General features: G+C 56.3%; 51 protein-coding genes (2 of these 51 running past the window's edge). 28 read left to right on the forward strand and 23 right to left on the reverse strand.

Translation table 11 applies throughout. From position 1 onward, the window contains the following. Window positions 1-768, forward strand: partial view of a HAMP domain-containing sensor histidine kinase gene (locus KW829_RS07595; RefSeq protein WP_218307942.1) — the 3' portion only. Its footprint begins 702 nt before the window's first position; 768 of the gene's 1,470 nt are visible here — the last part of the coding sequence; its start codon lies off the left edge, out of view; it ends in the stop codon at window positions 766-768. 86 nt (window positions 769-854) lie between these two features. Here KW829_RS07595 and artJ read toward each other — a convergent pair whose 3' ends face one another. The 6 genes from artJ to KW829_RS07625 all read right to left on the reverse strand — a co-directional run bounded on the left by artJ (window position 855) and on the right by KW829_RS07625 (window position 5,381). Further along, window positions 855-1,586 carry an arginine ABC transporter substrate-binding protein ArtJ gene (gene artJ / locus KW829_RS07600; RefSeq protein ID WP_028019301.1) on the reverse strand — a complete coding sequence of 244 codons (732 nt, stop codon included), beginning with the start codon at window positions 1,584-1,586 and terminating at the stop codon, window positions 855-857. Window positions 1,587-1,765: 179 nt separating this feature from the next. After that, the gene (gene artM / locus KW829_RS07605) at window positions 1,766-2,434 is read right to left on the reverse strand and encodes an arginine ABC transporter permease ArtM (RefSeq protein WP_010429086.1); all 669 of its coding nucleotides are present in this window, start codon (window positions 2,432-2,434) and stop codon (window positions 1,766-1,768) included. After that, on the reverse strand, window positions 2,434-3,150 hold the full coding sequence (artQ, locus tag KW829_RS07610) for an arginine ABC transporter permease ArtQ (RefSeq protein ID WP_089599005.1): 717 nt from the start codon (window positions 3,148-3,150) through the stop codon (window positions 2,434-2,436). Before artQ ends, artM begins: the two co-directional genes overlap by 1 nt. Window positions 3,151-3,156: 6 nt before the next feature. Then, the gene (artI, locus tag KW829_RS07615) at window positions 3,157-3,888 is read right to left on the reverse strand and encodes an arginine ABC transporter substrate-binding protein ArtI (RefSeq protein ID WP_010429090.1); all 732 of its coding nucleotides are present in this window, start codon (window positions 3,886-3,888) and stop codon (window positions 3,157-3,159) included. A 19-nt stretch (window positions 3,889-3,907) separates the two neighbouring features. Next, window positions 3,908-4,636, reverse strand: a complete 729-nt coding sequence (artP, locus tag KW829_RS07620) for an arginine ABC transporter ATP-binding protein ArtP (protein ID WP_218307943.1) — start codon at window positions 4,634-4,636, stop codon at window positions 3,908-3,910. Window positions 4,637-4,862: 226 nt separating this feature from the next. Beyond that, window positions 4,863-5,381, reverse strand: coding sequence for a lipoprotein (locus tag KW829_RS07625; RefSeq protein WP_010429096.1), 519 nt, complete (start codon window positions 5,379-5,381; stop codon window positions 4,863-4,865). 97 nt (window positions 5,382-5,478) lie between these two features. Here KW829_RS07625 and KW829_RS07630 point away from each other — a divergent pair, with 97 nt between their 5' ends. From KW829_RS07630 to KW829_RS07640, 3 genes are all read left to right on the forward strand, one after another. Continuing rightward, window positions 5,479-5,802, forward strand: coding sequence for a heavy metal-binding domain-containing protein (locus tag KW829_RS07630; RefSeq protein ID WP_006174327.1), 324 nt, complete (start codon window positions 5,479-5,481; stop codon window positions 5,800-5,802). Further along, window positions 5,799-6,629 (forward strand): N-acetylmuramoyl-L-alanine amidase, encoded by an 831-nt coding sequence (locus KW829_RS07635; RefSeq protein WP_218307944.1) that lies wholly within the window; start codon window positions 5,799-5,801, stop codon window positions 6,627-6,629. Before KW829_RS07630 ends, KW829_RS07635 begins: the two co-directional genes overlap by 4 nt. A 262-nt stretch (window positions 6,630-6,891) precedes the next feature. Then, window positions 6,892-7,515: a helix-turn-helix domain-containing protein gene (locus KW829_RS07640; RefSeq protein WP_218307945.1), complete on the forward strand. Its 624-nt coding sequence runs from the start codon at window positions 6,892-6,894 to the stop codon at window positions 7,513-7,515. Here the strand turns inward: KW829_RS07640 and KW829_RS07645 are convergent. Together KW829_RS07645 and KW829_RS07650 are read right to left on the reverse strand one after the other, a co-directional pair. After that, the gene (locus tag KW829_RS07645) at window positions 7,512-8,120 is read right to left on the reverse strand and encodes a hypothetical protein (RefSeq protein ID WP_218307946.1); all 609 of its coding nucleotides are present in this window, start codon (window positions 8,118-8,120) and stop codon (window positions 7,512-7,514) included. The two genes, KW829_RS07640 and KW829_RS07645, sit on opposite strands and share 4 nt — an antisense overlap. Then, a complete protein-coding gene (locus KW829_RS07650) occupies window positions 8,120-9,673 on the reverse strand; it encodes a peptidoglycan-binding domain-containing protein (RefSeq protein WP_218307947.1) in 1,554 nt (517 codons plus the stop codon). The genes KW829_RS07645 and KW829_RS07650 overlap by 1 nt, the downstream gene beginning before the upstream one ends. A 299-nt stretch (window positions 9,674-9,972) precedes the next feature. On the opposite strand from KW829_RS07650, the gene gspC reads away from it, so the two are divergent. The 15 genes from gspC (at window position 9,973) to KW829_RS07725 (ending at window position 26,228) form a co-directional block, all read left to right on the forward strand. Next, complete coding sequence (gene gspC / locus KW829_RS07655; RefSeq protein WP_218308220.1) at window positions 9,973-10,704, forward strand: type II secretion system protein GspC; 732 nt, start codon at window positions 9,973-9,975, stop codon at window positions 10,702-10,704. A 12-nt stretch (window positions 10,705-10,716) separates the two neighbouring features. Then, a complete protein-coding gene (gene gspD / locus KW829_RS07660) occupies window positions 10,717-12,648 on the forward strand; it encodes a type II secretion system secretin GspD (RefSeq protein WP_218307948.1) in 1,932 nt (643 codons plus the stop codon). A gap of 13 nt (window positions 12,649-12,661) precedes the next feature. Then, window positions 12,662-14,140 (forward strand): type II secretion system ATPase GspE, encoded by a 1,479-nt coding sequence (gene gspE / locus KW829_RS07665; RefSeq protein WP_218307949.1) that lies wholly within the window; start codon window positions 12,662-12,664, stop codon window positions 14,138-14,140. Continuing rightward, window positions 14,140-15,348: a type II secretion system inner membrane protein GspF gene (gene gspF, locus KW829_RS07670; RefSeq protein WP_218307950.1), complete on the forward strand. Its 1,209-nt coding sequence runs from the start codon at window positions 14,140-14,142 to the stop codon at window positions 15,346-15,348. Before gspE ends, gspF begins: the two co-directional genes overlap by 1 nt. Window positions 15,349-15,350: 2 nt before the next feature. Further along, a complete protein-coding gene (gene gspG, locus KW829_RS07675) occupies window positions 15,351-15,800 on the forward strand; it encodes a type II secretion system major pseudopilin GspG (RefSeq protein WP_059310662.1) in 450 nt (149 codons plus the stop codon). Next, on the forward strand, window positions 15,800-16,285 hold the full coding sequence (gspH, locus tag KW829_RS07680; RefSeq protein WP_089599014.1) for a type II secretion system minor pseudopilin GspH: 486 nt from the start codon (window positions 15,800-15,802) through the stop codon (window positions 16,283-16,285). The genes gspG and gspH overlap by 1 nt, the downstream gene beginning before the upstream one ends. Then, the gene (gspI, locus tag KW829_RS07685; RefSeq protein ID WP_218307951.1) at window positions 16,278-16,652 is read left to right on the forward strand and encodes a type II secretion system minor pseudopilin GspI; all 375 of its coding nucleotides are present in this window, start codon (window positions 16,278-16,280) and stop codon (window positions 16,650-16,652) included. The genes gspH and gspI overlap by 8 nt, the downstream gene beginning before the upstream one ends. Further along, window positions 16,649-17,314: a type II secretion system minor pseudopilin GspJ gene (gene gspJ, locus KW829_RS07690; protein WP_218307952.1), complete on the forward strand. Its 666-nt coding sequence runs from the start codon at window positions 16,649-16,651 to the stop codon at window positions 17,312-17,314. The genes gspI and gspJ overlap by 4 nt, the downstream gene beginning before the upstream one ends. Then, complete coding sequence (gspK, locus tag KW829_RS07695) at window positions 17,311-18,327, forward strand: type II secretion system minor pseudopilin GspK (RefSeq protein WP_218307953.1); 1,017 nt, start codon at window positions 17,311-17,313, stop codon at window positions 18,325-18,327. Before gspJ ends, gspK begins: the two co-directional genes overlap by 4 nt. Before the next feature lie 15 nt (window positions 18,328-18,342). Then, window positions 18,343-19,473, forward strand: coding sequence for a type II secretion system protein GspL (gspL, locus tag KW829_RS07700; protein ID WP_218307954.1), 1,131 nt, complete (start codon window positions 18,343-18,345; stop codon window positions 19,471-19,473). After that, window positions 19,470-19,955, forward strand: coding sequence for a type II secretion system protein GspM (gene gspM, locus KW829_RS07705; protein WP_218307955.1), 486 nt, complete (start codon window positions 19,470-19,472; stop codon window positions 19,953-19,955). The genes gspL and gspM overlap by 4 nt, the downstream gene beginning before the upstream one ends. Continuing rightward, entirely contained in the window at window positions 19,952-20,749 is a 798-nt protein-coding gene (locus tag KW829_RS07710; protein ID WP_218307956.1) for an A24 family peptidase, read from the forward strand. The genes gspM and KW829_RS07710 overlap by 4 nt, the downstream gene beginning before the upstream one ends. 262 nt (window positions 20,750-21,011) lie before the next feature. After that, the gene (locus KW829_RS07715) at window positions 21,012-23,723 is read left to right on the forward strand and encodes a glycosyl hydrolase family 18 protein (RefSeq protein ID WP_218307957.1); all 2,712 of its coding nucleotides are present in this window, start codon (window positions 21,012-21,014) and stop codon (window positions 23,721-23,723) included. A gap of 137 nt (window positions 23,724-23,860) precedes the next feature. Next, entirely contained in the window at window positions 23,861-24,313 is a 453-nt protein-coding gene (iagB, locus tag KW829_RS07720) for a type III secretion system invasion protein IagB (protein ID WP_029485019.1), read from the forward strand. Window positions 24,314-24,449: 136 nt separating this feature from the next. Then, on the forward strand, window positions 24,450-26,228 hold the full coding sequence (locus KW829_RS07725) for a glycoside hydrolase family 19 protein (RefSeq protein WP_218307958.1): 1,779 nt from the start codon (window positions 24,450-24,452) through the stop codon (window positions 26,226-26,228). Between the two features lie 118 nt (window positions 26,229-26,346). On the opposite strand, the gene KW829_RS07730 is transcribed toward KW829_RS07725, so the two are convergent. The 4 genes from KW829_RS07730 to poxB all read right to left on the reverse strand — a co-directional run bounded on the left by KW829_RS07730 (window position 26,347) and on the right by poxB (window position 31,774). Beyond that, window positions 26,347-27,360 (reverse strand): NAD(P)-dependent oxidoreductase, encoded by a 1,014-nt coding sequence (locus KW829_RS07730; RefSeq protein WP_010429138.1) that lies wholly within the window; start codon window positions 27,358-27,360, stop codon window positions 26,347-26,349. Window positions 27,361-27,452: 92 nt separating this feature from the next. Then, window positions 27,453-28,889 carry an SDR family oxidoreductase gene (locus tag KW829_RS07735; protein ID WP_218307959.1) on the reverse strand — a complete coding sequence of 479 codons (1,437 nt, stop codon included), beginning with the start codon at window positions 28,887-28,889 and terminating at the stop codon, window positions 27,453-27,455. 10 nt (window positions 28,890-28,899) lie between these two features. Further along, a complete protein-coding gene (gene ltaE / locus KW829_RS07740) occupies window positions 28,900-29,901 on the reverse strand; it encodes a low-specificity L-threonine aldolase (RefSeq protein ID WP_218307960.1) in 1,002 nt (333 codons plus the stop codon). A gap of 154 nt (window positions 29,902-30,055) precedes the next feature. After that, window positions 30,056-31,774: a ubiquinone-dependent pyruvate dehydrogenase gene (gene poxB, locus KW829_RS07745; protein WP_218307961.1), complete on the reverse strand. Its 1,719-nt coding sequence runs from the start codon at window positions 31,772-31,774 to the stop codon at window positions 30,056-30,058. Window positions 31,775-31,926: 152 nt separating this feature from the next. Here poxB and KW829_RS07750 point away from each other — a divergent pair, with 152 nt between their 5' ends. Further along, window positions 31,927-32,361, forward strand: coding sequence for a DoxX family protein (locus tag KW829_RS07750; protein WP_010429145.1), 435 nt, complete (start codon window positions 31,927-31,929; stop codon window positions 32,359-32,361). Between the two features lie 117 nt (window positions 32,362-32,478). On the opposite strand, the gene hcr is transcribed toward KW829_RS07750, so the two are convergent. From hcr to aqpZ, 4 genes are all read right to left on the reverse strand, one after another. Then, window positions 32,479-33,447, reverse strand: coding sequence for an NADH oxidoreductase (hcr, locus tag KW829_RS07755; protein ID WP_218307962.1), 969 nt, complete (start codon window positions 33,445-33,447; stop codon window positions 32,479-32,481). Between the two features lie 10 nt (window positions 33,448-33,457). After that, a complete protein-coding gene (gene hcp / locus KW829_RS07760) occupies window positions 33,458-35,110 on the reverse strand; it encodes a hydroxylamine reductase (RefSeq protein WP_218307963.1) in 1,653 nt (550 codons plus the stop codon). A 144-nt stretch (window positions 35,111-35,254) separates the two neighbouring features. Further along, window positions 35,255-36,154, reverse strand: a complete 900-nt coding sequence (locus KW829_RS07765; RefSeq protein WP_010429149.1) for a lysine exporter LysO family protein — start codon at window positions 36,152-36,154, stop codon at window positions 35,255-35,257. A gap of 182 nt (window positions 36,155-36,336) precedes the next feature. Further along, a complete protein-coding gene (aqpZ, locus tag KW829_RS07770; protein WP_010429151.1) occupies window positions 36,337-37,032 on the reverse strand; it encodes an aquaporin Z in 696 nt (231 codons plus the stop codon). Between the two features lie 374 nt (window positions 37,033-37,406). Here aqpZ and KW829_RS07775 point away from each other — a divergent pair, with 374 nt between their 5' ends. Next, window positions 37,407-39,065, forward strand: coding sequence for an ATP-dependent endonuclease (locus tag KW829_RS07775; RefSeq protein WP_042717575.1), 1,659 nt, complete (start codon window positions 37,407-37,409; stop codon window positions 39,063-39,065). Here KW829_RS07775 and KW829_RS07780 read toward each other — a convergent pair. Continuing rightward, on the reverse strand, window positions 39,062-40,018 hold the full coding sequence (locus KW829_RS07780; RefSeq protein WP_218307964.1) for a VirK/YbjX family protein: 957 nt from the start codon (window positions 40,016-40,018) through the stop codon (window positions 39,062-39,064). The genes KW829_RS07775 and KW829_RS07780 overlap by 4 nt on opposite strands. 159 nt (window positions 40,019-40,177) lie before the next feature. On the opposite strand from KW829_RS07780, the gene macA reads away from it, so the two are divergent. Next, on the forward strand, window positions 40,178-41,293 hold the full coding sequence (gene macA, locus KW829_RS07785) for a macrolide transporter subunit MacA (RefSeq protein WP_010429157.1): 1,116 nt from the start codon (window positions 40,178-40,180) through the stop codon (window positions 41,291-41,293). Beyond that, the gene (gene macB, locus KW829_RS07790; RefSeq protein WP_010429159.1) at window positions 41,290-43,230 is read left to right on the forward strand and encodes a macrolide ABC transporter ATP-binding protein/permease MacB; all 1,941 of its coding nucleotides are present in this window, start codon (window positions 41,290-41,292) and stop codon (window positions 43,228-43,230) included. The genes macA and macB overlap by 4 nt, the downstream gene beginning before the upstream one ends. A 70-nt stretch (window positions 43,231-43,300) precedes the next feature. Here macB and cspD read toward each other — a convergent pair whose 3' ends face one another. Further along, a complete protein-coding gene (gene cspD / locus KW829_RS07795; RefSeq protein ID WP_006174390.1) occupies window positions 43,301-43,522 on the reverse strand; it encodes a cold shock-like protein CspD in 222 nt (73 codons plus the stop codon). A 267-nt stretch (window positions 43,523-43,789) separates the two neighbouring features. On the opposite strand from cspD, the gene clpS reads away from it, so the two are divergent. From clpS to KW829_RS07810, 3 genes are all read left to right on the forward strand, one after another. Then, window positions 43,790-44,110 (forward strand): ATP-dependent Clp protease adapter ClpS, encoded by a 321-nt coding sequence (gene clpS / locus KW829_RS07800; protein ID WP_006174393.1) that lies wholly within the window; start codon window positions 43,790-43,792, stop codon window positions 44,108-44,110. Window positions 44,111-44,137: 27 nt separating this feature from the next. Next, complete coding sequence (gene clpA, locus KW829_RS07805) at window positions 44,138-46,417, forward strand: ATP-dependent Clp protease ATP-binding subunit ClpA (protein ID WP_089597777.1); 2,280 nt, start codon at window positions 44,138-44,140, stop codon at window positions 46,415-46,417. Window positions 46,418-46,721: 304 nt separating this feature from the next. Then, complete coding sequence (locus KW829_RS07810) at window positions 46,722-47,171, forward strand: hypothetical protein (protein WP_218307965.1); 450 nt, start codon at window positions 46,722-46,724, stop codon at window positions 47,169-47,171. A 71-nt stretch (window positions 47,172-47,242) separates the two neighbouring features. Here KW829_RS07810 and infA read toward each other — a convergent pair whose 3' ends face one another. The 5 genes from infA to trxB all read right to left on the reverse strand — a co-directional run bounded on the left by infA (window position 47,243) and on the right by trxB (window position 53,067). Beyond that, a complete protein-coding gene (gene infA / locus KW829_RS07815) occupies window positions 47,243-47,461 on the reverse strand; it encodes a translation initiation factor IF-1 (RefSeq protein WP_002211347.1) in 219 nt (72 codons plus the stop codon). A gap of 284 nt (window positions 47,462-47,745) precedes the next feature. Further along, on the reverse strand, window positions 47,746-48,450 hold the full coding sequence (gene aat, locus KW829_RS07820) for a leucyl/phenylalanyl-tRNA--protein transferase (protein ID WP_126543578.1): 705 nt from the start codon (window positions 48,448-48,450) through the stop codon (window positions 47,746-47,748). 46 nt (window positions 48,451-48,496) lie between these two features. After that, window positions 48,497-50,218 (reverse strand): cysteine/glutathione ABC transporter ATP-binding protein/permease CydC, encoded by a 1,722-nt coding sequence (gene cydC / locus KW829_RS07825; RefSeq protein ID WP_218307966.1) that lies wholly within the window; start codon window positions 50,216-50,218, stop codon window positions 48,497-48,499. Further along, entirely contained in the window at window positions 50,218-51,984 is a 1,767-nt protein-coding gene (gene cydD, locus KW829_RS07830) for a cysteine/glutathione ABC transporter permease/ATP-binding protein CydD (RefSeq protein ID WP_218307967.1), read from the reverse strand. The genes cydC and cydD overlap by 1 nt, the downstream gene beginning before the upstream one ends. Window positions 51,985-52,098: 114 nt before the next feature. Continuing rightward, the gene (trxB, locus tag KW829_RS07835) at window positions 52,099-53,067 is read right to left on the reverse strand and encodes a thioredoxin-disulfide reductase (RefSeq protein WP_010429185.1); all 969 of its coding nucleotides are present in this window, start codon (window positions 53,065-53,067) and stop codon (window positions 52,099-52,101) included. 545 nt (window positions 53,068-53,612) lie between these two features. On the opposite strand from trxB, the gene lrp reads away from it, so the two are divergent. Together lrp and KW829_RS07845 are read left to right on the forward strand one after the other, a co-directional pair. Next, complete coding sequence (lrp, locus tag KW829_RS07840; RefSeq protein WP_002439523.1) at window positions 53,613-54,107, forward strand: leucine-responsive transcriptional regulator Lrp; 495 nt, start codon at window positions 53,613-53,615, stop codon at window positions 54,105-54,107. Window positions 54,108-54,243: 136 nt separating this feature from the next. Beyond that, a protein-coding gene (locus KW829_RS07845) for a DNA translocase FtsK 4TM domain-containing protein (RefSeq protein WP_218307968.1) crosses the window boundary here: on the forward strand, window positions 54,244-57,671 show its 5' portion. Its footprint extends 211 nt past the window's final position; 3,428 of the gene's 3,639 nt are visible here — the first part of the coding sequence; its start codon is at window positions 54,244-54,246; the stop codon falls past the right edge of the window.

Here is a 57,671-nt window from a genome sequence, read left to right on the forward strand (position 1 = left end):
ACGGCAAAGGATGAAGTGGCGCTCCTGCGCAACAGCTTTATCGAACTGGCACGCAAAATCACCCAACAGTGGGACCAGCTGGCCGACAGCGATCGCCAGCGCCGGGAGTTTATCGCCAACATTTCGCACGACCTTCGCACGCCGCTCACCTCGCTGCTGGGCTACCTGGAAACCCTGTCGCTAAAATCCGCGACCCTGACGCCGCAGGAGCACCAGCAGTATCTCGCTACCGCGCTGCGTCAGGGTCAAAAAGTCCGTCATCTGTCGCAGCAGCTGTTTGAGCTGGCGCGCCTTGAGCATGGCGGCATAAAGCCGCAGCGCGAGCGGTTCGCGATGGCGGAGCTGATTTCCGACGTGGCGCAGAAGTTTGAGCTCACCGCCCGCACGCGCGAGGTGAATCTGCATATTGACGTGCCGGGACCGCTGCCACAGGTGTTTGCCGATGTGTCGATGATCGAGCGCGTGGTGACCAACCTGCTCGATAACGCAATGCGCCATACGCCGACCGGCGGGGAAATTCGCCTGGCGGTCTGGCAGGAGAATCAACAGCTTCAGGTTGAAGTGGCAGACAGCGGAACGGGCGTCGATGCCGCGCTGCGAGACGATCTGTTCCAGCGGCCGTCGGCATTGACGACCCAGGCGTCGCGTGAGAATCGCGGCGGGTTAGGGCTGCTTATTGTGAAGCGAATGCTGGAGCTGCACGGGGGCGGGATCAGGTTGATGGAGTCGGTGAGCGGGGCGCGGTTCAGGTTCTTCGTGCCGTTGTGAGAGAGTGCCGGGTGGCGCTGCGCTTACCCGGCCTACAACTCCCCCCGTAGGCCGGGTAAGGCGCAGCCGTCACCCGGCAAAAACCATTACTGCGGGAACCACTGGTCGCTGATTTTCTGATACGTACCGTCCGCTTTAATCGCTTTCAGCGCACCGTTCAGTTTTTCCAGCAGGGCCTTGTTATCAGGACGTACCGCGATACCCAGGCCTGTACCAAAGTACTGCGGATCGGTCACTTTCTCGGTTGCCGTGCCCAGCTGCGGATTGGTTTTCAGCCATTCGTTCACCACGGCGGTGTCACCGAATACGCCGTCGATACGGCCATTTTTCAGGTCGATAATCGCGTTCTGGTAGCTGTCATAGGCCACGGTTTTCACTTCAGGATGTTTGTCCTGCAGGTATTTCTGGTGCGTGGTGCCGTTTTCCATTCCGATGCGTTTGCCTTTCAGTTCGTCGAAGGACTTGTAAGCCCCTTTCTTCGCAATCACCACTGCCGAGTTGGCGTAGTATGGGTCGGTGAACGCAACCTGCTTGCTGCGCTCAGGCGTGATGTCCATCCCGGAGATCACCGCATCGTATTTTTTGAATTTCAGCGACGGGATCAGGCTGTCGAAGGCATGGTTGGTAAAGGTGCAGTCGGCCTGCATCTGTTTGCACAGCGCTTTCGCCAGGTCGATGTCGAAACCGACGATCTGGTTGCTGGCATCCAGCGATTCAAACGGCGGATAGGTGGCGGAAACGCCAAAATTGATTTTATCCGCAGCGGATGCGCCAGCGGCGAAGGTTGCCAGTAATGCGGCCAGAACTAACTTTTTCATTGTAATGCTCCCGTCTGTCTATCTTGTCATTATGCGCCGTGTCTGCGGCATGGATGTACAATGCCAGTTAATGAATTTATATGCAATAAATATGATTAAGTATTGTATATCACACAAAAAAAAGCGGATAACCCATCAGGTTACCCGCCTTTGATATACAGATTTATGCATTTGGCAGGTTAATTTCTGCGCTCAAACGCCAGCGCTTTACGCTCGATCAGGCGCATCATCAGCGTCAACAGACCGTTGACCACCAGATACACCAGCCCCGCCGCCCCAAACACCATGACGTCGTAGGTGCGTCCGTACAGCAGCTGTCCGTGGCCCATCACTTCCATCAGCGTGATGGTGTAGGCCAGAGACGTACTCTTGAACACCAGCACCACTTCGTTGGAGTAGGAAGAGAGCGCGCGCTTGAAGGCGTACGGCAGCAGGATCGCCAGCGTGTCTTTCTTGCTCATGCCCAGCGCCCCGCACGACTGCCATTGTCCTTCCGGGATAGCGCGGATCGCCCCATAGAACAGCTGGGTGGTATAGGCCGCACTGTTCAATGAGAGCGCAATCAGGGCACACAGCCACGGCTCAGAGAGCAGATGCCAGATAACCGGATACTCCTGCAGCGACGGGAACTGGCCCGGGCCATAGTAAATCAGGAAGATCTGCACCAGCAGCGGCGTGCCGGTAAACAGGGTGATGTAGGCACGCACGATCCACACCAGCACCGGCGTTTTCAGCGTCAGGATGATGGTGAAGATCAGCGCCAGGATCAGCGCCACGACGATGGACGCCACGGTCAGCGTCAGGCTGGTGTGCAGCCCCTTCATCAGCTCGGGTAAGTAGTCAAGCATCAGCCCGGTCTCCGTTCAAAACGCGTTGCACGCAGGTCGATGCGTTTGAGGATGTACTGACTCAGCAACGTGATCACCAGGTAGATCGCCGCCGCCACGATGTACCAGGTAAACGGCTCCTGGGTACGGGTGGCGATACTTTTGGTCTGCAGCATTAAATCGTTCACGCTGATGAGGCTCACCAGCGCGGTATCTTTCAGCAACACCAGCCACTGGTTACCCAGTCCTGGCAGGGCATGACGCCACATCTGCGGCATCACCAGGCGGAAAAAGATCGCCGCTTTCGACATGCCGAGCGCCTGGCCGGATTCCCACTGTCCTTGCGGAACCGCCTTCAGCGCCCCGCGCAGCGTTTGTGACGCGTAGGCAGAGTAAAGCAGGGAGAGGGCAATCACGCCGCACAGGAACGGGCTGACGTCGAAGTTTTCAATCTGCATCTGCACTGGGATCTGCGCAAAGCCGAGATTGATCGTGAAGCCGTCCGACAGCGTCAGCAGCAGCTGTGAGGAACCGAAATAGATAAACAGGACCACCAGAATTTCCGGCAGCCCACGCAGCACGGTCACCAGTGCGGAACCTGTCCAGGCGACGGGGAACCATTTTGCTGATTCCCACACCGCAAAGAACATCGCCAGCACAAGGCCGATAATCAGTGCGCAAACGGCAAGGCCGACGGTCATCCCGGCGGCGCTTGCTAATGGAAGAATTTCATTCATCAGGAATTACTTCTGGAACCATTTTTGGTAGATGGTTTCGTAGGTGCCGTCTTTCTTCACTTTTTCCAGCGCAGCGTTGAATTTCTGCTGCAGCTCAGTGTTGCCCTGACGCACGGCGATGCCCAGACCGGTACCGAAATAGGCTTTATCGGTCACTTTGTCGCCCACTGGCGCCAGCTTGTCGTTGGCTTTCAGCCATTCAGTCACCACCGCGGTATCACCAAACACGCCGTCGATACGGCCGTTCTGCAGATCCAGCTTCGCGTTCTGGTAGCTGTCATACGGAACGGTGGTGATTTCCGGATGTTTATCCATGATGAATTTCTGATGCGTGGTGCCGTTCTGCACACCCACTTTCTTGCCTTTCAGCTGGTCGATGGACGTGAACTTGCCTTTCTGCCCGATGAACAGGGCGGAGTTATCGTAGTAAGGGGTAGAGAACAGCACCTGCTTTTCACGCTCAGGGGTGATGTCCATACCGGCCATTACGGCGTCGATGCGGCGGAACTTCAGGCTCGGGATCAGGCTGTCGAACGCCTGGTTGCTGAAGGTACAGGTCGCGTCGATCTCTTTACACAGGGCGTTAGCCAGGTCCACATCGAAGCCCACAATTTTGTTGTTCGCATCGATAGACTCAAACGGAGGATAAGACGCTTCGGTGGCGAAACGAATGGTCTGGGCTGCGGTAGCGGAAAGGGTAACGCCAGCAAGCAGCACGGCAAGTAATACTTTTTTCATTATATTTCCCCTGACACAATCAATGAGATAAATAGTTTTTGAAGGCTTCGGTTTGCGGGTTAGCGAAGCAACCCGCATCACCTTGCTCAACGATATACCCGTTTTCCATATACACCACGCGGCTGGCGGTTTTACGCGCCACTTCCACCTCGTGGGTCACGATGACCTGGGTAATATTGGTTTCCGCCAGCTCGCGAATAATGCTCACGATCTGGGCGGTGATTTCAGGGTCCAGCGCCGCGGTAGGTTCATCAAACAGCAGAACCGCAGGCTCCATCATCAGCGCGCGGGCAATCGCCACACGCTGCTGCTGACCGCCGGAGAGGTGCAGAGGATAGCGATCGCTGTACGGCTTAAGACGCAGACGTTCCAGCAGCTTTTCGGCACGTGCCATCGCCTGGTCCTTGCTTAAACCGAGCACGCGGCACGGGGCTTCAATCAGGTTTTGCTGAACGGTCAGGTGCGGCCAGAGATTGTATTGCTGAAAGACCATGCCCACGTTTTGACGCAGTTCACGAATCGCTTTATCAGACGGCGTTTTCGCAAAATCAAAATGGTTGCCGGCAATCGCCAGCGTACCCGAGCGGGGCATTTCAAGCAGATTGAGGACACGCAGAAGGGAACTTTTGCCGGCGCCGCTTGGGCCGAGCAAAACCAGCGTTTCGCCCTCCGGGCAGTTCAGCGTGATGTCGAACAGCGCCTGGTGTGCGCCGTAGAAGCAGTTAATGCCGTTTAGTTTAATACTCATCGGGGCAGTCTTTACTCATCCAGGCAATCTATAGCAATTGAGGCCGCAGATAGTACCGTTGACAGAATAGTTATGCAATATTTCTGCGTTAAAAGTTAAATATAACCCGTATTTCCTCTTAAACATAGCACAAAATAGCGAAGGGCAAGGGGGGCGAGTATAAATGTCGGCATTCCGCGAGAAATGCCGGACATTTTACGGGGTTAACAATTATTTAACTGATGAGTTAGCGGTTCTCAATCGACTGTCGCAGCGTGCCTGCCGGGGCATGAACGCTGCCGCCGATGTAGCGTACATCGTCGACGGCCCAGCACTGGCCTTCGCGGATCATCAGCACTTCATCCTGCCAGGACTGGGTGCCCTGGGTCAGCTTCACGCGCAGCGGGATATTGCGCGCATCGGTGTTTGGAATGGTGGAAGCACTCGCGACCTCGGCGCTGTCGGGCAGCGTTGCGCGGCTGGAGAACGGGTCCGACTGAAGCAGCGCGTTATGCTGCGGATCGCGGGTCGCATCGTTCAGCAGTTTGGCCAGACCGTCGCTCAAATACGGACGAAGGGCAGTAAGATCGTTACCGCGATGCTGAATACGATAATCATAGAACTGTTGCGCCACGGTATCCGGGCCACCGTCAATGCAGGGGCCGCTGCGGGTACCGATATCCTTAAAGGCTGGCGTGACCGGGGTGGTGCACGCGCTGAGCACCAGCGCGCAAGGCACTAAAAGCGTTAAAGCAGAGTAGCGCATGTTGATTTCCTTATTTATTAACTATCCTTTCAATCATAGCGTAACGAACCGATAATGCTGGTGGTAAGGCATTGAACGCTAAAGAAGGAGAGAAAGTATGCAGTTTTCAACCACCCCAACCCTGGAAGGGCAGCCGATTACCGAGTATTGCGGCGTCGTGACGGGCGAAGCGATTCTGGGCGCCAACATCTTCCGCGACTTTTTTGCCGGTATTCGCGACATCGTCGGCGGACGCTCGGGTGCTTACGAGAAAGAGCTGCGCAAGGCCCGCGAAATTGCCTTTAAAGAGCTGGGCGAACAGGCAAAAGCGCTGGGCGCCGATGCCGTTGTCGGCATTGATATTGACTACGAAACGGTCGGTAAAGACGCCAGTATGCTGATGGTGAGCGTAAGCGGCACGGCGGTGAAAACCCGTCGATGAAGCGTTCGCTTTCAACACTCCTGCTGGCGCTGCTGCTGGCAGGGTGCGCCACGGAAAAAGGCGTTATTGATAAAGGTGCCTACGAGCTGGATACCCGCCACCAGGCGCAGGCGGCCTATCCGCGTATCAAGGTGCTGGTTATCCACTATACCGCGGATGATTTTGACAGCTCGCTGGCGACCTTAACGGACAAAAATGTCAGCTCCCACTATCTCATTCCGGCAATCCCTCCTGCTCCTGATGGCAAACCGCGTATCTGGCAGCTGGTGCCTGAAAGCGAACTGGCGTGGCATGCCGGGATCAGCTTCTGGCGCGGCACCAACCGTATCAACGATACGTCGGTGGGGATTGAGCTGGAGAACCGTGGCTGGCAAAAAACGGCCGGGGTGAAGCATTTTACGCCGTTCGCCCCTGGGCAAATTGCGGCGCTGGTGCCGCTCGCCAAAGACATTATCGCCCGCTACAACATCAAACCTGAGAACGTGGTAGCCCATTCGGACATTGCCCCGCAGCGCAAAGACGATCCCGGCCCGCTCTTCCCGTGGCGGCAACTGGCACTGCAGGGCATTGGCGCCTGGCCCGAAGCCGGACGCGTCGCGTTCTATATGAACGGGCGACCGCCGTATCAGGCGGTGGACACCGCAGCGCTGTTGGATTTACTCGCGCGTTATGGTTACGAGGTGCCAGACAACAGCACGCCTGCCCAACAGAAGCGCATCATCATGGTGTTCCAGATGCACTTCAGGCCGCAGCTGTGGAACGGCGTCGCTGATGTGGAAACGATGGCCATCGCAGAAGCACTTTTAGAGAAATACGGGCAGGGGTAATTCTTCAGGAATACCATGAATAAATAGATTAGCTTTGAATGCTCTTCAGATTAATCTTAAGTACATTCTCAATTCATTTTAAGTTAATTGATTTAAAATCGCCCTCAATTAAGATGGACTCATCGATTCAAGACATGAATCAATTTTAAAAACCAGCGCTGGTTCGGTTTTTTTAATTTTAAAAGAATACAAAATTAACTTTACGGCAACATCAATATTTGCCGAAAGCTTTCTCCTTTAAACATCTTAATTAGGTATATCAATGTTAACTATTTTTGGTAAAAGCACGCGTCCCCATAATGAAATGGCAGCCATTATTGAAGCAACCTCAGGCTATGAGGAGAAAACATTAAGAAAATGGCAAAAAATATCAACGGAAAAATCAGATGATATTCATATCATTGTCAGTGGCGAAGTTGAGTTTCGCCGTTCCTCTGATGATTTATGTATTTTCACTCTACAGGGGCAGTGTATTTTTGGTCTCTCCGCCATTTTTTATAACTCTACACATATGCACGGTGTGGTTCGCAGTAATGCGGTTGTCCGTTCAATAAATAAAGAAGAATTCCACCGTTTAATGACCCAGCACGATCTGTGGCCAGATTTAACCAAAGTGCTGGCATGGTATATCTGTATGCTCAGCAAACGTGATGACGTTTTAGTTGCCCGCAGTGCCTATTCCGTAGTGCGTGAATTCCTGATTGAAATTAACGAGCTGATTGTACAGCATCAGCGAGATATTAATATTTATGATTACATTCAGGAATACACTAACCTGGCGCGTAGTACCATTATTAAAATCCTCTCAGACCTGAAAAAAGGTCAATATATTGTGGTGGAAAAAGGGCGACTTCTCAGCCTGTCTGCCTTACCTGAAAAATATTAATCCCCTCCGGCGTCTCCTTTTATGACAGAAGGAGACGCTTTCTGCGTTTCATCAACCGGTGGCGCGGGCATTTTTCCCTTCGACATATCTTCCTGCTGCTGTTTTAACGCCTGCATAAACAACTCTTTTAACGAGCTGTCGTCATCCGATTTCATTGCCTTTTCGTGCGCCTCGGTGCCGGGTAAGGTATCGCGCGAGGTGTCATGTGTTATCGGCGTATCCGGTAACGCGCCATCGGGGGCCTGCTGCCAGTCATTGTCGTCACTATTAAGGGGCATATTATCCATCGGCGGCACATTATCCTGCATGTTAACCGGCTGGGGTTTTGGATGCGGATGTGGGAACGGCTTCGTCACGTACACGTAATGCATATCAGACAGCGAGGTTTCCGGTTTCGCCACGCTCACCTTTTTTATCACGGGTGCCGGGTGGCGCAAATTCCAGTAAACGTGCGCATAAAGGCCGGCCGCGATCAGTGCACACAGCCCAAGACACCACAGCGCGATCACGCTGAGGATTTTACTGAACGACGGTAAACGCCATGAGAACCAGACCGGCTCCCCGGTGGTATAGCTGCGCTGGGCAGCAAGGCAGATGGTAGACATTATGCGTGTTTCTCTTGCGTAGCCGGGTTGGCCTGGGTTGTCTGGATCAATACGCTCGGCGTGGTATGGGTTTCGCGCATCAGCTGCATCAGCGTGTCTTCACCAGGAATACCGTCAACGCGAAGGTGCATTTTCTGCTGGAATTCGCGGGTGCGTTTCATCAGTTCCGCCGTCCAGTTTTTATCGTGCGTTTCGCTTTCGCCCAGCGCCACGCTCAGCTGCTGATCCAGCCATTCTAGATCTTTGCTACCGCTGGCGGCGGTGATTTCGTCTTTGCCTTCCGGCGTCAGGCGATGCAGGACGGTGTAATTCCCCGTCGCGTGCTGGTTATACCAGGTGCGGCTCACCTGCCAGGTGCGGTTATTCATCAGCAGGTCGAGGGACTCTTTCCCTGCTCGCGCCACCACGGCGTAGTTAATATGATCCCCCGTTTTCATTTCGCTGACCCACGGATAACCTTCATTCGCCAGCGAGTCCAGGGTGGCATTTCCCTGTTTACACATCAAATTCACTTTACCGGCATTCTGACACAGCGCGTCGTCGGCTGACGCGTCATACCCCCACATGGCGTAAAGCTGATGCATGGCATCAGGCTGGTTTACCACTTCATGTTCGATGACCGGCAATACCGGCGCGCCTGGCGTTTTAACCGGCTGTTTCCAGCTGGCCGGTACCGGCAGTGCTACCGGCAGTTTTGCCGTGATGGAAGAGGTCATCATCCAGCCGCAGGCGGCGAACAGCACGGAGGCAAACAGCCCGATGGAGGCCATCGCTTTACCGCGTTTCGGTGCCGGAAGCACTTCGCCACACGCCAGGCGCAAATGACGCGGCCCGACGTTTGGCGCGCGTTCGGTCCACGCGGCCAGCATGGAGAGGTGCGCCAGCTCGTTCAGCTTGCTGATGTTGCCTTTGGTCAGGGCGTGGATCTTTTTCACGCGAGCGGGCGTCAGCGGGGAGACGTCAGCGCCGTGCTCCTGGCACTGGGCGTCAACATAGCTCAGAAATTCGCGGCAGGTCAGGTTGCGCAGGGTGTGGCTGGTAAGAACAAATTCCTGCAGCGCGGAGTCTGTCAGCATCGTCTCCCGATCTTCACTGCCCATCAGGATGACCGACAAACGCACGTCCAGCTCCTTGGCACGCGTCAGCAGCATGGCCAGCACATCGTAGCTGTTATTCTTCATCGCCTCCGCGTGCGTGATGACCAGCACCTTTTGCGTTGCGCGGCTATCCCGCCACTGGCGCAGCACGGCATCCACGGCCTGCAGTTTATTTTTGCTCTCTTTCGCCGACGGGTTGAGCTTATACAGCAGGCTGCTGGCGCTCAGCTTTGGAAACGCGTTAATTGAGACGACGGCGCTGCTGCTCTTCAGCGCATCGCTGAACTGCCCCAGCAGTTCACTGTCGTGGTAAAAGAGCCCGGTGATCCCTGCCTGCTGGCTTTTCTCTTTCAGAAGATTGAACACATCCTGATGATAAGGCACCAGAAAATCGCCCGATTTACGGGTGACTGTTCTGAACGGAGGGGTACTGAATTTAAAATGACTCTGATACATAGCGACTGACCGTCTCTTCTCTTTAATAGCAATGGGCGAAAAGTACGGGATGCACCAGTCCTGGTCAATTTAACACCAGAGTAAAAATAACCTGCCGTCGGTCTCTAACATTCCCCTTTTTTCCGGTCAATAAATTTCTTCATGAAAGTTAATAGCAAAGCAGATGGTCGGCATTCAGGGTGCTGATTATTATTAACTCACTAAGTGATGCAGCACGTCGCTGCGAATGACTGCTTTGCTAAAAGGCCGGATAAATAATGAGGAACGCACTCCTTTCCCGTGTAATGACACCCTGCATTATGCTTGTCATGCTGATATTTTGCAGTCAGCAGGGTTACGTCGTTTATAAAGATTATAAGAAAGTTACGAATAAGTTAGCGAATGCGGATAAGCCGGCGCTAAAAAACCGTGACGCTGAAAAAAACTTTGGCCTTTTCACCGCAGCAGTGCGTCAAAGCGACGCGCCCGCTGCGGTAAAAGCGCCGTTATCCGCAGAAATCGAAGGCATTATTCGCAGCGATGAATCCTGGCTGTCGTTTGCCGTGATTAAGACGCCCGCCGGGCAGCAGAGCTACCGGGAAGGAGAGCCGCTTGTCGGCTTCGATGACGCCTATGTGGATGAAATTAATAAAGATAATGTCGTTGTGCAGTACGAGGGGGCGAAACAGACGCTGGCCCTCAAGAAACCGGCGTATTTTAAGGGCGGCGTTGACAGCGGCCCGGTCACCAAATCGAAAAAAGATGCAGGCGCCGACAGTCTGCATCTCGATGATTATCTGGTGTTAAAACCGTTAATCGATAAGGGCCAACTGGAAGGCTTTAATATTAATCCACGGAATGCGTCTCCTTTTTACAGCGATACAGGGCTGGTAAAAGGGGATGTGGTAGTGAAAGTCAACGACGTCGATATGACGAAAGAAGCGCAGGCGAAAAATATCATCGCCAACTGGTCGAAAATGAAAGAGGCGGACGTCGTCGTCAGGCGGCACGCTCACCTTGAAAATATTCGGGTTAATGTTTTAAACAATTAACAAGTGTACATCATGAAGAAATTTCCGTGGGCGTGCGTGGCGCTGACCGCATTGTCGTTATATTCCAGTTCGCTGCTTGCAGCCAACTTTAGCGCCAGCTTTAAAAATACCGATATTCGCGAATTTATCGATACGGTAAGTCGCAATCTGAATAAAACCATTCTCGTCGACCCGTCCGTTCAGGGCACCGTGTCGGTGAGAACCTATAACGTGCTGTCAGAAGATGAATATTATCAGTTCTTCCTGAGCGTGCTGGATCTTTATGGTCTGTCGGTAATCCCGATGGATAACGGCATGGTCAAAGTGGTGCGTTCAAGCGTGGCGCGTACCGCCGGTGTTCCGGTGGCCGACAGCAAAAACCCGGGCAAAGGGGATGAGATCATCACCCGCGTGGTGCGCATGGAAAACGTGCCGGTGCGCGAGCTGGCCCCGCTGCTGCGTCAGCTGAATGACGCCTCCGGTATCGGGAACGTGGTCCATTTTGAACCCTCGAACGTGCTGCTGTTAACCGGTAAAGCCTCGGTGGTGAACCGCCTGGTGGACCTGGTTGAGCGCGTGGATCGTTCCGGCATGCAGCGTCGTGAAATTGTGCCGCTGCGCTATGCGTCCGCCAAAGAGCTCTCCGATATGTTGAACAACCTCAACAACGAAGAGCAGAAAGGGCAGAACGCGCCGCAGCTGGCGACCAAAGTGGTGGCCGATGACGAAACCAACAGCCTGGTGATCAGCGGCACCGAAGATGCGCGTGCACGTACCCGCTCGCTGATTGGCCAGCTCGATCGCGAGCAGAATAACGAGGGCAACACCCGGGTCTTCTACCTGAAATATGCCAACGCCTCGAAAGTGGTGCCGGTGCTCACCGGCATTGGCGAGCAGCTGAAAGACAAAGCCGGTGCGGCGAAGAGCAAAACCACCTCAACGTCATCAACCGACCTGAATATCACGGCCGATGAGTCCACCAACTCACTGGTCATCACCGCTCAGCCAAACGTCATGAACTCGCTGGAAAAGGTGATCGACAAGCTGGACATTCGCCGTCCGCAGGTGCTGGTGGAAGCCATCATTGCTGAAGTGCAGGACGGTAACGGCATGGATCTCGGCGTGCAGTGGACCGGCAAGCACGGCGGCGTGCAGTTTGGTTCGACCGGCCTGCCGATCAGCCAGATCAAAAACGGCACGATCAAAGGCGCTTCCTTTACGGGCCTGGCGACCGGCTTCTTTAACGGCGACTTCGGTGCGCTGATGACCGCGCTGTCGACCACCGGCAAGAACGACATTCTTTCCACGCCAAGCGTGGTGACGCTGGATAACAAAGAAGCCTCGTTCAACGTGGGTCAGGATGTGCCGGTGCTGTCCGGCTCACAGACCACCAGCGGCGACAACGTGTTTAACTCGGTTGAGCGTAAAACCGTCGGTACCAAGCTGAAGATTGTTCCGCAGATCAATGACGGGGACATGATCCACCTGAAGATTGAGCAGGAAGTCTCCAGCGTTGACGCCAGCGCCACCGAAGACGCCAGCCTTGGCCCAACCTTTAACACCCGTACCATCAATAACGAAGTGATGGTCCACAGTGGCCAGACGGTCGTGCTGGGCGGGCTGATGGAGAACGTTAATAAGCAGAACGTCTCGAAAGTGCCGCTGCTGGGCGACCTGCCGCTGGTGGGCCAGCTGTTCCGCTACACCTCGCAGGACACCTCAAAACGTAACCTGATGGTGTTTATCCACACCACCGTGCTGCGCGATGACGACAACTACAGCGCGGCGACGAAAGAGAAATACGATCAGATCCGCGCGCGTCAGCAGCAGCGTATGGAAGAGCAAAAACTCGGCATTCTCGAAAACAGCGATAGCCCGGTTCTGCCGGCCTATCCGAAGCAGAGTCACGCGACGCCCGCAGGCGTAACCGCGACGTCAGCGTCCCGCAACCCGTTCAAAGAATAAGCGGAGGTGACGCGTGGATGAACTGACGAAACAGCTTTGCACCAGCAGCTTCGCGAAAGACAACGGCATCCTGTACTGGAACGACGCGGTCTACATTCGTGAAGACGTGCCCGCGTTCGCGCTGCTGGAGATGCGCCGGGTGCTGGGGCGCGCCTTTGTGCCCGAGACGCTGAGCGCCGACGCGTTCGATGAAATGCTGGCCAAAATCTGGCAGCAGAACAGCGGCGTTTCGCAGCAGCTGGTGGACGACATGGATGCAGATATCGATCTGATGGCGTTAACCGAGGAGATCCCGGACAACGAAGATCTGCTGGATAACGATGAAAACTCGCCGGTGATCCGCCTGATCAACGCCATTCTCGGCGAGGCGGTGAAGGACGGCGCATCGGATATCCATATCGAAACCTTTGAGCGCACGCTGAGCATCCGTTTTCGCGTTGACGGCGTGCTGCGCCCGGTGCTGCAGCCTGCGCGCAAGCTCGCGCCGCTGCTGGTGTCGCGTATTAAAGTCATGTCGAAGCTCGACATCGCCGAAAAGCGTCTGCCGCAGGATGGTCGTATCTCCCTGCGCATCGGCCGCAAGGCGATCGACGTGCGCGTGTCGACCATTCCGTCACAGTACGGCGAGCGCGTGGTCATGCGTCTGCTCGATAAGAGCAACCTGAAGCCGGACATCAACAAGCTCGGACTCATCGATGAAGAGCTGGAAAAACTGAAAGGGCTGATTGGTCGCCCCCACGGCATTATCCTGGTCACCGGGCCGACAGGCTCCGGCAAAAGTACCACCCTGTACGCCATTCTGTCGGCGCTGAACGGGCATGAACGCAACATTCTCACCGTCGAAGATCCGATTGAGTACGAGCTGGAAGGGGTGGGGCAGACGCAGGTCAACCCGCGCGTGGACATGACCTTTGCCCGCGGCCTGCGCGCCATTTTGCGTCAGGATCCGGACGTGGTGATGATCGGGGAAATTCGTGACGGCGAAACCGCGCAAATTGCGGTGCAGGCGTCGCTCACCGGTCACCTGGTCATGTCTACGCTGCACACCAACAGTGCGGCGGGGGCCATCACCCGCCTGCGGGATATGGGCCTCGAGTCCTTTTTGATCGGTTCGTCGCTACTCGGCGTCATTGCCCAGCGTCTGGTGCGTCGGCTGTGTCCGCACTGCCGTACCACCAGTCCGCTGGATGACAATGAAAAAGCGCTGTTTAGCTTTATGGATAAGCCGCCGAAGGCCATCTATCGCGCCGTCGGCTGCGAGCACTGCCGCCAGAGCGGGTATCAGGGACGCGCGGGCATTCATGAGTTTCTGGTGGTCGACAGCGCCATGCGCCGCGCCATTCATGAAGACAAAGATGAAATGTCCATTGAGACCGAGCTTTTCAAACAGGCCTACAGCCTGCGCGAGAACGGCCTGATGAAGGTCATCAGCGGCGTCACCTCGCTGGAAGAGGTGATGCGTGTGACCGCCGAGCGTGGAGGCGATGAATAATGGCGCTCTACGCGTGGACCGCCACCGATGCCGCCGGGAAAACCCAGCGTGGCACGTTGCAGGCGGAAGGGCCAAAGCAGGTACGTCAGTCGCTGCGCGAGCAGAAGCTGATGCCGCTCACCATCACCGAAACTCATGAAAACGCGGCCAGCGCAAAAGCCAAAACCGGGGCCAAACTCTCTGTGCCGGTGCTGTCGATGTTTACCCGTCAGCTGTCGACGCTGGTTAACGCGTCGCTGCCGCTGGAAAGCGCCCTGAAGGCCATTTCAAAGCAGACGGAAGACAAAAAGCTGGCGGCGATGGTGGTCGAAATCCGCGAAAAAGTGGTGGAAGGCCATACCCTCTTTGACGCCTTCAGCCAGTTCCCGCGCACATTCGACAAGCTCTACTGCACGCTGGTGATGGCCGGGGAAAAAACCGGCCACCTCGGCGACGTGCTGGAGAAGCTGGCGGAGTACAACGAGCAGCGTCAGAAGATGAAAAGCAAGCTGACGCAGGCGATGGTCTACCCGATTACCCTGACGGTGGTCGCTGTGGCGGTCATCAGCATCCTGCTGGTGGCGGTGGTGCCACAGGTGATCGAGCAGTTTGTGCATATGAAGCAGCAGCTGCCGATCACCACCCGCACGCTGATCGCGGTGAGCGATTTCCTGCAGGCGTACGGGATCTATATTGCCGGAGGCCTGTTCGGCGCGGCTGTCGGCTTTAAGGCGTGGGTGAAGAAAAAGGCGAACCGTTTTCTCTGGAACAGCTGGCTGGTGAATGGCTCGCCGATCAAAAAGCTAGTCTGCGCCATCAACAGCGCGCGCTATATCCGCACGCTCAGCATTCTGCAGGCCAGCAGCGTTCCGCTGCTGGAGGGGATGTATATCGCGATGGACGGGATCGAAAACCTCTATGCCCGGCAGGTGCTGGAGCAGGCGGCAGATACCGTGCGTCAGGGGGCGTCCCTGTACAACGCGCTGGACCAGGCGAAGCTCTTTCCGCCAACCATGCTGTACATGATTGCCTCCGGCGAAGAGAGCGGGGAATTAGGTTCATTAATGGATCGCGCCGCGGAAAACCAGGAATCGGCATTACAGCATCGCATTACGTTAACACTGTCGGTCTTTGAACCGGCACTGGTGGTGACAATGGCGACAGTGGTTTTATTTATCGTGCTGTCAATATTACAACCGCTTCTTCAGCTCAATAATATGGTGGGTTAAATATGTCATTAAAAAGAAATAGCCTGAAACGTCAGGCCGGGTTTACGTTGCTCGAATTAATGGTGGTCATCGTTATTCTTGGCGTCCTCGCCAGTATGGTGGTGCCCAATTTAATGGGAAATAAAGAAAAGGCTGATGCCCAGAAAGCCACCAGCGATATCGTGGCGCTGGAAGGGTCGCTGGATATGTACAAGCTGGATAATCACCGTTATCCCACAACAGAGCAGGGGTTGCAGGCGCTGGTGACCAAACCTGAAATCGCGCCGATCCCGAAAAACTACCGTGACGATGGTTATATTCGCCGCCTGCCGGAAGATCCGTGGGGCAATGATTATATTCTGGTCAGCCCGGGTGAACATGGCGCGGTAGATGTTTTCTCTGCGGGTCCGGATGCCGAAGCCAATACGGCTGATGATATTACCAACTGGTCTTTAGATAAAAAAGAGAAGTAATGAATAAGCAACGTGGGTTTACTTTGCTGGAAATTATTCTGGCGCTGGTGATATTTGCCAGCTGCGCCATGATGGTGGTGTCGACTATTCCCTCGCGCAGCGGTGCGGATATTTTCGGTCAGCAGTTAAAAGCCCTCGTTGAATATGGTTCAGACCGTGCGGTGATGGACGGCAATATCGTCGGGCTGGTGGTCACCACGTCTGAATATCAGCTGGTGACCTGGGCCAAAAAAGACGGCGAACGTCACTGGGAGCCGTTGACCGCCGGGCGCATCGTCACCCACGGCCAGTTCCCGGAAGAGATGCACGTCTCGCTGTCGCCTCAGCGCATTGCCGCCACGACTGACACCGCGCCGCAGATTGTCTTTTTGCCGGACGGCGAAATCAGTCGTTTCACGCTTTCACTGCAGAGTTTCGACAAAAAGCAGCGCTTTAGCGTGGTGTCGCAGGGGGCATCACCGGTATCGGTAGAGAACGATGACTAAACGTAAAGAACAGGGGATGACCCTGCTGGAAGTGATGGTCGCGCTGGTCATCTTCTCCACCGCCGCGCTGGCGCTGATGAACTCCGTCTCGCTGAACGTGCGCTTCACCCATGGCCTGGGCGATTCGCTGCAGGCGAGCTGGGTGGCGGAAAACCAGCTGGCGGAGGCAAAACTGAATAACGCGCCGTTCCCCGATGCCCTGCAGACGGGCACGGAGACGATGGGCGGACGAAACTGGACCTGGCGCAAGCAGCGGGTAAAAACCGCGGAAAATCGCTTTGCCGATGAGGTACAGGTGTACGCCGAGGGCGAGGAAGATAAGCCGGTGATGACCCTGCAGGTGATGGAACCCGGAGAGGTAAAATGAGTAAGCACGCTCAGCGTCAGCAGGGCTTTACGCTGCTGGAGATCATGATTGCGCTGACCATCTTTGCGGTCATCAGCCTGCTTGCCTGGCAAATCCTTGACGGGGCGATGCGTACGTCGAACGCCACCGACGTGGCGGCCACCCGCTTAAACCAGCTTCAGCGCGCCTATAACCTGCTGGAGCGGGATTTCTTCCAGCTTCAGGCGCGCGCCCCGCGCAACGAGCCTGACGTATTTGTCCAGAGCAAAGAAGGCCTGGCGCTGACCACGCTGAACGGCGTGAGCGGTCAGGTTCAGCTGGAGCGCGTGCGCTGGCGGTTAAAAGATAAAAAGCTGTGGCGGGATATCTGGCCGGTCATCGACGGCCCGGCTGATGCGGAGCCGGAAGAGGTGCCCATTCTCAGCGATGTTAAAGAGATGTCGTGGCGCTTCTGGAAAGCGAGCTGGCTGGACAAATGGACCGACACGGCGCACCAGCCGGACGGCGTAGAGCTGCTGCTGACCATGGAGAACGGCGATACCTGGCGCTGGGTGTTTACCACGCCGGGGGACCTGCCGATTGCTCCAGCGGCACCCGCAGAACAAACGCCAGCGGCGCCGACCGATGCGGCGACCCCTGCGCAACCGCAGCCGATACCTGCCCCGTCAGGAGAAAACAAATGAGCGGAAAATCGGTTCGGAAACAGCGCGGTGTCGCGCTGCTGGTGGTGCTAATTTTGCTGGTCATGATGTCGGCCCTGGCTGCCAAAATCAGCCAGCAGTTCTGCCGCAATCTGCAGAAAACACGGTATCAGGTGAGCCAGCAGCAGCTGCGCTGGTCCATTCAGAGCCAGCAAAAAACCATTGAAGGTCTACTCCAGACCTACGCCAGCGGCGAAAGCAAAGGCCTGTCGCCGAAGGGGGAATGGACAGAACCGGTGGAGACCGAGGGCGAACACTACACCGTGGTGAGCCAGGTGGAGGATGCCCAGACCTGCTTTAACGTCAATAACCTGCTGGCGGCGGATCAAACGCCTGCGGTACAGACTGCAGGCGCCCTGCCGGAAAAACCGGTGAAAGAACGCATCGTCGAGCAGCTTCTGACCGACAGCGGCATTTCTGCGGGGGACGCTGAAGAGATTTACCAGCAGCTGCTGGACTATCTCGACGGCGATACCACCACGGCAAAAGAGGGGCTGGAGACGGACGCCTGGGCGGGCGTGGAGCCCGCACGCCAGCCCGCGAATCAGATGATGCGCACCCCGGGCGAGCTCAAGCTGCTGCCCGCGTTTCCGGCGGCGGCATACGACAAGGTCAGCAACGTGCTGTGCGCCTTGCCCGACAGCGCCAGCAAGGTGGATGTGAATACGTTGACCGGGGAACAGGCGCCGCTACTGGCCGCGCTGTTTATCGGTTCGCTGAGTGAGGACGAGGCCGCCCGTCTGATCGCCTCCCGCCCCGAAGAGGGCTGGGAGTCGATGGAGGCGTTCCTGAAAGAGCTTGAGACACATTATCCGCAGACCAAAGACGCCCTCAAGCAGGTTCAGGCGTTGCTTGCGGTGAACAGTAATTATTTCCGGGTCAACAGTACCGGCAATACCGATGATTTAACGCTGCGCGTCGTCAGCCAGCTTCATGTTGATAATGAAGCCGGGAAGGTGATTACCTGGCAACGTCGCTACCGAATGGTTGAATAACACAAGACGAACTCTATGAAACAGGTGCTTTTTATTCGTCCCGACACGCACGAGGACGGGAACATAATGTGGTGCGAGTCCGGTAGCGACCAGGTTGGACAACGCCAGGGACTGGCGTCACTGGCGGAACTCGCCGGTCACACGTTAGCGGCCAGGGTCTGTCTGTTACTGCCCGCCAGCGAGACGATCTTCCGCCATTTCACGTTGCCAAAAAAAGGGAATGTCAAATTCTCGTGGCTGGCAGAAGAAACGCTGATTGGTGACGTGGACAACCTCCACTGGACGGTGCTGAACAAGAAAGGGCGGGACGTCGACGCCGTGGCGATCGATACCGACCGCCTCCGCTACTGGCTCAACCGCTGTACCGAGGCCGGGCTGACGGTGGTGCAGGTCTTACCGGATGCGATCCTTCTGCCGGTGGCCGAGGGCGGGAGCACGCTGGTTTCCACCGACAGCGGCTACTGGATGCGCTACTCGCCGTTTGGCGCCTGTGAAACCGACGCCGCGCTGCTGCCGCTGCTGCTGAGCCAGCAGCGCACGGGTGACATCGTCTGCTACGGCGATGCGCCAGCGGGCGTGCAGGTGGATGAGCAGCTGGCCTGGCAGCATCCGTTGGTGCTGATTCAGCCGCAGTGGAAGAGCTGCAAAGCCAATCTTCTGCACGGCGAATTTTCAGCCAAAGGCACGAGCGGTGGTTTGCGCTATGCGAAATCGGCCATCGCCGCCGTGACGGTGCTGAGCCTGGGGCTGCTGATTGGCCCCCGCGTCGGCATGGCCTGGATGCTGAGCAGCCAGGAAAATCTGGCCCAGCAGCAGATGGTTGAGCTGGCCCAGCACTACTTCCCGACGCTGCGCCAGACCACCAACCTGAAGTACCACTTCGGGCAGAACATCAAAAAAGAGAAGAAAGGATTCTTTCTTCAGCTGGAGGCGCTGGAGCAGATAAAGCAATCGCTCCCTTCCGTCGAGCTGAGCGAAGTGGCATACGACGACGCGCAGAATCAGCTCACGCTGAACATCAGCGCGATGGATCCTACCGCGCTGCAGGCGTTCGTCAATAAGGCGACTGACACCTTCGACTTTACGCTGCAGCCGGTCTCCAGTGAGGCGCCTTATACCGCTATCATCACAGGGAAATATAAATGAAAGAGAAAATTGGACAATTAAAATCTCGCTACCTGAGCTACAGCCCGCGCGAGCGTAATCTGTTTAAACTGTGCGGCGCGGCGCTCTGCTGCGCCATTATCTGGTACGGGGTCATGACGCCTCTGGATAATATTATTAAGAATGAGCAAAGCACGCTGCAGAAACAAAAACAGACCCTGAACTGGATGCGCACAGAAATTAATAAAAATCATCTTCAGGCCAAAGTAGTAAAAACCAGTAATCCACGAAGCGTGGTGGAAGAGAGTGCCAAAGAGATCCACGTTGCGCTGAGTAATATTCAGCAGGACGGTCAATCCATGTCGTTTAATATCGACCGGGTAAACGTCTATGAACTGAAGAGCTGGCTCAGAGAGGTGAATTTAACCTCCGGCGTGCGTCTTGAAAAAATGGATCTTACCCCGGTGGATCACCTCAGCGACGTGAAGGCGCAGATTAAACTCTCCTGGGCGAAAGCGGCATGAACCCGCTGACGCTGCTTCAGGGCAGCCAGATGCCCGCCCTGTGCCTGATGAGCGGTGCGCTGGGGGGCATTATCGGCAGTTTTTTAGGGGTGGTGGCAGAGCGCATTCCGCCGCTGGTAAAAGAAGAGGAGGGGGCGGGTAATTTGCTGTTTCCGGCTTCTCACTGTCCTGTCTGTTCTCATCGCCTCTCCTGGTGGGAGAACATTCCTGTTCTCAGCTGGTGCGCCCTGCGTGGCCGCTGCCGCTGCTGTAACGCAGCGATACCGGCGCGGCTGTTATTCCTTGAACTGTCGAGCGCGTTCTTTTTTGCTCTGACGGCGGCGTTTGCACCGTCGCTGGCGGGCTTGCTGGCGCTGTGGGTGCTGTGGTGCGGCCTGCTGCCGCTTGCCACTATCGATGCGAAACATATGCTCCTGCCGGACTGTCTGACCCAGCCGCTGCTCTGGGCGGGTCTGCTGTATCACGCGCTCAGTCATACCTTACCGCTGTCGGATGCCCTGTATGGTGCGGCGGCTGGGTACCTGTCGCTGTGGCTGATCTTCTGGGCGTTTCGCCTGACCACCGGCCGTGAGGGATTAGGCTACGGTGATTTCAAGCTGCTGGCTGCGCTGGGGGCGTGGTGCGGCTGGCAGGCATTACCATCTTTATTACTGGCCGCCGCATTAAGCGGCATCGCCTTGTATTTTCTTTTTTATAAAGCTGTTAAAGAAAATAGCGTTATTCCGTTTGGTCCGATGTTGTCACTGGCTGGATTGACTATTTTTATTCTCCAGACACTGCAATTCACATTCTGATTTGTACGGTCAAGTTTTTTTTGAAATGTTTTCGATAAGGGAATGGAAGGATTTATTTTAATTCCCGGCGTATTGTAAGAAACATAAGCTGTAAGGATTATCGCTCATGTCTTTTTAAGGAGGATATTTTAGCGTACTACATGTTTTGCACAGTTAAGTATTATCCGCAGTTTTATTGAACTGACTTATTCACGACTCGCCCATGTTATATGGAATACATGGTTATTTTAATTTTCACAAATAATGTTATCAGGAATTAATAATGAAATTTATGAAGCCTAAATATCTGGCCCTTTTTGTTGCGGCTGTCTCCGGCTCCGCATTCGCCGCAGCGCCAGGTACGCCTTCAATCAGCAGTGGTAATGATAAGTTTGCCCTCGTTGAAATCGACCAGGCCGCACAGGATTACGGTACGCTCGTCAAAGTGCACAACGATGGCGTGGACGTGAAAGTGGAGTGGAACGTCTGGAGCGGCGATGCGCCGACCACCGGTAAAGTGCTGTTCGACGGTCAGACCGTATGGTCTGGTGCAGCTGGCGCATCCGGATCCGCGACCTTCAAAGTGAAAAAAGGTGGCCGCTATCAGGAGCAGGTTGAACTCTGTAACGCCAGCGGATGCTCCAAAAGCGCAAGCAAGCTGGTTATCGTAGCGGATACCGACGGTAGCCACCTGCTGCCGCTGAATGTTCCTCTGCAGGAGAATAACAAAACCTTCGCGAAGCACACCGATAAAGTGGTGGGCGCGTACTTCCCTGAGTGGGGCGTGTACGGTCGTGAATTCCCGGTTGATAAAATCCCGGCCTCTAACCTGAACCATATTCTGTATGGCTTCATTCCAATCTGTGGCGGCGACGGTATTAACGACGGTCTGAAAACCGTTGAAAACGGCAACAGCTTTGCCGCGCTGCAGCGCGCCTGTGCGGGCCGCCAGGACTTCACCGTGGCCATCCACGACCCGTGGGCTGCACTGCAGAAGCCACAGTCTGGCGTGACTAACTGGGACGACCCGTACAAAGGTAACTTCGGCCAACTGATGGCGCTGAAAAAAGCCCATCCAGACCTGAAAGTGCTGCCATCCATCGGCGGCTGGACCATGTCCGATCCGTTCTACAAAATGAACGATACCGCGATCCGCGCGCGCTTTGTTGCCTCTGTTAAAGACTTCCTGAAAACCTGGAAATTCTTCGACGGCGTGGATATCGACTGGGAATTCCCGGGCGGCGGCGGCGTGAACGAAACGCTGGGTAACCCTCAGCAGGATAAAGCCACTTACACCGCAGTGATGCACGATCTGCGTACCATGCTGAACGAGCTGTCAGCAGAAACCGGTCGCACCTATGAGCTGACCACCGCGATTGGTTCCGGTAAAGATAAGATTGAAGACGTTGATTACAACACCGTTCAACAGTACCTCGACCATATCTTCCTGATGAGCTACGACTTCTACGGCGCGTGGAGTAACACCGAGCTGGGTCACCAGGCGGCACTGCATGCCCCGGCATGGCGTCCGGATACTAACTACACCACCTCTAACGGCGTTGACGCGCTGCTGGAGCAGGGCGTGCAGCCAGGCAAAATCGTGGTGGGTGCAGGCATGTACGGCCGCGGCTGGACGGGTGTACATGGCTATACCGGCGACAACCCGTTCACCGGTACCGCAACGGGCGCGGTGAAAGGCACCTGGGAACCGGGCGTGGTTGACTATCGTCAGATTGTGAACGAGTACAAAGGCAAGCCAGGCTGGGAATACGGTTATGACGCGGATGCGGAAGCGCCGTACGTCTTTAACAAATCCACCGGTGACCTGATCTCCTATGAAGATGCCCGTTCAACGACCGCGAAAGGTAAATACGTTCTGGCGAAAAACCTGGGTGGTCTGTTCTCCTGGTCTATCGACTCCGATAACGGCGACATCCTGAACGCGATGAACGAAAGCCTGATGGGCAGCTCAACGCCAGAGCCGGTAGTGACCAACCATGCGCCAGTGGCGGCTGCCGCGGATCAGTCCGTGACCGGTCCGGCAAGCGTTACCCTGGATGGTTCTGCGTCTACCGATCCTGATGGCGATGCAATCACCTACAAATGGACCCAGATCTCTGGTCCATCCGTCACGCTGACCAACAGCACCAAAGCGAAAGCGTCTTTCTCCGTTGGCGCGGTCACCAGCAATCAGACGCTGGCATTCCGTCTGACCGTAACCGATGCGAAAGGGCTGAGCAGCACGGCTGACGTGCAGGTTCTGAACAAAGCACCTAAGGCAAACCAGGCACCAGTGGCTAACCAGATGCAGGCGGTGACCCTGGAAGCAGGCCAGTCTTATAACCTGAACGTGCAGGCTGCGGATCCAGACGGGGATGCACTGACCTATACCTGGAGCATTCCATCCGATATGCACGCCACGGGTACCAATACCTCAAGCGTACAGATCACTGCACCAGACGTTGCTACTGATTCAACTTATACTCTGAGCGTCATGGTGAGCGACGGTAAAGCCAGCGTACAGTCTAACGTTGAAGTGACCGTAACGCCGAAAGCGACCCCGGTTTTGCCTGATGAAGACACCACTCCGGCTGACGAAGGGACTACCCCATCTGACGAAGGAACTACGCCATCAGATGAAGGCACCACCCCATCTGCAACCGGCAGCTGCGACAACCCGGTTGATGCCAATGCCAGCAAATATGCTGCGTGGGAATCCAGCAAAGTCTACAACAATGGCGATATGGTAAGCGCTGATAATCTGGTATGGAAAGCGAAGTACTGGACTCAGGGCAACAAACCAGGCTTTGGTGCAGATGCATGGGAACTGGTCAGCCAGGTGAAAATGAACTGGCGTGCTGACACCGTCTACAACGGCGGCGACAAGACGACCTACCAGGGCTTCGAGTACCGCGCGAAATGGTGGACTCAGGGCGACAAACCAGGTAACAGCGATGTATGGGTGAAAGAAGGCGCGTCTGCGGACTGCAAATAATCTTCTGAACCTTAAATTGTGGGTGTGATATCCGCCTACAATCACAGACCACACCCCGCTTCGGGTGTGGTCTGTAACCAAAAATATTTAACAGGACGTATTTGAGGAGAAATAAAACGTACCACCGCAGGTGAATAATGAAGCGTTTACTGTTGCTGTTATTGATATTAAGCCAAAGCGCATTGGCGAATTGCTGGGATAAAGCGGCGCATTATTATCATGTTGACCCTTATTTACTTTATGCCATTGCGAATGTGGAGTCAGGAATGAATCCCTACGCCGTCGGGACAAATCATGACGGGACGCATGACGTAGGATTAATGCAAATAAACAGCTCGCACTTTTCGGAGCTTGAACGACGCGGTATCAGCGAACGTAGACTGATGACTGAACCTTGTACCTCCATTATGGTGGGCGCATCGATTCTGTCAGGCATGATTAAAGTCTACGGATATAACTGGGAAGCCGTTGGCGCCTATAACGCCGGGATTAAAAAAGAAAATTATCCAAAGCGTATGGTGTATGCCCATAAAGTCTGGGCGAAGTATCAGCAATTAAAATCTGTTGCACGCGAAAGAAACGACTGGTGAGTTTTTTCTTTTTTGAAGCGTACCGTTAAGTATGCTTCAGAAAATGAAAAACAGCTGTCTGGAGTTTATTTATTAATGGATTAATAAATAAGCTGGGATTTTATTTTAAACCATCGAATTAACAGGAATAACCGAAATGAATAAAAGGACATTACTGAGCGTGTTGATTGCGGGTGCGTGCATTGCACCTGTAATGGCTCAGGCCACCATGTTGAAGGCAGAGAGCAGCGAGCCTTACACCATGAAAGCCAGCGATCTGGCGAAAAAGGAAAAAGAGCTGACTGATTTCCCCCTGATGCAGTCCGTGAAGGATACCATCCGCACGCTGGACAACGCTTCAGTTGAGCAGATTGAGCCAGGCCGCGCGTCCAACCCGGTTAACGTTAAACGCGTTGAAGGGATCCTGAAAGAGAGCGACTGGGAATACCTGTTCCCGCTGCGTGCGAAGGACTACAGCTACAGCAACTTCCTGAAAGCGGTGGGTAAATTCCCGGCGCTGTGCGACACCTACAAAGACGGCCGCGACAGCGATGCCATCTGCCGTAAAGAGCTGGCAACCATGTTTGCCCACTTTGCGCAGGAAACCGGCGGTCACGAAAGCTGGCGCCCGGAAGCCGAATGGCGTCAGGCGCTGGTCTACGTGCGCGAAATGGGCTGGAGCGAAGGCCAGAAGGGCGGCTATAACGGCGAATGTAATACCGACGTCTGGCAGGGTCAGACCTGGCCGTGCGGTAAAGACAAAGACGGCGATTTCCTGAGCTATTTCGGCCGCGGCGCGAAGCAGCTGTCCTACAACTATAACTACGGCCCGTTCTCCGAAGCGATGTACGGCGACGTTAAAGTTCTGCTGGAAAAACCAGAGCTGGTGGCGGACACCTGGCTGAACCTGGCGAGTGCGATCTTCTTCTTCGCCTATCCACAGCCGCCAAAACCAAGCATGCTGCAGGTTATCGACGGCACCTGGCAGCCGAACGATCACGACAAGGCCAACGGCCTGGTCCCTGGCTTCGGCGTAACCACCCAGATCATCAACGGCGGCGTCGAGTGCGGTGGCCCGACTGAAATTGCGCAGTCTCAGAACCGCATCAAGTACTACAAAGAGTTTGCTAACTACCTGAAAGTGCCTGTACCGGCTGACGAAGTGCTTGGCTGTGCGAACATGAAGCAGTTCGACGAAGGCGGCGCGGGCGCACTGAAGATCTACTGGGAGCAGGACTGGGGATGGAGCGCGGATACGCCTGATGGCAAAACCTACTCTTGCCAGCTGGTGGGCTACCAGACGCCATTCAGCGCGTTTAAAGACGGCGACTACACCAAGTGTGTTCAGAAGTTCTATAACGTGAACATCGTGAATGACGACGGTTCAGCGACCAAGCCGGATGAGACTCCAGTTACGCCGACGCCAGATGAAACCCCGGCAGCGGTAAACCATGCGCCAGTGGCGCAGATTGCGGGTCCAATCGGTGCCGTTGAAGCGGGTGCGCAGGTTTCCCTGAGCGCTGAAGGTTCTACCGACGAAGACGGTAACAAACTGACCTACACCTGGCGTTCCCAGGATGGTCAGACTGTCACCGGCGATGACAAAGCGGTGGTGACCTTTACTGCGCCAGAAGCGGCGACAGCGCAGCAGTACGAAGTGAGCCTGACCGTCAGCGATGGTGAGCTGAGCAACAGCACCACCTACCTGCTGAACGTAAAAGCCAAAGCAGCCACCCCGTCTCAGGATGAGGGTACTTCCGGCGATTACGCAGCATGGAGCGCGAACAGCAAGTACAAGGCAGGCGATATCGTGAACAACCACGGTAAACTGTTCCAGTGCAAACCGTTCCCGTACAGCGGCTGGTGTAACAACGCCCCGGCATACTATGAACCAGGCGCAGGTCTGGCATGGTCTGAAGCCTGGACAGCATTATAAACAGCAAACGGCAACCGAAAGGTTGCCGTTTTCGTGTTTGCACCCTCTCCCCGTGGGAGAGGGCCGGGGAGAGGGCATCAGACCGCAGAGTTCTGTTTTTTGCCGGGTGGCGCTGCGCTTACCTGTGCAATTTCCCATGATCTCGCAGCCACGCCGCCGTGCGCACAATCCCGTCATCCAGCGTCACAATCGGCTTATACCCCAGCTCATTCTCCGCGCGTGAAATATCCAGCGTGAAATCAAAATTAAGCTTTGATACCCCATAGTGCGTCAGTGCAGGCTCTTTGGCGGATTTACTGCCAAAACGCTCCATGCTGCGGGCGATCATATCCAGCATCGGATAAGGCACCGAACGGATACGGCAGTCGATCTGCAGTTCGTCGATCAGGCGCTGCACAATGCTGCGAAGCGTGCAGGGCTCGCCGTTAGTGATGTTGTAGGCGCGACCGGAGATCAGCTTATCGCAGTCCGGCTGGCTCGCCAGCCACATGGCGTGAACGGCATTTTCGTAATAGGTCATATCCACCAGCGCATCGCCGCCGCGCGGCAGCAGCACGCTGCCGTAGTGGTGCATCATCTGCGCCAGACGGGGGATAAATACTTTGTCGTGCGGCCCGAACAGGCTCTGCGGACGCAGTACCGTAAAGCGGGTATGCGGATTCGACTGCGCCAGCAGGTCAATCACCTCTTCGCTGGCCGCCTTGCTGCGGGCAAACTCACAGGCAAAACGGGCCGGACGGAAATCTTCCTGTACATCACGATGGTGGTGATAGTCGAAATAGAGTGACGGAGACGAGATATGAATAAAGTTACGCACGCCCCAGGCGACGGCCCATTCGCCCAGACGGCGGGTTGCCCGCACGTTGGCGAGATCAAAGGCTTCCTGGGTACCCCACGGGGAGGTGAAACTGGAGCAGTGCCACAGCGTATCGATACCGGCGAGCATCACTTTTGCCTGAGAGGAGACCAGCTCCGTCAGGTCGGCATGGACGAACTCTGCGCCCATTTTTTGCAGCAGTTTTCCCATCGCTTCGTTGCGACCGGTAGCCCTGACGCTGATGCCCTTGTTGCGCAGAAATTCGACCGCATTTCGGCCTAAGCCGCTGGTCGCCCCGGTAACCAGTACCTTCATATCAATCCACTGTGTTGAAAAGAATTTCGTGCGCATTCTTTCGTGAATTACGGCGTGTTGCAATGGGAAAGGTGAAAGAATAAGAGTTTTATTTACTTATTCTCCGCCTTTTGTTCTGCCAGCTGTGCGATACGTTTTGCCATGCCCCGAAAGATAAACAGGTGCGCAGGGATCATGAACAACCAGTAGAAGAGCCCCGGCATTCCGTGCGGATGCCACCAGGCGCGGACGTCCAGTTCCCGGTGTTCGCCTTTGTCCTTCAGCGTAAAGCAGAGTCGGCCCAGCCCTGGCGCTTTCATGCCAAACAGCAGCGCCAGCTGTTTTTCCGGTTCGACGATGATCACCTTCCAGCTGTCGACCGTATCGCCCACGTTCAGATACGGAGCGGCAGGGCGACCTTTTGCCAGCCTGTGCCCCACCAGTAGATCCATTGCCCCGCGCGTTTGCCAGAGAATATTGCCGAAAAAGTAGCGCTCTTTGCCGCCGATCTGGTTCACGGTCTCCCACAACGCCGCCAGGCTGGCCGAGGTTTTCACCGTGCAGCCCGCCTGTTTCGGGTAGTAGCCATACTCGGGCCGCCAGCGGGCGAAGGCCTGCGCGTCGTAGCCCCAGTCGCTGGAGTTCACCAGTTGCTCTTCCTCTTTCAGCGTATTGCGCACGGCATCGTCAAAGCGGATCAAATCCTGGGGAATGAGCGCCCGCAGCTCGCGATCGTCCGCCAGCAGATCGTGTTTTAGCCCCTGGATCAGCGCTTTTGCTGTGGTTGGCGGCACCGACGTAATGACGTTCAAAAACCACACCGAAATCCAGCGGGTTGGAAAGGGGATGGGTATCAGCCAGCGTCGGCGGCCGCTGACGCGCATAAAGTGCTCGAACTGCGCCTGATAGCTCAATACTTCAGGACCAGCGGCTTCCAGCACGCGGTGTTGCTCCGCCGGGTGATCCAGCAGGGCCACCAGATAATGCAGGAGATTCTCCAGCGCAATCGGCGTGGTGCGCGAACGGACCCAGCGCGGCGGCGTGAGTACCGGCAGGTTGTAGACCATATCGCGCATCACTTCGAAGGCGGCGGAGCCCGCACCGACGATAATCCCGGCCCGCAGTTCGGTGACGGGAATGCTCGCGCCGCGCAGGGTGTCCGCCGTCAGCTGGCGGGCGCGCAGGTGGTCGGACTGCTCGCTTTCGGGAGCCTGGAGAGAGCTTAAAAAAATCACCTGTTTCACCGGCGTTTGCAGCAGAGCATCGCGGACGTTCATCGCCACCTGACGCTCGTGGGCAATAAAGTCGCCGCCTTCGCCCATGCTGTGGACCAGATAGTAAAGCGTGTCGACCCCGTCCAGCAGCGCGGGAAGTTCCTTCGGCCAGTTGAGATCAACGCTGTGGCAGGTGACGCCGGGCAAGCTGAGCTTTTGCAGGCGCTCCGTGTTACGTGCCGCAGCCAGCACCTGGTGTCCCTGCTGGCTTAGCGCCGCGGTGAGATGCTGACCGATATACCCGCTGGCGCCGAGCACCAGAATGCGTTGCGGCACGTGATGCTCCTTATCGCTGTAAAAACGCCTGCCAGTGTTTCACCACGTCCGCCAGCTGTTCGCGGCTCACGTCAAGGTGCATGACCAGGCGCACGACAGATGAGGCGTTGATAAGCACGCCACGTGATTTCATAAATTCGCCCAGTGCGGCGGCGTGCTCATCTCCGACGCGCACGAACAGCATGTTGGTGTCGTGACGCATCACGTCGGCACCCATCTCGCGCAGCTGCGACGCCATCCACGCGGCGTTGTCGTGATCGTCTTTCAGACGCGTGACGTTATTCTTCAGGGCGTACAGACCCGCCGCCGCCAGAATGCCGGCCTGACGCATGCCGCCGCCGGTCATCTTACGCCAGCGGTTAGCGCGCTTGATGTAGTCTGCGTTACCAACCAGCAGAGAGCCCACCGGCGTGCCCAGACCTTTAGACAGGCAAATGGTGAACGAGTCGCAGTATTGCGTAATCTCTTTCAGCTCGCAGCCGTACGCGACCACGGCGTTAAAGATACGCGCGCCGTCCACGTGCAGCCCGAGCTTGCGCTCGCGGGTAAACTCCCAGGCCGCTTTCAGGTATTCGCGCGGCAGCACTTTGCCGTTGTGGGTGTTTTCGAGGCTGAGCAGCCTGGTGCGGGCGAAGTGAATATCGTCGGCTTTGATTTTCGCGGCGACCTTATCGAGCGGCAAAGAACCGTCCGGCGCGGCGTCAATCGGCTGCGGCTGAATGCTGCCGAGCACCGCCGCGCCGCCTGCTTCATACAGGTAGTTATGTGCACCCTGGCCGACAATGTACTCTTCACCGCGCTCGCAGTGGCTGAGCAGCGCGACCAGGTTAGCCTGCGTGCCGGTGGGCAGGAACAGGGCCGCTTCCTTGCCGCTCAGTTCAGCCGCGTAGCGCTGCAGCTCGTTGACCGTCGGGTCATCGCCGTAGACGTCGTCCCCGACCGGGGCGGCCATCATCTCTTCGAGCATGGCGCGACTCGGGCGGGTAACGGTATCACTACGTAAATCAATCATGTCATATCCTTATACGCTTCACCCTTCACGCCGCCTCGGCGTTGGCTTCGTCCTCAAACCCCAGTCACATAGTTATCTATGCTCCTGGGGATTTTCGGGCTTGCCGCCTTGATGCGACATGAATGGTTTTGCGTATGGCTTTAAAAGGATATTTTTACCTGAGCCAGTTGGTTTTTGCCAGTTCGATCACCTCGTCACCGCGCCCGCTGATGATGGCGCGCAGCATATACAGGCTAAAGCCTTTGGCCTGCTCAAGCTTGATCTGCGGCGGGATCGCCAGCTCTTCTTTGGCGACGACGACATCCACCAGCACCGGACCGTCGATGGAGAAGGCGCGCTGCAGGGCTTCATCCACCTCAGAGGCTTTCTCCACGCGAATACCGGTAATGCCGCAGGCCTCGGCGATGCGCGCGAAGTTAGTGTCGTGCAGCTCTGTGCCGTCCGTCAGGTAACCACCGGCCTTCATCTCCATCGCCACAAAGCCCAGCACGCTGTTGTTGAAGACCACGATTTTCAGCGGCAGCTTCATCTGCACCACCGACAGGAAATCCCCCATCAGCATGCTGAACCCGCCGTCGCCGCACATTGCCACCACCTGACGCTCTGGCGCTGTCGCTTTTGCGCCCAGCGCCTGCGGCATGGCGTTGGCCATCGAGCCGTGGTTGAACGAGCCGAGCAGGCGGCGTTTGCCGTTCATCTTGAGATAGCGGGCCGCCCAGACGGTTGGCGTGCCCACGTCGCAGGTAAAGATGGCGTCATCGTCAGCGAAATGGCTGATCTGCTGCGCCAGATACTGCGGGTGAATGGCTTTGTCGCTCGGTTTGGCGAGGTCGTCGAGCCCCTTACGGGCATCGCGATAGTCGCTCAGGGCTTTATCAAGGAACGTGCGGTCCGTTTTTTCTTCCAGCAGCGGCAGCAGGGCGGTCAGCGTGGATTTGATATCGCCCACCAGCGCCATATCGACCTTGCTGTGCGCGCCGATGCTGGCCGGGTTGATATCAATCTGAATGATTTTCGCATCCGCCGGGTAGAACGGGCGGTACGGGAACTGGGTACCGAGCAGGACCAGCGTGTCGGCGTTCATCATGGTGTGGAAACCGGACGAAAAACCGATCAGCCCTGTCATGCCCACGTCGTAAGGGTTGTCGTACTCGACGTGCTCTTTGCCGCGCAGGGCGTGGACAATCGGCGCTTTCAGCCTCCCGGCAAATTCGAGCAGCTCTTTATGCGCGCCCGCGCAGCCGCTGCCGCACATCAGGGCGATGTTGCTGGAGTAACGCAGCAGCTGGGCCAGCTTTTTCAGCTCCTCTTCAGCAGGCGTTACCACGGGCTGCGGGGCGTGATACCAGTGGGTGCTGGCCCCTTCTGGCGCAGCCTTGAGCGCTACATCGCCCGGGATGACGACCACCGATACGCCGCGGTTCAGCACGGCTTTACGCATGGCAATCGCCAGCACCTGCGGGATCTGCTCCGGGGATGAAACCAGCTCGCAATAGTGGCTGCATTCACGGAACAGCTCCTGCGGATGCGTTTCCTGAAAATAGCCGCTGCCGATTTCGGAAGAGGGGATATGGGCGGCAATCGCCAGCACCGGCACGTGGTTACGGTGGCAGTCGAACAGGCCGTTAATCAGATGCAGGTTGCCCGGCCCGCAGGATCCGGCGCAAACGGCCAGCTCGCCCGTAAGCTGCGCTTCAGCACCTGCGGCGAAGGCAGCAACCTCTTCATGGCGGGTGGGCATCCATTCGATGGTCTTCATCTTGTTGAGGCTGTCGCTGAGTCCGTTCAGGGAATCGCCGGTCACGCCCCAGATACGTTTCACGCCAGCCTGTTCGAGCGTTTTTGCTATATATGCAGCCACGGTTTGTTTCATGGTTGTCCGTCTCCTTTTTGTGATATCGCTTACAAGCTTAGAAGAAAGTCACTGTATTGCCTGCTCATTACCCCTTAATTAAAGGTGGTTTTCCTGTGCAATTATTCGGCATAATCTGGCTGTACATTGGGTGAAAACAGGAATCATTTCAAATGGTTAAATCATTGTTAATTGCTGTTAATGAAAAGCTGTCATGCGACGATCTTGGCAAACTCTTGTTACGACTTGCCGTTGGCGGGCTGATGCTGTTTCACGGGTTGCATAAGCTTTTTGGTGGCGTGGGGTTCATCAGCGGCATGCTGGTGGAAAAGGGGTTGCCGGGGTTTATCGCCTACGGCGTGTTGATTGGCGAAGTGGTGGCACCGATCCTGATTATTGTTGGGCTCTTCACGCGTCCGGCCGCGCTGGTGCTGGCGTTTACGATGATCGTGGCGTGGCTGATGGTGGGCACGGGCAAAACCTTAGCGCTGGATGCCGTAGGGGCCTGGGCTATTGAAAGTCTGGTGTACTTCTTTATCGGTTCGCTGGCGGTCGCGTTTTTAGGGGCGGGGCGGTACGCGGTGGGGAAAGCGCCCGCGTGGCGGTAGGGCAAAAAAAAAGCCCGGTGGCGCTAGCGCTTACCGGGCCTACGAAGAGCCAACATGTATAAAGTAGACCGGGTAAACGCAGTGCCACCCGGCAAATAATGGGGGCACTGCGCCAGATTATGCCAGCACCAGGTCCCCCTGCGGATGACATGAGCACGCCAGCACGTAACCCTCGGCAATTTCGGCGTCGGACAGCGTCATGGTGCTGGTGACGGTGTAGTCACCGGAGACCACTTTCGTCTTACAGCAACCGCAGACGCCTGCACGGCAGGCTGCCACCACCGGCACCTTGTTGCTTTCCAGCGCCTCCAGCAGCGTGGTGCCCACGCGGCCAAAGAAAGTTTGAGCCGGTTGCAGCTTGGTAAACTGGATCCCACTGGTTGCCGCTTCCGCCACCGGGGTGAAGAACTGCTCTTTGAAGAAGCGGGTCACGCCAAGCGCTTTCACCTCTTTCTCGACGATATCCATGTACGGCGCCGGGCCGCAGGTCATTACGGTGCGGTTCGCCATATCCGGCACGCTTTGCAGCAGCTCGCGGCTCAGGCGACCGGGCACAAAACCGTGGGTCGCGTTGTGCTCAGCCACCAGCGTCACCGGATAATCACGCCACTCCGCGGCAAAAATGACATCTTCCGGTGAACGCACGCTGAAGATCACCTGCACGTCAGCCTGCGGGCGATTTTTCGCCAGCCAGCGGCGCATCGACATGATTGGCGTTACGCCACAGCCCGCCGCCAGCAGCAGGAATTTATCGTCTGCTTTGTCGTCACAGGTGAAATCCCCCTGCGCGTCGGACAGCCAGATATAATCCCCGCGCTTCACGTCACGAGTCAGCCACTGGGAGCCTGCGCCGTCGTCAATGCGGCGGACGGTGAGCGTAATGTACTCGCTCACGCCCGGCGTTGAGGAGATCGTGTAGGCGCGCAGGGTGTCCGCCGAGTTGCGAACGCTAACCAGCGCATACTGGCCTGCACGGTAGGGATAGTAGTCATGGCACAGCAGCGACAGCGTCCACACATCCGGCGTCTCCTGATGGATGTGATGAACCTGCATCCGCCACGGACATTGTGAGGTTGGCATGGTCATGAGTTACTCCTTACGCGCTCAGCAGCTGCTTCATGTCATCTTCAACGTTGGTCACGGAACGCAGACCGAATTTCTCGTTCAGCACCGCCAGCAGGTCCGGCGTCAGGAAGCCTGGCGCGGTCGGGCCGGTCACGATGTTGGTTACGCCGAGAGAAAGCAGGGTCAGCAGGATGACAATCGCTTTCTGCTCGAACCATGAAAGCACCAGCGACAACGGCAGGTCGTTCACGCCGCAGCCCAGTTTCTCCGCCAGAGTGACCGCCAGAATGATGGCCGAGTAAGCATCGTTACACTGGCCCGCATCGATCAGGCGCGGCAGGCCTTCGATGTCGCCGAAGTCCAGCTTGTTGAAACGGTACTTGCCGCACGCCAGCGTCAGGATCAGGCAGTCTTCCGGCACGCGGGTGGCGAAATCGGTAAAGTAGTTACGCTCGCCGCGGGCGCCGTCGCAGCCGCCGACAAGGAAGATGTGGCGAAGCTTTTCACGGCTGACGAGATCGATCAGCGAATCAGCGGCGCCCAGCAGGGTTTCACGACCGAAGCCGACGGTGATCAGGTGCGGGATCTCGCTGTACGGGAAGCCCGCCATCTGCTGCGCCTGGGCGATAACGGGACCGAAATCGTCGCCTTCGAGGTGGCTCACGCCCGGCCAGCCGACGATGCTGCGCGTCCAGATGCGGTCGTCATACGCGCCCACGGTAGGGTCGATGATGCAGTTAGAGGTCATCACGATAGGGCCCGGGAAGCGGGCGAACTCCACCTGCTGGTTCTGCCAGCCGCTGCCGTAATTACCGATCAGATGCTTAAACTTGCGCAGCTCCGGGTAGCCGTGCGCGGGCAGCATTTCACCGTGGGTGTAGACGTTAACGCCGGTGCCTTCGGTCTGTTTCAGCAGGTTGTAGAGATCTTTCAGGTCGTGACCGGAAATCAGGATGCACTTGCCTTCGGTCGCCTTGACGTTGACCTGGGTTGGCGTTGGGTGGCCGTAGGTGCTGGTTTCACCGGCATCCAGAATGCTCATTACCTTGAAGTTCATCTGGCCGATTTCCATTGAGCACGCCAGCAGCGCGTTCATATCGGCAGGCCAGGTGCCCAGCCACGCCATGATTTTGTGGTATTGGGCGTAGATGTCGTTATCGTACTGGCCGAGCACGTGCGCGTGTTCCATATAGGCCGCAGCGCCCTTCAGGCCGTACAGGCACAGCAGACGCAGGCCGAGAATGTTCTCGCCAATCGCCGCTTTGTCTTTATTCGGGGTGAATTCTGCCGCCTGACGCTGCAGGTCGCCCAGATCGTCGCTCACCAGCTGCAGTTCGGACATCGGGTTTTCCACGCGGGCGCTGGCATCGGCCTTCAGACACTGCGCTTTCAGCGCTTCACGCAGGGCAATCGCTTCGCGGGCATAACCGACAATGCGCGGAGAATCGAAGTTAACGTTGGTCAGTGTGGAGAAAAATGCGCGAGGGGCGAAGTTGTCGACATAGTGGTCGACAATGCCGTATTCACGGGCTTTAAAGGCCCAGGCGGAAAGGCCTTGCAGGGCTGCAATCAGCAGATCCTGCAGGTCGGATGTTTCTGCGGTTTTGCCGCACATACCCTGTGCCCAGGAGCAGCCATTGCCTGCCGGGGTACGGATGGTTTGTTCACATTGCACACAAAACATAATCACACCTGTTAAAGTTATATTTGATATACATGTTTAAGGTTATGCCTGTGCCAGAACGGTGAAAAGGGCTTTCTGCTACAAAATAGAGGGAGATTGATTTAGCGCAATTTTGGCGGCAGGTTCGCTACCGCCAAAGAAGTATTAGGCCGAGAAGAAGGCCATCAGAACGGGAACCAGCAGGCTTAAAATAAAGCCGTGCACGATGGCGGCAGGGACCAGCTCCAGCCCCCCTGAGCGTTGTAAAACCGGCAGGGTAAAGTCCATCGAGGTCGCGCCACACAGCCCCAACGCGGTAGAGCGGCTGCGGCGTACCAGACCCGGGATCAGCATGATGGCAATCAATTCGCGCGCAAGGTCATTGAAGAAAGCTGCGCTGCCAATGACCGGACCGAACGATTCGGTCAGAAGAATACCGGAGAGGGAGTACCAGCCAAAACCCGACGCCATCGCCAGGCCGGTTTTCAGCGGCAGGTCGAGAATAACGGCATTAATCACGCCTGCGACCATTGAACTGGCGACGACGACAATGGCGACTATCATTCCCCGGCGGTTGAGGACAATCTGTTTCAGCGTCATGCCATTATTTCGCAGCTGAATACCAATCAGGAACAGCAGGAAGATCAGGGTATATTCGCTGGCCTCCGTGGCGTGCTGTAAAAATGACCATCCGGTAAGGCCAAGAAGGAAACCGAGCACCACGACGCCGCAGAGTTTTAATGATTCCAGCGCCATCGCAATACGGGAAGGGAGTTTTTCCTGCTGATGGTTATTTTTCCAGGGAATAGTGCGTTCCAGCCAGAACAGTGCGGCAATATTGCACAGCAAAATAACCACCACGGTGACGACGGAATAATGGAGGATGGAGAGTAAATTCGCTGACAGGTTATCCAGGAAGGCCAGGCTTATCCCCATAAAGAAAAGAATGACGTAAACAATCCAGCTGAGAAAACGGTTGATGAGCCGTAATGCGGATTCTCTGTGCAGCGGAATAAGGTAGCCCACAATCAGGGGCAGCAGAATAATGAGGAGTCCTGAAAACATGAACAGCCGGTCCTTTTGAGTATCTGTTAAGCGCCAGAGACACTACCCAATAAAGGCTGTCAGGTAAAGGAGCAATAAAAAAGCCGGGTGGCGGCTACGCCCTACCCGGCTTGTATATTTGGGGTGGTGCGGCCTGATGCCCTCACCCCAGCCCTCTCCCCGTGGGAGAGGGGGGAAAACCATTAATCGCGTTTTTCCAGCAGGGTGCGGTACAGCACGCCACCCAGAATACCCCCGATAATTGGCATCACCCAGAACAGCCACAGCTGCTCAAGCGCCCAACCGCCCTGGAAGATAGCAACCGCGGTGCTGCGCGCCGGGTTAACGGAGGTGTTGGTCACCGGGATTGAGATCAGGTGAATCAGCGTCAGCGCCAGACCAATGGCGATTGGCGCGAAGCCTGCAGGTGCGTATTTGTCCGTTGCGCCGTGAATAACCAGCAGGAAGCCTGCGGTCAGTACGATTTCAATCACGATGGCAGACAGCATTGAGTAGCCGCCCGGTGAGTGTTCACCGAAACCGTTAGAGGCGAAACCGCTGGCTGCGGCGTCAAAGCCTGCTTTGCCGCTGGCAATCACGTACAGGACTGCGGCTGCAATAATACCGCCGATGACCTGGGCAATAATATAGCCTAATACGTCTTTCACCGGGAAACGACCGCCCGCCCATAAACCCAGCGTCACAGCAGGGTTAAAATGACCGCCGGAAATATGCCCTACCGCGAATGCCATGGTTAAGACCGTTAAGCCGAATGCCAGTGCGACACCGACAAAACCAATTCCTAATTCCGGAAATGCCGCTGCCAGCACTGCACTACCGCAGCCGCCAAACACCAGCCAGAATGTACCAAAACATTCTGCCGCTAATTTTCTGAACATAACCACCTCAATAATAAATTTCCGCACACTATCCTGCGCACGGGTTATATCGCCATAAAGGGATGACGACTCAAAGAGCCTTTATTTTAGAAAGCAACAACACCCCTTCGCCACTTAAATAAATTCGGTTAATTTGATTTAAGGCAATGTGATGTCAATCCTTGTTCAAACTGGAGGTAAATAGAGCATAGTCCAATTTTCAAACGGGAGTATCTTGTTCTGGAAGCACCTTTTCAAATGAAACTTGATGGGTAAATTCTGAATTTTTCGTGCTTCATCGGAATAACGGAGGTGTCTGGCAGTGTCCAGTCGGCGCCGCTGCCGCTATACTGCTGATAACTTGAAGGAAAAAGTGGTTATTACGCGGGGGATTTATGCTTCTCGAACGTGTGGAAATTGTCGGGTTTCGCGGTATTAACCGCCTGTCGCTCCAGTTGGAGCAGAATAACGTCCTGATCGGTGAAAACGCCTGGGGTAAATCCAGCCTGCTGGATGCGCTGACCCTGCTGCTTTCCCCTGAAGATGACTTGTACCACTTCGTTCATGATGACTTCTGGTTTCCGCCGGGGGATGTCGCGGGGCGCGAGAAGCATCTGCATATCATCCTGACGTTCCGGGAGTCCGAGCCGGGGCGGCATCGCGTGCGTCGTTTCCGCCCGATGTCGCCATGCTGGGTGCCATGCGATGATGACTATCACCGTATTTTCTACCGTCTTGAAGGTGAAATGGCGGAAAATGACGGGGTGTTAACCCTGCGTGAGTTTCTTGATGAAAAAGGCAACCCCATCCCGCTGGAGAATATTGACGACCTGGCGCGCCACCTGATTCGTCTGTCGCCGGTGCTGCGCCTGCGCGATGCACGCTTTATGCGCCGGATCCGCAACGGTTCCGTACCCAATATGCCGGAGGTGGAAGTCACCGCCCGCGAGCTGGATTTCCTGGCGCGTGAGCTGGTCTCTCGCCCGCAGAACCTCACCGACGGTCAAATCCGCCAGGGGCTTTCGGCCATGGTGCAGCTGCTTGAGCACTATTTTTCCGAGCAGGGGACGTCACAGTCACGCCATCGCCTGATGCGTCGCCGTTCGCACGATGAACAACGCAGCTGGCGTTATCTTGATATCATTAACCGGATGATAGACCGGCCCGGTGGACGTACCCATCGGGTGATCCTGCTGGGGTTATTCTCGACGCTTTTGCAGGCGAAAGGCACCGTCCGGTTAGACCGGGACGCCCGCCCGCTGCTGCTGGTGGAAGACCCCGAGACGCGCCTGCATCCGATCATGCTCTCCGTTGCGTGGCATCTGTTGAACCTGCTGCCGCTGCAGCGCGTGACCACCACCAACTCCGGCGAGTTGCTCTCGCTAACCCCCGTGGAATACGTCTGCCGCCTGGTGCGTGAATCCTCACGCGTATCCGCATACCGGCTGGGGCCGGGCGGCCTGAATGCGGAAGACGGTCGCCGCATTGCATTTCATATTCGCTTTAATCGTGCTTCATCGCTGTTTGCCCGCTGCTGGCTGTTGGTTGAGGGTGAAACCGAGACCTGGGTTATCAACGAACTGGCACGTCAGTGCGGTCACCACTTCGATGCGGAAGGTATTAAGGTCATAGAGTTTGCCCAGTCGGGGTTAAAACCGCTGATCAAGTTTGCCCGCAGGATGGGGATTGAATGGCATGTTCTGGTCGATGGCGATGAAGCAGGTAAAAAGTATGCCGCAACCGTGCGCGGTTTGCTGAATAACGATCGCGAAGAAGAGCGTGACCATCTGACTATGCTGCCCGCGATGGACATGGAACACTTTATGTATCGACAGGGATTTGACGATGTTTTTCACCGCGTGGCGATGATCCCGGTGGATGTGCCGATGAACATGCGGCGGGTGATCGCCAAAGCGATTCATCGTTCGTCGAAGCCGGACCTGGCCATCGAAGTGGCGACGGAGGCGGGAAGGCGAGGCGTGGAGTCCGTGCCCACGCTGCTGCGTAAAATGTTCTCCCGCGTGCTTTGGCTGGCACGCGGGAGAGCGGATTAACGTTGGGTCGCCTGCGTCATTTGTTGGATCAGGCTATCCAGCAGTTCGTAGCGGCGGCGGTATTCAGCACGTTTCTTACTCGCGATCTCTTCCATCGGTTTGCGCGGCATGGTTAACGGCAGCGCGAAATGGCCGCTCTCCTGGCGTTCGCCACCCAGGGAGCGCCAGAAACTGTCATAATCCGCCAGCAGTTTCCCCTCTTTTTTCTTGCGGTAACGCCAGCTACGGTAAATGTGAGTAGCGTTGCTCACGGCGAGGATCTGTTCAACCGGGAACGCGGTGCCCAGCGTCATCACCGCTTCAACCAGCAGACGTTTCGGGAACAGGCCGTGGCACGCTTTGGTTGCGCCCTGAATCAACTCATGCGGAACGTGCGCTTTTGCGCCCTGTAACCCGCCGATGAACAGCGTGGATTTTCCCTCAAACGGGCACAGCGTAAAGGTCATTTCGGCCAGCACGGTGTTCTGATGGTTGCAGAAGGTAAGGGTCGCTTCACCCTCTTTATCCATAAAGGCATCGGCACACAGGCGAATCGTGAATTGCTGCTCGTCCTTTCCGGTTAGCGTCAGCAGCGTCATTCCCTGACTTGAAAGATAGCCCTTGAGCAGCGCGGCGGGGAGGTGTTGGCTCATCGTCTGATAGTGCCCGTTTAGCGCCTCCAGCGCGTTCCGGCGGTTCATACTGACCGTCAGCCACGGACGATGCAGTCGGCACGGCAACCCTGGCTGGACCTGCAAGATTTGCATCAGACGCGGTTGCTTTGCCAGGCTTGCCAGCAGGCGAGCGGTGCTGAAAGGGGAAGCCAGGGAACGTAACATAAATTTGCGTCGATATGAGGGGTTCTGCCACGCCAGCCCGGGCGTGATGGCACCGGTTGCCAGACTTTTAAAAAGCGCCCAGCCGGACGCAGGCTGCGGCAGATTGGGATAAGGTGTATCGACTATGGAAGACATGTTAGATCCTGCTTCTGGGGGAAGAACGCTATTTCAGCAGGCGTTTTGTCAACGTCATGTAAACAAATGCGGCCATTTCCAGAAAACAGGGGTTTCGTTGAGGAGTGGTTTAGATAGAATCAACGGTGATGTTAGCCAGAATAATTATTTGGAATATTTATGAACCTTAAGGGAAAACGCAGAAAACTGTTTCTGCTGCTGGCGGTCGTGCTGGTGGTCGGTGGATTCTGGCTTTGGCAGGTCCTCAATGCGCCTGTGCCACAGTATCAAACGCTGATCGTTCGCCCCGGCGAGCTGCAGCAAAACGTGCTGGCGACCGGCAAACTGGATGCCCTGCGTAAAGTCGATGTTGGCGCGCAGGTGAGCGGCCAGTTGAAAACGCTGTCCGTCGAGATTGGCGACAAGGTCAAAAAAGGCCAGCTGCTTGGCGTTATCGATCCTGAACAGGCCGAAAACCAGATCCGCGAAGTGGAAGCGACGCTGATGGAGCTGCGCGCGCAGCGTGCGCAGGCCCTGGCGGAGCGTAACCTTGCGCAGGTGACGCTAACGCGCCAGCAGGCGCTGGCGAAAACCCAGGCCATTTCGAAGCAGGATCTCGATACCGCCACCACGGAGCTGGCGGTAAAACAGGCGCAGATCGGCACCATCGACGCGCAGATTAAACGCAATCAGGCCTCGCTGGATACGGCGAAAACCAACCTCGATTACACCAAAATCGTCGCGCCGATGGCCGGAGAAGTGACGCAAATCACAACGCTGCAGGGACAGACGGTCATTGCCGCGCAGCAGGCGCCAAACATCCTGACGCTGGCGGACATGGGCACCATGCTGGTCAAAGCCCAGGTTTCCGAGGCGGATGTGATCCATCTTAAGCCGGGGCAGAACGCCTGGTTTACGGTGCTGGGCGACCCGCAGACCCGCTACGAAGGCGTGCTGAAAGACATTCTGCCGACGCCGGAAAAAGTGAACGACGCCATCTTCTACTATGCCCGCTTTGAGGTACCAAACCCGCAGGGCGTGCTGCGTCTGGACATGACCGCCCAGGTACATATCCAGCTGACCGGCGTGAAAAACGTGCTGACCGTTCCGCTCTCCGCGCTGGGTGAATCCGCCGGGGATAGCCGCTACAAGGTGAAGGTGCTGCGCAACGGCGAAACGCGCGAGCGCGAAGTGGTGATTGGCGCGCGCAACGACACCGACGTGGTGGTGGTGAAAGGGCTGGAAGAGGGGGAGGAGGTTGTCACCAGCGAAAGCCTGCCCGGAGCCGCTAAATGACCGCGCTGCTTGAGCTGAAGGATATCCGCCGCAGCTATCCGTCCGGCGACGGCCCGGTGGAGGTGCTGAAAGGGATCTCGCTGCGCGTGGAAGCGGGGGAGATGGTGGCGATTGTTGGCGCGTCCGGTTCGGGTAAATCGACGCTGATGAACATTCTCGGCTGTCTGGATAAACCCACCAGCGGTACGTACCGGGTGGACGGAACGGATGTCTCCACGCTCGACGGCGACGCGCTGGCGAAGCTGCGCCGGGAACACTTCGGCTTTATCTTCCAGCGTTACCACCTGCTTTCTCACCTGAGCGCGGCGCAGAACGTGGAGGTTCCCGCGGTTTATGCGGGCGTCGAGCGGAAGAAACGGCTTGAGCGCGCGAAGGCGCTGTTAACGCGTCTGGGGCTGGCGGAGCGCGTGGAGTATCAGCCGTCGCAGCTTTCCGGCGGTCAGCAGCAGCGCGTGAGTATCGCGCGCGCACTGATGAACGGCGGGCAGGTGATCCTCGCGGATGAACCGACGGGCGCGCTCGACAGCCACTCCGGCGAAGAGGTGATGGCAATCCTGCACCAGCTGCGCGATCAGGGGCATACGGTGATCATCGTCACCCACGACCCGCAGGTGGCGGCGCAGGCGGAACGCATTATTGAGATCCACGACGGCGAGCTGGTGAGCAACCCGCCGCCGCGCGAGTCCCGGGCGGCCGCACCGAAAGAGGCGTTGCCGGCCGCAACCGGCTGGGGGCAGTTCTCCAGCGGATTTCGTGAAGCGCTGACCATGGCCTGGCTGGCGATGGCGGCCAATAAAATGCGCACCCTGCTGACGATGCTCGGCATCATCATCGGTATTGCCTCGGTGGTGTCGATTGTGGTGGTGGGCGACGCGGCAAAACAGCTTGTGCTGGCGGATATCCGCGCTATCGGCACCAATACCATCGACGTTTATCCCGGCAAAGACTTCGGCGACGACGAGCCGCAGTATCAGCAGGCGCTGAAGTATGACGATCTGGCGGCTATTCAGAAGCAGCCGTGGGTCAATTCGGCTACGCCTGCGGTCTCGCAGAATCTGCGTCTGCGCTACGGCAACATCGACGTTGCGGCCAGCGCCAACGGCGTCAGCGGCGACTACTTCAACGTCTACGGCATGACCTTCAGCGAAGGGGCGACCTTCAACGCCGAGCAGCTGGCGGGCAGGGCGCAGGTGGTGGTGTTAGACGCCAACTCCCGCAGGCAGCTGTTCCCGAATAAAACCAATGTGGTGGGGGAAGTGATCCTGGTGGGCAATATGCCTGCCACGGTGATCGGCGTGGCGGAAGAGAAGCAGTCGATGTTCGGCAGCAGCAAAATCCTGCGCGTCTGGCTGCCGTACACCACGATTTCCGGGCGCATTATGGGCCAGTCCTGGCTCAACTCCATTACCGTTCGCGTGAAGGAGGGCTACGACAGCGCCATGGCCGAACAGCAGCTTGAGCGGCTGCTCACCCTGCGCCACGGGAAGAAAGATTTCTTCACCTGGAACATGGACGGTCTCTTGAAAACGGCGGAAAAGACCACACGTACTCTTCAGATGTTCCTGACGCTGGTGGCGGTGATTTCGCTGGTCGTCGGCGGTATCGGGGTGATGAATATCATGCTGGTGTCGGTCACGGAGCGCACTCGGGAGATTGGCATCCGCATGGCGGTCGGGGCCAGAGCCAGCGACGTGCTGCAGCAGTTTTTGATTGAAGCGGTGCTGGTGTGTCTGGTCGGCGGGGCGATGGGCATTGCGCTTTCGATGATGATCGCGTTTGCGCTCCAGCTCTTTTTACCGGGTTGGGAGATTGGCTTTTCCCCCGTGGCGATCCTCACGGCGTTCTTATGCTCGACCTTCACGGGTATTTTGTTTGGCTGGTTACCGGCACGCAACGCGGCGCGGCTGGATCCGGTGGACGCACTGGCGCGGGAATAACCCGAAAATAAAAATGCCAGCCGATCGGGCTGGCATTTTGCCTGCGGGGTGTACACAATGAATCAGGGAGCTATGCAACCGCTTCTGCTTCAACGGGGACGATCAGACTGGCGTGATTGCCTTTAGGCCCCTGGTGTACATCGAACCGAACGGACTGCCCGGCTTTGAGCGTCCTGTAACCATCCATCTGAATGGTGGAATAGTGAGCGAAGATATCCTCGCCGCCGCCTTCAGGGCAGATGAAACCAAACCCTTTGGCGTTGTTGAACCACTTAACAGTACCCATTTCCATGCTTCGACATCCTTCGTAAATCTTATAAATTAAGATGGAATGAACCGGTGGTGGAGTGGGGGCTGTTCAAAACCTCGCCATCTCACGCTTGTACAATTTAGATAAACGGAAGAAGCCGTCAAGCGTTTGGCGCTGGAGTTGGGACAATAATCAACCAAAATTTGAGGCAGTTAACGCTATTGCAACAGTTTGTGACAGACATCGCGGATGACAGTAATAGATGATTGTTATCTAACATCTGAGGTAGATTCAAAGTGGTTATGCATAATGGGTAAGACCAACGATTGGCTGGATTTTGACCAGCTGGCGGAAGATAAAGTGCGCGACGCGCTAAAACCGCCATCTATGTATAAAGTTATGTTAATGAACGATGATTACACGCCGATGGAATTTGTTATTGACGTGCTACAAAAGTTCTTTTCTTATGATGTAGAACGTGCAACGCAACTGATGCTTACCGTTCATTATCGAGGCAAAGCGATCTGCGGCATCTTTACTGCCGAAGTCGCGGAAACCAAAGTGGCGATGGTGAACGACTATGCGAGGGAGAACGAGCATCCGTTGCTGTGTACGCTGGAAAAGGCCTGATAAGGCATAAAATTGGGGGAGGTGCCTATGCTCAATCAAGAACTGGAACTCAGTTTAAACATGGCTTTCGCCAGAGCGCGTGAGCACCGACATGAGTTTATGACCGTCGAGCATTTACTGCTCGCACTGCTTAGCAACCCATCTGCCCGCGAAGCGCTGGAAGCCTGCTCCGTGGATCTGGTGGCGCTACGTCAGGAACTCGAAGCCTTCATCGAACAAACCACGCCGGTGCTGCCAGCCAGTGAAGAAGAGCGCGACACGCAACCGACGCTCAGCTTCCAGCGCGTGCTGCAGCGCGCGGTATTCCACGTCCAGTCTTCCGGACGTAGCGAAGTGACTGGCGCAAACGTCTTAGTCGCCATCTTCAGCGAGCAGGAGTCACAGGCTGCCTACCTGCTGCGCAAACACGAAGTCAGCCGCCTCGACGTGGTTAACTTTATTTCTCACGGAACGCGCAAAGACGAGCCTAACCAGGCATCGGATTCCAGCAATCAGGTCAATAACAATGAAGAGCAAGCAGGCGGGGAGGATCGTATGGAAAACTTCACCACCAATCTTAACCAGCTTGCTCGCGTTGGCGGTATCGACCCGCTGATTGGTCGCGATAAAGAGCTGGAGCGCGCGATCCAGGTGCTGTGCCGTCGCCGCAAGAACAACCCGCTGCTGGTGGGTGAGTCAGGCGTGGGTAAAACCGCGATTGCCGAAGGGCTTGCCTGGCGCATTGTGCAGGGCGACGTGCCGGAAGTGATTGCCGACTGCACCATCTACTCGCTGGATATCGGCTCGCTGCTGGCGGGCACGAAATACCGCGGTGATTTTGAAAAACGCTTCAAGGCGCTGTTAAAACAGCTGGAGCAGGACACCAACAGCATTCTGTTTATCGATGAGATCCACACCATCATCGGCGCAGGTGCGGCTTCCGGCGGCCAGGTGGATGCGGCTAACCTGATCAAACCGCTGCTCTCCAGCGGCAAGATCCGCGTGATGGGCTCCACGACGTACCAGGAGTTCAGCAACATCTTTGAGAAAGACCGCGCGCTGGCGCGTCGCTTCCAGAAAATCGACGTCACTGAACCGTCCGTCGAGGAAACGGTGCAGATCATCAACGGCCTGAAAACCAAGTACGAAGCGCACCACGACGTGCGTTATACCGCAAAAGCGGTACGTGCTGCGGTGGAACTGGCGGTGAAATACATCAACGATCGTCATCTGCCGGATAAGGCGATTGACGTGATTGATGAGGCAGGGGCGCGTGCGCGCCTGATGCCGGCCAGCAAGCGTAAGAAAACCGTTAACGTGGCGGATATTGAGTCCGTGGTGGCCCGCATCGCGCGTATCCCTGAGAAGAGCGTTTCTCAGAGCGACCGCGACACGCTGCGCACTCTCGGCAATCGCCTGAAAATGCTGGTCTTTGGTCAGGATAAAGCCATTGAGGCCTTAACCGAAGCGATCAAGATGGCCCGTGCCGGACTGGGGCATGACCACAAGCCTGTCGGTTCCTTCCTGTTCGCTGGTCCGACCGGCGTGGGGAAAACCGAGGTGACGGTGCAGCTCTCGAAAGCGCTGGGCATTGAGCTGCTGCGCTTTGATATGTCCGAGTATATGGAGCGTCACACCGTCAGCCGTTTGATTGGTGCGCCTCCGGGATATGTGGGCTTTGACCAGGGCGGCCTGCTCACCGACGCGGTGATCAAACATCCACACGCGGTACTGCTGCTCGATGAAATCGAGAAAGCGCACCCGGACGTGTTCAACATCCTGCTGCAGGTGATGGACAACGGGACGCTGACCGACAACAACGGGCGCAAGGCGGACTTCCGCAACGTGGTGCTGGTGATGACTACCAACGCCGGGGTACGTGAAACCGAGCGTAAATCTATCGGCCTGATCCACCAGGATAACAGCACCGATGCGATGGAGGAGATCAAGAAGATCTTCACGCCGGAGTTCCGTAACCGTCTGGACAACATTATCTGGTTCGATCACCTGTCTACCGAGGTGATCCATCAGGTGGTGGATAAGTTCATCGTCGAGCTGCAGGTTCAGCTGGATCAGAAAGGCGTGTCGCTGGAAGTGAGCCAGGAGGCCCGCAACTGGCTGGCCGAGAAAGGCTACGACCGTGCGATGGGTGCCCGTCCGATGGCGCGCGTGATTCAGGACAACCTGAAGAAACCGCTGGCGAACGAACTGCTGTTTGGCTCGCTGGTGGACGGCGGCCAGGTGACGGTGGCGCTGGATCAGGCGAAGAACGAACTGACGTACGATTTCCAGAGCGCGGCGAAGCACAAGCCGGAAGCGGCTCACTGAGTGAGTTGAACGTTAATGTTAAAAACCGGGCTTTTGCCCGGTTTTTTTATGCCTGCCAAGGTAAAAGCAAAACGACAACAGTGTTGTCGTTTTTAGTGTTTTCTCCCTCTCCCTGTGGGAGAGGGTTGGGGTGAGGGCATCAGGCCGCAGAAGAATTTTGCAAGGCGCTTTCCAGTTTCTTTCGAAGTCAGTTGCTGGATAAAAACACAGTAATAAAATGGCGGCGCACCTGCAAAATCAGGTGCCGGGATTGGCGTCCTGAAAGTGTGTGCACAGACAATCTTGCGTGCATAAAGGATCACATATGACTGATATTAATAGCTTCGCCCAACTCTATACCGAACTCTCCCTCAACCCCGATCTCCCAACCCTTGCCGAGCGCTGCAAACTGCTCACCGAAATCCTCCTCGACTGCAAATCACTCCCGCAAACCCAGCCCGTTTGCCGCTGTCTCGGGGCCTGGCTGGAAGAGGTGAAAACCGGCCTCACAGAGTCAATGCGTGATTTTCAGGTGGTGGAATTTGAGGACGAAGCGGAACAACCGCGACAAAAAGAGTGGTTGCTGGAAGATACAGAAACGAAATGCGACTACTGCCGTGCGTTAAACCACGTGCTGCTGGTGTCGCATTTTGACCGCGATATGTTGCCGCATCTCACGGGATTACTTCACGACATGGCTCATTCTATGGCAGGGGATTTAATCGCTACTGCACAACCGCGGATGACAATACATCTTCCGACGCAGCAACACTAAAGCCATAAATAAAAAAGGCCGGGGTTATCCCGACCTTTTAAATATTCATCTGCCATTACAGGCGAAAACAATTAGCGACTACGGAAGACAATGCGGCCTTTGCTCAGGTCGTACGGGGTCAGTTCAACAGTCACTTTGTCGCCCGTTAAAATGCGGATGTAGTTTTTGCGCATTTTACCGGAGATGTGCGCAGTTACCACGTGACCGTTTTCCAGCTCTACGCGAAACATGGTATTAGGCAACGTATCAAGTACGGTACCCTGCATTTCAATATTGTCTTCTTTGGCCATCTAATCCTCTGGGGTATCACTACCAAGTTTTGAACCGGCAAGATAATGCCGAAATTCATCAATTAAGTAAAGAATTGCGCGTTTAAAACGCAGCAAAACAGTTTCAGCGCATTGCCCAAGCGTCACGGTACAACCGAACGGAAAGCGCATTCGTAAAGGGGAAACGACAGGATAAACGTCAGGACGTTATCTGAAGCGAGGGTCCCAAACGGCGGCGGGGCAACAGGCAGAAGCTACTCTGCGGCATAATTATAACACCCTCATAAAAAATATGCGGAAAACATTTAGGCATTGGGCAGAAAGAGTGTACGCGGTACCCAGAAGTCGCGCGGGAGCTTCTCCAGACGACAATTATCAAGATGTTCAATGTAGTGGCGGCGGGAGATTTCGACAGCGCCAAGCGAGGCGGTGTGCTCGTTAAGCACCTGGCAATCCATCAGTCGTCCGCCACGCTGGGCAAATTCCTCGCAGAACACCAGCAGTGCCGTTTTTGAGGCATTAACCGCACGCGAGAACATCGACTCCCCACAAAACAGCGTTCCCTGAGCCACGCCGTACATGCCGCCCATCAGCTCACCCCCATCCCATACTTCAATAGAATGCGCGTAACCCAGCTCATGCAACTGGTGATAGGCGGTGATGATATCGCGAGTGATCCATGTACCTTCGTGCCGATCTTCAGCACAGCCTTCAATGACCTGACCAAAAGCGTGATTCAGGGTTACGCGATACGGCGACTTCGCGTGAAAGCGCTTCATGCTGCGGCTAATGTGAAACTGCGCTGGCCACAATACGGCTCGTGGATCGGGTGACCACCATAAAATCGGGTCGCCTGGAGAAAACCACGGAAAAATCCCGCGCTGATAAGCCATCAACAGACGAGCAGGGCTGAGATCGCCGCCCAGTGCCAGCAACCCGTTAGGTTCACGTAGCGCCCCCTCCGGTGAAGGGAACGCAATATTATGACGAGACAGCTGGACCAGGCGCATGACAGCAGAACTCCAATACGCGAGTGAGGATCGGTACAAATATAGTCTACAGACGTTGTTTAAACTGGTAGTAGCGACCCTGTTTTGCCAACAGTTCTGCGTGACTACCTTGCTCAATAATGTGTCCGTTGTCCATCACAATTATCCGATCGAAACTCGCCAGTCCGCGCAGGCGATGTGTCACCATCAGCACTGTTTTACCGGCCATAACATTCGCCAGTAAATCAAGGATTTGGCTTTCGGTGGTGGCGTCCAGCCCTTCGGTGGGCTCGTCGAGCAGCATCAGCGGCGCATCGTGCAGCAGCGCACGGGCAATCGCCAGACGACGCAGTTCGCCACCGGAGAGGAGACGACCCCCTTCACCCAGCCAGCTATTTAAACCTTCGTCCTCAAGCAGCTTATGCAGCCCGACCTGTTCGAGCGAGGTACGAAGTGCATCGTCAGATGCGTCCGGCGCTGCCAGCAGCAGGTTGTCGCGCAGCGTGGCGCTAAACAGATGCACGCGCTGTGGGACAACGCTGACGGTCTTGCGTAAGATCTGCTCGCTGAAATCAACCAGCGGCACTGCGTTAAAGAGAATCTGACCGTGCTGCGGATCCCAGGCGCGCGTCAACAGCTGCAGAAGCGTTGACTTACCGCATCCGGTCCGCCCAAGGATTGCAATGCGCTGGCCCGGGTTAACGGAGAGATTGATATCTTCAAGTGCATTCTGCGTCTGTGTGTTATAGGCGAAGGTGACGTTATTCAGCGTCAGCGCAACCTGCGCAGGAACCGCACTTTGTTCAGCAGTGAATTTCACCTCTGGCTCCTGCTCGGCAATTTCCGTGATGCGCAGGGCAGAGGCGATAACCTGTCCAAGATGCTGGAAGGCCCCCGTCACGGGTGCCAGCGCTTCGAAGGCTGCCAGTGCACAGAAAACAAAGAGTGCAATCAGCGGGCCTGGCTGCAGATTTCCACCCACGCCGCCGGAGGCCATCCACAGCATCGCGATAACAGCCACGCCGCCGATGAGCATCATCAGCGCCTGGGAGAAGGCCGTGAGTTCAGACTGTCGACGCTGGGCTTCATGCCAGTTCAACTCCGTACTTTCCATACGCGCGCGGTAACGCTTGCTGGCACCGAAAATGGTCAGTTCTGCCTGTCCCTGCAGCCAGGAGGTCAACTGCTGACGATATTCTCCCCGCAGGCGCGTCAGACTTTCGCCGGTGGATTTACCGGCGCGATAGAACAGCGGCGGCAGGATAATCAACGTCAGCAGCATAATGCCGCCGAGCGTCAGCGCGATAGGGACGTCCAGAACACACAGACCCAGCGTGACGACAACAATCACCACAAACGCGCCGACTATCGGTGAAATCACGCGCAGATAGAGGTGATCCAGTGTATCGACATCCGCAACCACGCGGTTGAGCAATTCGCCCTGACGAAAACGCGCCAGCCCGGCAGGGGAGAGCGGGAGCAGCTTGCTGAACGTGTAAATGCGCAGGTGCTGGAGCACGCGGAATGTGGCGTCATGGCTGACCAGACGCTCGAAGTAACGCCCGGCGGTACGGGTAATGGCGGTGCCACGTACGCCCGCTGCCGGGAGCATGTAGTTAAAGCTGTAGAGCCCGGCGAAACCTGCAACGGCAGAGGCAGACAGGAACCAGCCAGAAAGGGTGAGCAGGCCGATGCTGGCGAGCAGGGTAATAATCGCCAGCACGATCCCCAACGTCAGCATCCATTTGTGGCGCTTATACAGGGCAAGATAAGGGAGCAGGGCACGCATCAGATGTCCTCCTGGCGATTCGCGAGAAGGGCCGCAAAAGGCCCCTGAGCGGCAACGAGTGAGGCATAATCGCCTTGCTCAACGAGTTGACCATTTTCCATCACCCAAATCTGGTCCCAGTCGGCGATGCCTTCAAGCTGGTGGGTGACCATCAGCGTGGTTTGCTGCTGTGATGCGGCATTAAGCGCTTCCATCACGCGTTGTTCGCTGTGCGCGTCCAGGCTGGCGGCAGGCTCATCCAGCAACATCAGTTGGCAAGGATTCAACAACGCGCGGGCAACAGCCACACGCTGCGCTTGCCCTACGGACAGCCCGGCAGACTGGTCGCCAACGACCGTATCCACGCCCTGCGGGAGCAGCGGCAGAAACTCGCTAACCCAGGCGCGATCGAGGACCGATTGCAACTCGTCTTCCCGTGCGTCCGGGCGAGCCAGAAGCACGTTTTCGCGTAGCGTGGAAGCCGGAAGCTGCGGGTTTTGTCCTACCCAGCTCAGCTGTTTGCGCCAGGCATCAGGCTCCAAATCGCACAACTCAGTTTTATTAATGCACAGCGAACCGGTGTAAGCCATAAAGCCGGAGAGTGCATTTAACAGCGAGCTTTTCCCTGAGCCACTGGTTCCGACCAGCACCACGCGCTGCCCGGCAGGCAGGGTAAAGTTGAGCGGACCTGCCAGCACTTTGCCTTCAGGTGACAGAACAGAAAAATCCCTCGCCTCAATCGTCACGGGCTCTTTGGCGTTCAGAACGATGTCACCACGCTCGGGATGCGCCAGCGGTGTTTCAAGGAAGGTTTTCAGGCTGTCGGCCGCGCCAACCGCCTGTGCTTTGGCATGGTAAAAGGTGCCAAGATCTCGCAGCGGCTGGAAAAACTCCGGAGCCAGGATCAATGCCAGGAAACCTGCTGAAAGCGTTACGGCTGTGCCGTAGTGGCCGAAATCCAGCGCGCCGAGGTAAGAAAACCCGAAGTAGACCGCCACAAGGGCAATCGACAGCGAAGTGAAGAATTCAAGCACGCCAGAGGAGAGGAATGCGAGACGCAGCACCTCCATGGTGCGCTGACGGAAATCCTGAGACGCCAGGCGAATATTTTCCGTTTCCGCTTCACCCCGGCCAAAAATACGCAGGGTTTCCATTCCGCGCAGCCGGTCAAGGAAATGACCGCTCAGGCGGCCCAGTGCGAGGAAGTTACGACGGTTAGCATCCGCCGCACCCATCCCGACCATTGCCATAAACAGCGGGATAAGCGGGGCGGTACCCAGCAGGATCAGCGCCGCTACCCAGTTGGTCGGGAAAATCGCAATCAGTATCAGCAGCGGTACGCAAACGGCCAGCGCCATCTGCGGCAGGTAGCGGGCGTAGTAGTCGTGCATATCGTCGATCTGTTCAAGGATCAGCGTCGCCCAACTCCCCGCAGGTTTACCCTGGATCCAGGCAGGCCCGGCCTCCTGAAGACGATCCAGGACCTTACGGCGGATCTCGTAGCGGATATGCTGTCCGGCATGAAAACCAACGCGTTCACGCAGCCAGACTACCCACGCACGAAGGATAAAAACCAGAATCAGGACAATAAAGGGCAACAGGAGCGCTTCACGCGGAATGTTCTCCATGATCATATGATTAAGAATGCGGGCCAGCAGCCATGCCTGGGCAACAATCAACAAACCACTGACGAGTCCCAGAAGACGGGAAATCATGAGCCAGCGGCGGGAAAGAACGCTTTGCTGTTTAAGCCAGCGTGTTAACTCTTGTTGACGGGTTTTTTCCATTGCGTACTTTGCAGGTGACGTTATAAGAAATTAGACAACTGCATGTTACACGTGGGGAAAAATAAAGGCGACCTGTGGCCGCCTTTATTTACGTTTGTTACTGACTTGTAAAGATTATTTACCTTGTTCAGCCAGTCCGTCGAGGTAGCGTTCAGCGTCCAGCGCGGCCATACAGCCGGTGCCCGCAGAGGTAATCGCCTGACGATAAATATGGTCCATCACGTCGCCAGCCGCGAACACGCCCGGGATGCTGGTCTGGGTCGCGTTACCGTGAATGCCGGACTGCACTTTGATGTAGCCGTTTTCCAGTTCCAGCTGACCGTCGAAGATCGCGGTGTTCGGGCTGTGACCGATCGCCACAAACAGGCCCGCCACTTCCAGCGACTCGATGTTATCGGTGTTCTGGGTATCGCGCAGACGCAGACCGGCAACGCCCATCTGGTCGCCCGTGACCTCTTCCAGGGTACGGTGGGTGTGAAGCACGATGTTGCCGCTTGCCACTTTATCCATCAGGCGTTTGATCAGGATCTTCTCAGCGCGGAAGGTGTCGCGACGGTGGATCAGGTGCACTTCAGAGGCGATGTTTGCCAGGTAGAGCGCTTCTTCCACTGCGGTGTTACCGCCGCCGATCACGGCGACTTTCTGATTGCGATAGAAGAAACCGTCGCAGGTAGCGCAGGCAGATACGCCGCGGCCCTTGAACGCTTCTTCAGATGGCAGACCAAGGTAACGGGCAGAGGCGCCGGTGGCGATGATCAGCGCGTCACAAGTGTATTCGCCGCTGTCGCCGGTCAGGCGGAACGGACGGTTCTGCAGATCGACCTTATTGATGTGGTCGAACAGAATTTCAGTTTCGAATTTGGCGGCATGCTCGTGCATACGTTCCATCAGCAGCGGCCCGGTCAGGTCGTTCGGGTCCCCTGGCCAGTTTTCCACTTCGGTGGTGGTGGTCAGCTGACCGCCTTTTTCCATACCGGTGATGAGTACCGGGTGCAGGTTAGCGCGTGCAGCATAGACCGCTGCGGTATATCCCGCAGGTCCAGAACCAAGGATTAGCAGCTTACTGTGTTTGGCCGTGCCCATGAGATCCCCATTGTTGTTGGCAGACATATGGCTGGATTGTAGGGAATTTGTTGTCGTAAAAAAAGAGCGCAGCAATTTTGATATCAATCTGTGTAATAGCCATGGACGATGAATGAGGCGCTATAACATCACTATTTCGCCTGAAATCCGGTCGTTTATAAGGCAATAAAATGACGATTAATACCCTGCCGTAATGAATATCCGGCATGTTGTACTAAAAATCGATGTTTTGCTTTGACAATCACCTGCGCTTTTGCGAAAACATTCAAGGAAGAAAAAAAAACCGCGTTAACCGTGTGCCGCATAGGCATGCACGTAAATGCCATTTTTACCGTGTCAGTGAAATCTACGCATGGCGTGGACAGACGCCATACGTGATGTCGGTGACTGCCTTCGGGCAACGGTCTTCTTACCAACAGAACCCGAATCCGCATCGCGTCTAATACATAACCAGGCGATGTGATGACTAACGGGTACAGGCTCTGAACAGTGATGTGCACAGGGTCCAGGCAGGAGTAGGGAAGGAATACAGAGAGACAATAATAATGGTAGATAGCAAGAAGCGCCCTGGCAAAGATCTCGACCGTATCGATCGTAACATTCTTAATGAATTGCAAAAGGATGGGCGTATTTCCAACGTCGAGCTTTCAAAACGTGTGGGACTTTCCCCGACGCCGTGCCTTGAGCGTGTGCGCCGACTGGAAAGACAGGGTTTTATTCAGGGCTATACGGCTCTGCTTAACCCGCATTATCTGGATGCCTCACTTCTGGTATTTGTTGAGATTACTCTGAATCGTGGTGCGCCGGATGTGTTTGAACAATTCAACTCCGCTGTGCAAAAACTTGAAGAAATTCAAGAGTGTCATCTGGTTTCCGGTGATTTCGACTATCTGTTGAAAACCCGCGTGCCTGATATGTCCGCCTACCGTAAGCTGCTGGGTGAAACCTTGCTGCGTCTGCCGGGCGTGAACGACACCCGTACGTATGTGGTGATGGAAGAGGTTAAACAGAGCAATCGTCTGGTCATTAAGACGCGCTAACACGGAACAGGTGCAAAATCAGCGTAGTTTGATTACACTCCTGTTAATCCATACAGCAACAGTGCCGGGGAGTCCCCGGCGCTGTTGTCCGTTTTAGCAAACAGGCAGGATATGCCTGATACCTGGAGAGCCTTTCTTGAGCCAGGAATACACTGAAGACAAAGAAGTCACACTATCGAAGCTAAGCAGCGGACGTCGTCTCCTCGAGGCTTTGCTGTTGGTTATTGCCCTTTTCGCCGTCTGGCTGATGGCAGCCTTACTCAGTTTCAACCCCTCCGATCCCAGCTGGTCGCAAACCGCATGGCATGAGCCTATCCATAATTTAGGCGGTGTACCGGGTGCCTGGCTTGCGGACACGCTCTTTTTCATTTTCGGTGTGATGGCCTATACCATTCCCGTCATTATCATTGGCGGATGCTGGTTTGCCTGGCGTCATCGTCAGAATGACGACTACATCGATTACTTCGCGGTATCGCTGCGCCTGATTGGCGCGCTGGCATTGATCCTCACATCGTGCGGGCTGGCGGCAATAAACGCCGACGATATCTGGTACTTCGCATCCGGTGGCGTCATCGGCAGCCTGCTGAGTTCCGCCCTGCAGCCGATGCTTCACAGCAGCGGAGGTACCCTGACGCTGCTTTGCATCTGGGCCGCAGGGTTGACCCTGTTTACTGGCTGGTCGTGGGTGAGCATCGCCGAGAAGATCGGCAGCTTTATTCTCACTATCCTCACTTTCGCCAGTAACCGTACCCGTCGTGACGATACGTGGGTCGATGAAGACGAATATGAAGATGAGTACGAAGAGGAAGACGAGGCGCCGGTACAGCGTCGTGAATCTCGTCGGGCCCGTATTCTTCGTGGCGCGCTCGCGCGTCGTCAGCGCGTCGCTGAAAAATTTGCCAATCCGCTTGGGCGTAAAACAGATGCGGCGCTCTTCTCCGGCAAACGCATGGATGAAGACGAGCAGGTTGAGTACCGTGCGGCGGGCGCCGCCGTCGATCCTGATGATGTTCTGTTCTCCGGCAACCGTGCGATGCCGGGCGATTTTGATGAATACGATCCGCTGCTGAATGGTCATTCCGTGACAGAGCCGGTCGCAGCCGCTGCTGCCGCTACCACGGCAGCGCAGGCTTTCGCTGCGCCAGCGGAAGCCGTAATGCCCTCCGCGCCCGTTCCGGCACCGGAGTCGGTTATCCAGCAACCTCAGGTTGACTGGCAGACTGCGCCGGGTGTTCACACCCCGGAACCTGTTATTGCGCCTGAACCAGAAAGCTATGTTCCTGTGCAGCAGGAACAATGGCAGCAGCCTTATCAGCCGGAGCCTGTTTATGAACCACAGGGGTACCCGGAATATGAGCAGCCGGTCGCACAGCCGTATGTACCGGAACCGGTTGAACCTGCGCAGCCATACGCACAACCTGAGCCTGACGTGGCGGAAGAGGCGAAACCATCTCGTCCACCACTGTACTACTTTGAAGAAGTGGAAGAGCGCCGTGCCCGTGAGCGCGAGCAGCTGGCAGCCTGGTATCAACCTGTGCCGGAGCCGGTGCAAGAGCCTGTCACAAAAGCGCCTTCCGTTTCCGTACCGCCAGTAGATCCCACGCCTGTGGCAGAGAGCGTGAAGCAAGCCTCTGTCGCTGCCGCCGCTGCGGCACCAGTCTTTAGCCTGGCGACCGGCGGTGCGCCTCGTCCTCAGGTGAAAGAGGGCATTGGCCCGCAATTGCCTCGTCCTAATCGCGTACGTGTGCCCACGCGCCGCGAGCTGGCTTCCTACGGTATCAAGCTGCCTTCCCAGCGTATGGCTGAGGAAAAAGCGCGTGAATCGGACTATGAAGACGACGCCGATGAACTTCATCAGGATGAGCTGGCGCGTCAGTTCGCCGCGCAGCAAAATCAGCGTTACGGTGAAGAATATCAGCACGACGAGCAAATCCAGGAAGATGAAGACGATGCGGCAGAAGCGGAATTAGCCCGCCAGTTCGCCGCTACGCAGCAGCAACGTTATTCTGGTGAACAGCCTTCGGGCGCGAACCCGTTCTCGCTGACGGATTTTGAATTCTCACCGATGAAAGATCTGGTGGATGATGGCCCAAGCGAACCGTTGTTTACGCCGAGCGTAATGCCGGACGCTGAACCCGTGCGCCAGCAGCCTGCACCTCAGGCCTACACGCAGCAGCCACAGCAGCCTGCGCCACAGCCGCCGCAGTTCCAGCAGCCTGCGCCTCAGCCGCAGGAAAGCCTTATTCACCCGCTGCTGATGCGAAACGGCGATAGCCGTCCGCTGCAGCGTCCAAGCACGCCGCTGCCGTCGCTGGATCTGTTAACGCCGCCACCGTCAGAAGTGGAGCCGGTCGATACCTTTGCGCTCGAACAAATGGCGCGTCTGGTCGAAGCCCGTCTGGCTGATTTCCGCATCAAGGCGGATGTGGTGAACTACTCACCGGGTCCGGTAATCACACGATTCGAACTGAATCTGGCGCCAGGCGTAAAAGCAGCGCGTATTTCTAACCTGTCACGAGACCTGGCGCGTTCCCTGTCGACCGTTGCGGTACGTGTGGTGGAAGTGATCCCTGGCAAGCCGTACGTTGGCCTTGAGCTGCCGAACAAGAAACGTCAGACCGTTTACCTGCGAGAAGTGCTGGATAACACCAAGTTCCGCGATAACCCGTCCCCGCTGACCGTGGTGCTGGGTAAAGATATCGCAGGCGATCCGGTGGTGGCAGATCTCGCGAAAATGCCTCACCTGCTGGTTGCCGGTACCACCGGTTCCGGTAAGTCAGTCGGCGTGAACGCCATGATCCTCAGCATGCTGTACAAAGCGCAGCCGGAAGATGTGCGTTTCATCATGATTGACCCGAAAATGCTCGAACTGTCGGTCTACGAAGGTATTCCGCATCTGCTCACGGAAGTGGTGACGGACATGAAAGACGCCGCCAACGCCCTGCGCTGGAGCGTCAATGAGATGGAACGCCGCTACAAGCTGATGTCTGCGCTGGGCGTGCGTAACCTGGCCGGTTATAACGAGAAAATCGCCCAGGCTGTGCGCATGGGACGTCCTATTCCGGATCCTTACTGGAAGCCGGGTGATAGCATGGATGCCCAGCATCCGGTGCTGGAAAAACTGCCTTATATCGTCGTGCTGGTTGATGAGTTCGCTGACCTGATGATGACCGTCGGTAAGAAAGTGGAAGAGCTGATTGCTCGTCTGGCGCAGAAAGCGCGTGCGGCGGGTATTCACCTTGTGCTGGCGACGCAGCGTCCTTCCGTGGACGTTATTACTGGGCTTATCAAAGCGAACATTCCGACGCGTATTGCGTTTACCGTATCAAGTAAAATTGACTCCCGTACCATTCTTGACCAGGGCGGCGCTGAGTCGCTGCTGGGCATGGGGGATATGCTTTACTCAGGTCCGAACTCCACCTCGCCGGTGCGTGTCCACGGTGCATTTGTCCGCGATGAGGAAGTTCACGCTGTCGTGCAGGACTGGAAAGCGCGCGGTCGTCCACAATACGTGGACGGGATCACCTCTGACAGCGAGAGCGAAGGCGGCGGCGGTGGCTTTGA

Source organism: Enterobacter sp. ENT02 (genome assembly GCF_019219165.1).
GTDB classification, from domain to species: Bacteria; Pseudomonadota; Gammaproteobacteria; order Enterobacterales; family Enterobacteriaceae; genus Enterobacter; species Enterobacter mori.

Bases quoted from the DNA above. Each gene is read 5' to 3' on its own strand.
- artJ (WP_028019301.1), bottom strand. From the start codon at position 1,586: ATGAAAAAGTTAGTTCTGGCCGCATTACTGGCAACCTTCGCCGCTGGC.
- artM (WP_010429086.1), bottom strand. From the start codon at position 2,434: ATGCTTGACTACTTACCCGAGCTGATGAAGGGGCTGCACACCAGCCTG.
- artQ (WP_089599005.1), bottom strand. From the start codon at position 3,150: ATGAATGAAATTCTTCCATTAGCAAGCGCCGCCGGGATGACCGTCGGC.
- artI (WP_010429090.1), bottom strand. From the start codon at position 3,888: ATGAAAAAAGTATTACTTGCCGTGCTGCTTGCTGGCGTTACCCTTTCC.
- artP (WP_218307943.1), bottom strand. From the start codon at position 4,636: ATGAGTATTAAACTAAACGGCATTAACTGCTTCTACGGCGCACACCAG.
- KW829_RS07625 (WP_010429096.1), bottom strand. From the start codon at position 5,381: ATGCGCTACTCTGCTTTAACGCTTTTAGTGCCTTGCGCGCTGGTGCTC.
- KW829_RS07630 (WP_006174327.1), top strand. From the start codon at position 5,479: ATGCAGTTTTCAACCACCCCAACCCTGGAAGGGCAGCCGATTACCGAG.
- KW829_RS07635 (WP_218307944.1), top strand. From the start codon at position 5,799: ATGAAGCGTTCGCTTTCAACACTCCTGCTGGCGCTGCTGCTGGCAGGG.
- KW829_RS07640 (WP_218307945.1), top strand. From the start codon at position 6,892: ATGTTAACTATTTTTGGTAAAAGCACGCGTCCCCATAATGAAATGGCA.
- KW829_RS07645 (WP_218307946.1), bottom strand. From the start codon at position 8,120: ATGTCTACCATCTGCCTTGCTGCCCAGCGCAGCTATACCACCGGGGAG.
- KW829_RS07650 (WP_218307947.1), bottom strand. From the start codon at position 9,673: ATGTATCAGAGTCATTTTAAATTCAGTACCCCTCCGTTCAGAACAGTC.
- gspC (WP_218308220.1), top strand. From the start codon at position 9,973: ATGCTTGTCATGCTGATATTTTGCAGTCAGCAGGGTTACGTCGTTTAT.
- gspD (WP_218307948.1), top strand. From the start codon at position 10,717: ATGAAGAAATTTCCGTGGGCGTGCGTGGCGCTGACCGCATTGTCGTTA.
- gspF (WP_218307950.1), top strand. From the start codon at position 14,140: ATGGCGCTCTACGCGTGGACCGCCACCGATGCCGCCGGGAAAACCCAG.
- gspG (WP_059310662.1), top strand. From the start codon at position 15,351: ATGTCATTAAAAAGAAATAGCCTGAAACGTCAGGCCGGGTTTACGTTG.
- gspH (WP_089599014.1), top strand. From the start codon at position 15,800: ATGAATAAGCAACGTGGGTTTACTTTGCTGGAAATTATTCTGGCGCTG.
- gspI (WP_218307951.1), top strand. From the start codon at position 16,278: ATGACTAAACGTAAAGAACAGGGGATGACCCTGCTGGAAGTGATGGTC.
- gspJ (WP_218307952.1), top strand. From the start codon at position 16,649: ATGAGTAAGCACGCTCAGCGTCAGCAGGGCTTTACGCTGCTGGAGATC.
- gspK (WP_218307953.1), top strand. From the start codon at position 17,311: ATGAGCGGAAAATCGGTTCGGAAACAGCGCGGTGTCGCGCTGCTGGTG.
- gspL (WP_218307954.1), top strand. From the start codon at position 18,343: ATGAAACAGGTGCTTTTTATTCGTCCCGACACGCACGAGGACGGGAAC.
- gspM (WP_218307955.1), top strand. From the start codon at position 19,470: ATGAAAGAGAAAATTGGACAATTAAAATCTCGCTACCTGAGCTACAGC.
- KW829_RS07710 (WP_218307956.1), top strand. From the start codon at position 19,952: ATGAACCCGCTGACGCTGCTTCAGGGCAGCCAGATGCCCGCCCTGTGC.
- KW829_RS07715 (WP_218307957.1), top strand. From the start codon at position 21,012: ATGAAATTTATGAAGCCTAAATATCTGGCCCTTTTTGTTGCGGCTGTC.
- iagB (WP_029485019.1), top strand. From the start codon at position 23,861: ATGAAGCGTTTACTGTTGCTGTTATTGATATTAAGCCAAAGCGCATTG.
- KW829_RS07725 (WP_218307958.1), top strand. From the start codon at position 24,450: ATGAATAAAAGGACATTACTGAGCGTGTTGATTGCGGGTGCGTGCATT.
- KW829_RS07730 (WP_010429138.1), bottom strand. From the start codon at position 27,360: ATGAAGGTACTGGTTACCGGGGCGACCAGCGGCTTAGGCCGAAATGCG.
- ltaE (WP_218307960.1), bottom strand. From the start codon at position 29,901: ATGATTGATTTACGTAGTGATACCGTTACCCGCCCGAGTCGCGCCATG.
- poxB (WP_218307961.1), bottom strand. From the start codon at position 31,774: ATGAAACAAACCGTGGCTGCATATATAGCAAAAACGCTCGAACAGGCT.
- KW829_RS07750 (WP_010429145.1), top strand. From the start codon at position 31,927: ATGGTTAAATCATTGTTAATTGCTGTTAATGAAAAGCTGTCATGCGAC.
- hcr (WP_218307962.1), bottom strand. From the start codon at position 33,447: ATGACCATGCCAACCTCACAATGTCCGTGGCGGATGCAGGTTCATCAC.
- hcp (WP_218307963.1), bottom strand. From the start codon at position 35,110: ATGTTTTGTGTGCAATGTGAACAAACCATCCGTACCCCGGCAGGCAAT.
- KW829_RS07765 (WP_010429149.1), bottom strand. From the start codon at position 36,154: ATGTTTTCAGGACTCCTCATTATTCTGCTGCCCCTGATTGTGGGCTAC.
- aqpZ (WP_010429151.1), bottom strand. From the start codon at position 37,032: ATGTTCAGAAAATTAGCGGCAGAATGTTTTGGTACATTCTGGCTGGTG.
- KW829_RS07775 (WP_042717575.1), top strand. From the start codon at position 37,407: ATGCTTCTCGAACGTGTGGAAATTGTCGGGTTTCGCGGTATTAACCGC.
- KW829_RS07780 (WP_218307964.1), bottom strand. From the start codon at position 40,018: ATGTCTTCCATAGTCGATACACCTTATCCCAATCTGCCGCAGCCTGCG.
- macA (WP_010429157.1), top strand. From the start codon at position 40,178: ATGAACCTTAAGGGAAAACGCAGAAAACTGTTTCTGCTGCTGGCGGTC.
- macB (WP_010429159.1), top strand. From the start codon at position 41,290: ATGACCGCGCTGCTTGAGCTGAAGGATATCCGCCGCAGCTATCCGTCC.
- cspD (WP_006174390.1), bottom strand. From the start codon at position 43,522: ATGGAAATGGGTACTGTTAAGTGGTTCAACAACGCCAAAGGGTTTGGT.
- clpS (WP_006174393.1), top strand. From the start codon at position 43,790: ATGGGTAAGACCAACGATTGGCTGGATTTTGACCAGCTGGCGGAAGAT.
- clpA (WP_089597777.1), top strand. From the start codon at position 44,138: ATGCTCAATCAAGAACTGGAACTCAGTTTAAACATGGCTTTCGCCAGA.
- KW829_RS07810 (WP_218307965.1), top strand. From the start codon at position 46,722: ATGACTGATATTAATAGCTTCGCCCAACTCTATACCGAACTCTCCCTC.
- infA (WP_002211347.1), bottom strand. From the start codon at position 47,461: ATGGCCAAAGAAGACAATATTGAAATGCAGGGTACCGTACTTGATACG.
- aat (WP_126543578.1), bottom strand. From the start codon at position 48,450: ATGCGCCTGGTCCAGCTGTCTCGTCATAATATTGCGTTCCCTTCACCG.
- cydC (WP_218307966.1), bottom strand. From the start codon at position 50,218: ATGCGTGCCCTGCTCCCTTATCTTGCCCTGTATAAGCGCCACAAATGG.
- cydD (WP_218307967.1), bottom strand. From the start codon at position 51,984: ATGGAAAAAACCCGTCAACAAGAGTTAACACGCTGGCTTAAACAGCAA.
- trxB (WP_010429185.1), bottom strand. From the start codon at position 53,067: ATGGGCACGGCCAAACACAGTAAGCTGCTAATCCTTGGTTCTGGACCT.
- lrp (WP_002439523.1), top strand. From the start codon at position 53,613: ATGGTAGATAGCAAGAAGCGCCCTGGCAAAGATCTCGACCGTATCGAT.